Origin of the sequence: Modestobacter marinus (assembly GCF_019799945.1) — a bacterium.
GTDB classification, from domain to species: Bacteria; Actinomycetota; Actinomycetes; order Mycobacteriales; family Geodermatophilaceae; genus Modestobacter; species Modestobacter marinus_B.
On record NZ_JABGCH010000028.1, the window covers coordinates 1 to 55,972 of the forward strand.

Consider the following 55,972-nt stretch of genomic DNA (forward strand, 5'->3'; position numbering starts at 1 on the left):
CTGCCCTCCTCGGCGAGGGCGTCGAGGTTGGGCGTGGCCGCCCGGCCCAGGAAGTCGGGGTCGAAGCCGTCCCAGTCGATGAGCACCAGGTGTCCGGAAGCCCGGTCGGCATCGTCAGGTGGGGCGGCGGCGGCCGGAGACGGGGCCGCCGCGACGGCGACACCGGCGGCCACCGCCGCGGCGAGGCACACGGCGGCAGGCCTGACGGGAGCCGCGGCCGGTTGCCGTGAGGACAGTGCCGGAATGGCCACGGTCGTTCTCTCCAGGAGCGTGGAAGGCGCGGAGCCCCAGCATGGACGTCGACGACCGGGTCAGCGCCAGCCAAGTCGGGCGGGTCGATGCCGAGCTGGTCCCAGGACGACTCCCGACCACGCCGGCGGCGAGATCCTCGCGAGCCCACCGCGGCGAGCGCGGGGAGACGCGGTGATGCGCACGCGTGAGGACCGTCCTCGGTCGAGGACGCCCCGAGGGGTGACAGCACGGCGGCGCGCGACGAAGCCGAGGACGTGGGCGCTGGAGCGGTCCAGCCAGGGCACGTCATCGACGACGAGCAGGAGCGGCCCCGTCGCCGTGTCGTCTGCCGCACGAGTTCCAGGACGGCGGCCGACACCGGGAGCAGCGGAGGCGGCGGGCCCGCGCCCAGACCGAGGGCGACGAGAAGCCCTTCCTGGTGGGCTCGTGGAAGTGCGATGAGGTCCCTGGTCCTGCCCTCGGCCGCCGGCGTCGCGATCCGCACGTCCTGGTCAGTCACCGGGCCGTCCGAGGACGCCGGCCGATCGATGCGGTCACGCCCGCCGCACGGAGCACTCACTCCGCCCCGCTCCCGCCACGGCCGGCGCCGCTTCACGTCGACGTGCTCCTCGGCCGCGTCAGGTGACCGGTGGCGGGACCCCGTCGAGGGTCGCGGCCAGGACCGGGTCCCAGTCACAGGCCGCGCAGGCCGAACGGACGGCTGATCGGGCGAACGTCACCGCCGTCCGGTGGGGATCCTCGGTCCGGCGCACGTCGTCCCAGTCCAGGAGGAACTCGCCGAGGCTCGGCTCCCAGCGGGCCGCCGGCGGCTCCAGGAGGGCATCCGAGTAGCCGGAAGGCGCCGGGTGCGCGTAGGAGTAGAAGGCCGCGCGGGGGTGGCGCTCGTCCCCGGGCCACCACCCGATCGCGACCTCCTGGGCGTCCATCGAGTTCCGCATGATGAACGCCTGGGACGGCGGCTCGGCCGTCCGACCCGAGAAGAGGCTCACCGCCAGGTCGAACGACCCCCACCAGGCGTTGAGGGGTGTCGAGCGACCCCGGTAGGGAGCGCGTACCTCGGCCAGGACCAGGGCCGCCTGGGTCGCCGCGGTGAAGTAGGTCTGCACCTGATCCGGCTCGTACGTGGCGTGCTCGTCGTCCTCGTCCAGCGGTGTGGACCAGGAGGTCTCCTGCGGACGCGGGTCGAACGTCAGTGGTCCGACCATCGTGCGGAGGGTGCCGAGGAGCTCGCGGGTCACCTCTCCCACGGACCGGTGAGGGGTGAGGGGGATCACCCGCCGCCGTCCGTCGCTGTGCTCGACGACCGCGTCGTGCTCGTGGAGGTCCAGGGCGACGACCAGGACTCCCGATCCGTCAGGGGCCGGAAGAGGCTGGGTTTCCCAGCCGCGCGCGGTCAGGCGCAGGGCGGCGTGCTGCAGCTGTGGCTCCGGGGGAGCGAGACGAGCCGACAGCTTGCCCAGGACCTGGGTGTGGCCATGGACGGTGTCGCAGGTCGCCTGCCACTGCTCGAGGGGGAGGGCGGGCCATTCCCGTGCGAGAGGCACGAGCCAAGGTAACGCCGATCGGGCCGGCTCGCGCCTTGCATCAGCACGGCCGGGTGACGCCAGGCGGCGAACCGCACCACCGCGCTGATCGGGAGCCGACTTCGTGCTCCTCCACGAGGCCGGGGACGCCGGCGCCGGCAGTGCTCCGACAGCAGGTCTGGCCCCTCGCCGCTGGACGGGTTGCCCTCCCGCCCTGGACCGTCACATGACCGACGCGGCGCGCGGCTGCACCGGGTCAGTCTGGGTCCCCGGAGCCGGGCCTCCGCCCCGGCGCGTGCCGGCAGACAGGACGCACCATGACCGACGAGCTGATCGTCTCGGAGAGCGCCCAGGGCGTCGCCTCGACCGTCGAGCGGTTGGCCGCGGCCCTGCGGACTCGGGGGGTGACGCTGTTCGCAACGATCGACCACGCCGCGGGTGCTCGCGCAGCCGGGCTGCAGCTGGACGACGAGGTGCTCCTGGTCTTCGGTGATCCAGCAGTCGGCACGGCGTTGATGGTCGCCGACCCGCGGGCCGGGATGGACCTGCCGCTACGGATGCTCTTCTGGAGCAGGGACGGCGTGACCCGGGTCGGGTACCCGGACCCCCACACGCTCGCCGACCGCTATCGCCTCGGAGGCGAGCTCGCCACGCTGGAGAAGCTCCGCGGGTTGCTCGAGCAGCTGACCACGGAAGTCGGTGCGCGGCCTCGATGAGGTTGCCGGACGCGCAGACAGGCCGTGGAGACGACTGGAGAACCGGTCCGGCGGCCACGATCCGCGGCTCCAGCAGGTCGCCCGCTCCCGCACCTCGTCGCGTACTTCCTCGGTGCCGCCATGACTCTCGTCCTCCCGGCTGAGAGCCGCCATCGGGCCCGGCGCCGGACAGCCGGGCCCCGCCCCTCGACCTCGATCGCCGTGATGACCAGCCGGGCTTGACATGGTCGGGCCTCGGCTGGTCATCCGGCATGACGCGGGACATCAGTCCGGTATGTCCTGAGCCAGAGCAACGTCAGCTCGGCAGTGTGCCCGAGGGGCCGTTCCGGGGATCCGGAACGGCCCCTTCTCGCCTCGGAGCCGAACGCCGTCGGCCGCGGATCTGTGAGGCGGCTGGCTTGCGTCGGTCGAGCCGGGTGGCGGCGCGGATGTCGGCTCGGCGAGCGCGACGGCCCAGTGCCTGAGACGGGCGCCACACCCCCTTGCGCGTAGTACCCCCGGGGGGTACACATAGCCATGCATACCACAGGGGGGTATCCAGCATGAAGAGGAGGACGCCGATGAGCGCCAGCCACTACCGGGTGACCGGGATGACGTGCGGTCACTGCGCCAGCGCGGTGACCGAGGAGGTCGTGAAGATCCCGGGCGTCACCGGTGTGCAGGTCGACGTGGCCGCCGGCCGCGTGACCGTCGAGTCCGAGCAGCCGCTGGCCACCAACGCGGTCGCCGCGGCGGTCGACGAGGCCGGCTACGAGGTCGTGCCTGGCTGATCGGAAGCCGGGTGGAGCGCCGGATCCGGCGAGGAGCCGGCGCTCCACCCACCCGGCGCCTAGAGCACCGCAATCCCCACCCCAGCTGAGGTCCGAGGAGGACGACATGGCCGGCTACACCCACGCGAAGGACGAGCACCTCAAGCGGCTGCGCCGCATCGAGGGGCAGATCCGCGGACTGCAGCGGATGGTCGAAGGCGACCAGTACTGCATCGACATCCTCACCCAGGTGTCCGCGGCGACCCGCGCGCTGCAGTCGTTCTCCCTCGGGCTGCTCGACGAGCACCTGGCCGGCTGCGTGGTCGACGCCGCCCAGAAGGGCGGCCCCGAGGCCGACGAGAAGGTCCGCGAGGCCTCCGAGGCGATCGCCCGCCTCGTCCGCTCCTGACGGAGGACGACCTGCGATGAACACCCCCACCAAGCTCGGCGTCTACGCCCTCGGGCTGATCGCCGTCTTCGGCGCGGCCGCCGGCATCGGTTCGGCGGTCGGCCCCCTCGGCGGGTCCACCCAGGACAGTTCCACCCACGGCACCGCCAGCCACGACACTGCTGCCCCCACCCAGTCGCACCCGGAGTTCCCGATGGACACCAGCGCACAGCACGCCTCCGCCGCCCACCTGCCCGCCGGCCTGCAGATCTCCCAGGACGGCTACACCCTCGACGTCCCCGACTCCCTCCCTGCGGGGGCGGCCACCCCCGTGTCGTTCCGGATCCTGGGCCCCGGGGGGCGGCCGGTGACCGCCTACGACACCGCCCACGACGAGGATCTGCACCTGATCGCGGTGCGCCGGGACCTCACCGGCTACCAGCACGTCCACCCGCAGTTGGCCGCCGACGGCACCTGGTCGATCCCACTGGACCTGACCGCCGGCACCTGGCGGCTGTTCGCCGACTTCGACCCTGCGGGCGAGGACGCCGCGCTCGTCCTGGGCGCCGATGTCGCCGTGGCCGGCGACTACGCGCCGCAGCCGCTGCCCGAGCCCTCGACCACGGCCGTCGTCGACGGGTACACCGTCACCCTCGACGGCCGGTTGGCCCCGGGGCAGGAGTCCGAGCTGATCCTGTCGGTCGCCCGGGACGGTGCGCCGGTCACCGACCTGCAGCCCTACATGGCCGCCTACGGACACCTGGTCGCCCTGCGCGACGGTGACCTGGCCTACCTGCACGTCCACCCGGCCGGTGCCCCCGGCGACGGCACCACCGCCCCAGGCCCGGACATCACCTTCTACGCCACCGCACCCTCGGCCGGGAACTACCGGCTGTTCCTGGACTTCCGGCACGGCGACGTGGTCCACACCGCCGAGTTCACCGTCCGCGCCGGCGACACCGCCGCCGCTGCGACCGGCACCCAGGTGCCCACCACCGAGGGTGCCGACGGACACGGCGACGCCGACCACGCCCACGGCTGACGACCGGTCCTGACCACCGCGCGCACGTCTGGAGGACGACGATGAGCTCCGCGACACAAGACACGACCTCCCCGGCCCCGGCTGGCGACAACCACGTCGAGCTGGCGATCGGCGGCATGACCTGCGCCTCGTGCGCGGCGCGCATCGAGAAGAAGCTCAACCGGCTCGAGGGCGTCACCGCCACGGTCAACTACGCCACCGAGAAGGCGAAGGTCACCTTCACCGGCGACGTCACGCCCGCCGACCTGATCGCGACGGTGGAGAAGACCGGCTACACCGCCCACCTGCCCGAACCGCCGCGGCCCCGTCCCGAGGCTCACCGCGAGCTGGCGAGGGGTGAGGAGGACGGGGTCCTTCCACTGCGGCAGCGGCTGCTGGTCTCCGCCGCGCTGAGCGTGCCGGTGGTCGCGATGGCGATGGTCCCGGCGCTGCAGTTCACCTCCTGGCAGTGGCTGTCGCTCACCCTCGCCGCCCCCGTCGTCGTCTGGGGTGCCTGGCCGTTCCACAAGGCGGCCTGGACCAACCTGCGCCACGGGGTCTCGACGATGGACACGCTCATCTCGATGGGCACCCTCGCCGCGTTGGCCTGGTCGGTGTACGCGCTGTTCCTGGGCACCGCCGGCGAGCCGGGCATGACCCACCCCTTCGAGCTGACCATCGCCCGCACCGACGGCTCGGGGAACATCTACCTCGAGGCCGCCGCCGGGGTGACCACGTTCATCCTCGCCGGCCGGTACTTCGAGGCCCGTTCCAAGCGCCGCGCCGGCGCCGCGCTGCGCGCCCTGCTCGAGCTCGGCGCGAAGGAGGTCTCGGTCCTGCGCGGCGGGCGCGAGCAGCGCATCGGCGTCGACCAGCTGACGGTCGGTGACCTGTTCGTCGTCCGCCCCGGCGAGAAGATCGCCACCGACGGTGTGGTCACCGAGGGCGCCTCGGCGGTGGACGCCTCGATGCTCACCGGCGAGTCCGTGCCGGTCGAGGTCGGCCCCGGCGACACCGTCACCGGCGCCACCGTCAACGCCGGCGGCAGGCTGGTCGTCCGCGCCACCCGCATCGGCGCCGACACGCAGCTGGCGCAGATGGCCCGGCTGGTCGAGGACGCGCAGAACGGCAAGGCCGCCGTCCAGCGGCTGGCCGACCGCCTCTCCGGCGTCTTCGTGCCGATCGTCATCGCCCTCGCGGTCGGCACGCTGGGCTTCTGGCTCGGCGCCGGCGCCGGCGCCGGTGCGGCGTTCACCGCCGCGGTCGCCGTGCTGATCATCGCCTGCCCGTGCGCGCTCGGGCTGGCCACCCCGACCGCCCTGATGGTCGGCACCGGACGCGGCGCCCAGCTGGGGATCCTGATCAAGGGCCCCGAGGTGCTGGAGAACACCCGCCGGGTGACCCACGTCCTGCTCGACAAGACCGGCACCGTCACCACCGGCCGGATGACCCTGCTCGACGTCATCCCGGCGGCCGGTGAGGACCGGCGGCAGGTGCTGCGGCTGGCCGGCGCGCTGGAGAACGCCTCCGAGCACCCCATCGCCGCCGCGATCGCGACCGGCGCCGCGGAGGCCGTCGGCGACCTGCCGCCCGCGGAGGAGTTCACCAACGTCGAGGGGCTCGGCGTGCAGGGCATCGTCGCCGGGCACGCGGTCACCGTCGGCCGCACCCGGCTACTGCAGGAGTGGGCCGTGCATCTGGGCCCCGAGCTCGAGGCGGCGAAGGCCGCCGCCGAAGCCGAAGGGAAGACCGCCGTCGCCGTCGCCTGGGACGGCACCGCCCGAGGCGTCCTCGTGGTTGCCGATGCGATCAAGGACACCTCGGCCGAGGCCATCGCCCAGCTGCGCGACCTGGGCCTCACCCCGATCCTGCTGACCGGCGACAACGAGACCGTCGCACGGTCGGTCGCCACGGCCGTCGGCATCGACGAGGTCATCGCGGAGGTCCTGCCCGCCGACAAGGTCGCCGTCGTCCGCCGGCTGCAGGGCGAGGGCAAGGTCGTGGCGATGGTCGGCGACGGCGTCAACGACGCTGCCGCGCTCGCCCAGGCCGACCTGGGCCTGGCGATGGGCACCGGCACCGACGTCGCCATCGAGGCGTCGGACCTGACGCTGGTGCGCGGGGACCTGCGGGCGGCCGCCGACGCCATCCGGCTGTCCCGCACGACGCTGGGCACGATCCGCACGAATCTGTTCGCCGCGTTCGTCTACAACGTCGCCGCGCTGCCGCTGGCCGCCGCCGGCCTGCTCAACCCGATGATCGCCGGCGCAGCGATGGCGCTGTCGTCGGTGTCGGTGGTGGCCAACAGCCTGCGGCTGCGCCGCTTCGCCCAGCTGGCCTCCGCCAACGCCGATGGCGGCGCCACCCGCACGCCGTCCCGCGGCACCCTCACCGGCGCCACGTCCTGACCCCGCAGCCCGTCCCGTCCACGCCGGCGGAACGGTCACGGCCACCGACACCGGTCAGACATCCACCTGTCCGTACCACCCGTCTCGAGGAGCAGTGATGGACCACTCGATGCACACCCAGCGCCCCACCGGCGCCGCCCTGACCCGGCTCGCTGTCAGCGCCACGCTGCACTGCCTCACCGGCTGTGCCATCGGCGAGGTCCTCGGCATGGTCATCGGCACCGCGCTGGGCTGGTCGGACCTGCAGACGATCGTGCTCGCGATCGCCCTGGCGTTCGTCTTCGGCTACTCCTTCACCATCGGCCCGGTCATGCGCTCGGGCCTGTCGCTGCGCGCGGCGATCCCGGTGGCGCTGGCCGCCGACACCATCTCCATCACCGTCATGGAGATCGTCGACAACGCCGTCCTGCTGGCCGTGCCCGGCGCGATGGACGCTCATCTGGACAGCTGGCTGTTCTGGGGCGCGCTGGCCTTCGCCCTCGCGGTCGCGTTCGTCGTCACCCTGCCGATCAACCGCTGGCTGATCAGCCGCGGCAAGGGCCACGCCGTGGTGCACGCCTACCACGGCAGCGGGCACGGAGAGGGGCACGGGAACGGGCACGCGGCCGATGAGCACCAGGCGAGCGGCGCACGCGGCCAGGGGCAGGAGGGACGCGCCCACCACTGAGGTCGGCGCCGGCACCTGCCCGTGCTCACGGCAGGTGCACCTAGGCGGCCTTCTCGGCGTCGCCGGTGACCGCCCTTCCGGCCTGGTCACGACCGGAAACCCGGCGGTTGCACCGGTGCCGCCCCCCAGCGGCGAAGCATCAGTGCCAGCCCGACCAGCCCGCCCACCAGGAGACCCTGATGACGACCACGATTCCGGCCATCCCCGCCGCCACGACCGACGGCCGTGGGGGCGGCCCCATCCGCCGGATCATCGCCGGTGCGCTGATCACCGGCGCCGCGAGTGCTGCGCTGCTCACCCTGGTGGTCTTCGCCGGAGCACGCGAGCACGTCATCACCGGGTCGGCGCTGCTGGGGTTCGCGGTCGGCTGGGTGGTCCTCGCGGTGCTGTCGGCCCGGATGACCGACCAGCCGCAGCGCTGGGCATGGGTACCGGCTGCCGGACTGGCCGCCGCCGGGCTGGGGCTGCTGGTCCTCGCGCCGGGCGACCGGGCGCTGACCGCCGCCGGATGGGTGTGGCCGCCGGTCCTGCTCGCGCTCGCCGTCTGGATGGGCTCCCGAGTGCGCCGCCGCCTGGCCGCCGGCCGGGGCCGCTGGCTGCTCTACCCAGTCGTGGCCCTCACCGCCCTGGCAGCCCTCGGCGGCGCGGTCGAGACCGTCGGGCTCGCCGCCGATCAGCGCAGCCACGCCATGCCCGGGGAGACCTACGACGTCGGCGGCTACCGGCTGCACCTGACCTGCACCGGCTCCGGCAGCCCCACCGTCGTGCTACAGAGCGGGCTCGGCGCGACGTCGGCCAGCTGGGCCCAGATCGTGCCGGCCGTGGCCGGCACCACCCGGGTGTGCGCCTACGACCGCGCCGGGCAGGGCTGGAGCGAGGACGGACCCCACGAGCAGGACGGGATCGCCGCCGCCACCGACCTGCACACCCTGCTGGACCGCGCGGGGGAGAACGGCCCCTACGTGCTCGTCGGGCACTCCATCGGCGGGGACCACGCGATACCCTACGCCGCCCGCTACCCCGAGCAGGTCGCCGGCATGGTGCTGCTCGACGCCACCGACCCCTACCGCGCCACCGGCGCCGATGCGGCCTCCGCCGAGGCGCCCAGCGCGGTCGCCCTGCTGCCCAGCGTCGCGCGTCTGGGCATCGGGCGGCTGCTGCCGACCTCGTTCTGGTCGACCCTGCCCGAGCCGGCCGCCGCGCAGGTGAAGGCGTTCTCCTCCAGTCCCCGTGGCCAGCGCAACACCCGTGACGAGTACGCCACCATTCCCGCGCTGCTGTTCCAGGCGCAGACGCTGACCACCCTGGGCAGCACGCCCCTGGTGGTGCTCACCGCCGCCGGACACGAGTCGGACGCGGTCTGGAACGCCGGCCAGGAGCAGATGGCGGCGCTGTCGACGAACAGCAGCCATCGTTCCGCGGACGCCCCCCACGCCGGCCTGCTCGACGAGGAACGCGGCGCCGCCGCCTCCGTGCAGGCCATCGACGACGTCGTCCGTGCCGTGCGCACCGGCCAGGGTGCTGACGATGCACGCGCTCCGCGCTAGATGTACCCAGCCATCAGGTTGGTGACAGGCGGCTGATGGAGGGCAGGCCGACGACGGGCTCCCGCAACTGGGCGTTCCAAGCAGGCACTGGTCGACTCAGGTGGCCTGTTGCTCGCCTGCGTCCGGGTCGCGGCGAACCCGGCGCCGGGGGAGCCCACCGATCGGCTGTCGCCGCGGTGCCGAGGTGCTCGGCTACGAGGGGGTGGTCGCGCTCGAGGCCCGGCGGGTGACCCGGCGGATGCCCCGACCGCTCTTCGGCCAGTTCATGCCGGCCGGCCGGTGGGACCGGGCTCGACCACCTGACGTGTGGCTGCGCTGGTGCGTGCTGCATCGAGCACCTCGAGGGCGGCGACTGCGTCCCAGGGGTCGACCGGGGGCGGTCCTTCCCCACGGACGGCGCGTGCGAAGCCGGTGTAGAACGCGCTCCAGTCGCCTTGCTGCGAGGGCACGGGGACGGCGACGCCGCCGCGGTGGACGCTGCCCCACCGGCTCTCGGGGACGGTGCCCCACGCGGCTCCCTCCGACTCGGGCGTCCGGCCGGTCGTCAGCCGCGCGGTCTGACCGTCGTCATCGGGGACGACCAGGGTGGCAGCAGCGCCGTCGACCCGGAAGCGCGGGCCGACGTCACCCTGCCGCGCCCAGTTGCCCGTCACGTGCGAGATCGTCCCGCCGTCGTGCCGGAGAGCCACGAAGAAGCCCTCGTCGAACCCGTCTTTCTCCGGTGTCAGGTGCAGCTCGGCGTAGACCGACCGGACCGGGCCGAAGAGGTGCAGCGCCTGGTCCACTGCGTGGCTGCCCAGGTCCAGCAGCGCCCCACCGCCGGTGACCGGGAGGCCCTCCGGTTGCGGCGGCTGCTCCATCCGCGACTCGAACAGTCGCACCTCGCCCAGCGCACCGGCGGTGACGACCTGCTGGACAGTCCGGAAGTCCGCGTCCCACCGACGGTTCTGGTACACGGTCAGCAGGACGCCGGCGCGCTCGGCGGCGAGCGCGGTCTCCCTCGCCGTCGCTGCGTCGCGGGCGAACGGCTTGTCGCACACGACTGGGAGCCCGAGCCCCACCGCCTCGCGCACGAGCTGGGTGTGGGAGTCGAGGGGTGTGGTCACCACGACCGCGTCCACGCCGACGTCGGCCAGCTCGGTGAGGCTGCCTGCGATCGGGACTCCGCGGAGATCTGCGGCGAGAGCGGCGCGCCGTTCCGGCGACCGGACCACGACGCCGCCCAGAACGCAGCCCTCGGCCCGCCCGATCAACGGTGCGTGGAAGAGACGGCCACCCTTGCCATAGCCGACCAAGCCAATCCGCACTGGCGGCACGCTCATGTGACCTCCTCCGACGTGCTCACGCCGTTGCGACCCGTCGCCACCACCGCAAGGGATGTTCTTCACCGCGCACTGTGCTCCTGGGCGTCGTCCCGCCGGGCGCCTCCGACTCCGCGCCGCACGATAGCAAAGGTGAGTACTTTGTCAGTACAAACAGCGCTCAGCTTCGCGCTGCGATCCCTGGTGGCTGCGGACTGCTTCAACATCTGCCCGCGCCGCGGTGGGAGGCCCTGCTCGCCTCGACCGAGCGCAGCGGGAATCGCCGCAGACGCTGCGCGCGGACTCCCGGTGGGTCGGGACACATGACGTCGCCCCCTCACTGGCGATGTGCTGGCGGTTGCTGGCGGCGACCAGATGCGCCGCGGTGAGGCACTCGCCCCGCGCTGGCGCGACGTCGACCTGGACGCCGCGCGGCTTGCTGAGCGCCGCAGCGTCGGCGTGGTGAACCGGGCGCCGGCGAGCAGCTCATCGAGGGTCCCACCAAGACCGGTGAGAGCCGAGTGTCGACCTCGACGCGGGCACCGTGGCCTCGCTCCGCGCCCATCGGGCCGGCGGCCACGGCCCCATCGGCATCCGGAGCGGTTCTCCCGGCGCTTCGCCCAGGTGACCCAGGCGTGCAGGGCGGTGGGGGAGAGCAGCTGCCGGTGGTCCGGCTCTCGGCGTCCCTAGGCTCCCTGCCGGTCCCTTCTGTCAACGGCGGGCGAAGTCCGACCCCCTGGCGGCAGGTGAAAGTTGACCCCCTCGGTGGGTCATGCGTCTTCGGTGGCGGCCGCCTTGGGGCGGCCGAGGTCGCGGTCCTTGAGCCGGTAGCTGTCGCCCTTGAGCGCGATCACTTCGGCGTGGTGGACGAGGCGGTCGATCATGGCGGCGGCGACGATGTCATCGCCGGAGACCTCGCCCCAGCGGCCGAAGGGCTTGTTGCTGGTGACGATCAGCGAGGCCCGTTCGTAGCGGCTGCTGACCAACTGGAAGAACAGGTTGGCGGCCTCGGACTCGAAGGGCACGTAGCCGACCTCGTCGACCACCAGCAGCGGATAGCGGCCCAGCCGGCGTAGCTCGTCCTGGAGCCGGCCGGCGTGGTGGGCCTCGGCCAGCCGGGTGACCCACTCGGTCGCCGTGGCGAACAGCACCCGGTGCCCGGCCTGGCAGGCGCGGATCGCCAGGCCGGTGGCCAGGTGCGTCTTGCCGGTGCCCGGCGGGCCCAGGAGCAGCACGTTCTCCTTGGCGGTGACGAAGTCCAGGGTGCCCAGGTGGGCGATCAGCTCGCGCTTGAGGCCGCGGGCGTGGTCGAAGTCGAACTCCTCCAGGCTCTTGCGGGCCGGGAAGCGAGCGGCCCGGATGCGCCCCTCTCCGCCGTGGGACTCCCGGGCGGCGACCTCGCGCTGCAGGCAGGCGATGAGGAACTCCTCGTGGGTCCAGGACTGCTCCCGCGCCCGTTCGGCCAGCCGAGGCACCGCCTCCCGCAACGTGGGCGCCTTCAGCGCACGGGTCAGGAACGCGACCTCCGCGCTCAGGTCCCGGCCGGTCATGCCACGCCCCCGTCGGTGAGGCCGAGGGCGATGTCGTAGTCACTCAGCGGCCGGATCTGCACGTCCTCGGCCGCCGGGGCGGGGCGCAGCAGCCCGACTCGTTGGGCGCGCAGCGCCCGGGCGGCGGTGATGTGCTCCTTGGCCGCGATCGTCTGATGCCGGGCCCAGGCCCGTTCGTGGTCGGCCACGGTGCGGCCCTCGCAGAGCACCCGGACCCGGGTCAGGTCGGCCACGACCTCGACCCGGCGGCCGATCACGCCGGGATGCACCGAGTAGTCGTTGCCATCCAGGCGCACGTAGTGATCGCGGGCCAGCCGGGTGCTCGTGCGCCAGCCGGTGGCCGGCGCGACCGGCGGCAGGGCGAGCATCGCGGCCAGGTCCGCGGCGATCCGGTCGGTCGGCGCGCAGCCCAACGCCCGCCGGGTGCGGGTGTTTCCCCGGCCCAGCCACTGGGTGATCTGGGCGTTGAAGTCCGCCGGGCCGGTGAAGTCCCGGCCGGGCAGGAACGACCGCTCCAGGTAATCGTGCAGCCGCTCGACCAGGCCCTTGGCCTCCGGATCGGCCGGGCGGCAGATCAGCACCCTCGTCGCCAGGGTGCCCCGGAAGCCCTGGCAGGCCTCGGTGAGCTCGCTGCGCCCGCCCCCAGCGGCCGACCGCGCCCTCGCCGTCCCAGACCAAGGCCCGCGGCACCGCCCCGAGCGAGGCGATCAGCTGCCACCAGCCGGCCAGCAGGTCCTCCGCGGCCCGGGAGGGGATCAGCACCGCGGCCGCCCAGCGGGAGTAGCCGCAGACCATCGTCAGCACCGGCAACTGCGCCGGCGGTCGGGTCTGCCCGCAACCGACTGGCAGCGTGATGGGCGGGAACCACAGGTCGAACTGCGCGATCTCGCCGGCCACATAGGCCGTTCGCGACGCCGGATCCGGCGGCAGGTAGACCGGCCGCAGCTCGGCCACCCGGTCCCGCAGCACCCGGATCGACCGGTCCCAGCCGATCCGCTCGGCGATCACCGTTGCCGGCATCGTCGGCCACGCCTGCAGCAGTTCCCGGATCCGCGGCTCCGCCTCATCGACAACCGACCCGCGCAGCGGCCGGTCGTACTTCGGTGGGCCATCGGCGCGCAACGCCGCCCGCACCGTGTTCTTCGAGATCCCCATGACCCGCGCGATCACCTTGATCGGCATCTGCTCCGACCGATGCAACCGACGGATCTCCGCCCAGTCCTCCACTGCCAGCACCCGCTCGCTCCCCGGCTCGGCTCGAGCCAGGGTCTCGGGAGGGGGTCAACTTTGCGCTGCCGCCAGGGGGTCAGTTTTCAGGCGCCGTCGACACCTTCGTCGTCACCGATCGACGAGTCCCAGGTGTCGGGCCGACGCGAGTTGTGGTGAATCCAGATCAGCACGCATCGAGCTTCCTGTGGACCAGGGCGTAGGGACCACCCTCCTCTCTGCTCGTCGGTCGGCCGGTGGCTGTTCTCGGTGCTGCGGAGGCGACCGGCTCGGTGGAAGGAGAAGCGCGGCGCGTCCCCGCTGAACTCACTCACGAGCCGGGGCAGTCGTCGTGATGGAGCGACTGGGACCGACAGCCAGCGAGGTGGTCGACGAACAGCGACGGGTGGCAGGCGTGCCGCTACCGTTCTGACAGCTCGATCGGGAACGGCAGGGAGGCGCTGACCCGCTCGCCGAGGCCTAGAGTTCGGACCGGCCTTCCTCTGCGGGGGTCATCCGCCAGGTGAATGCTCCATTTGCAGAACACGTTGAGCTGCTGGCTCCCGCGGGTCCCGACGGCCCCCGGCGGCCTGGCACGAGGGGATGGCGTCATGGGTGCGAACGTGGCCGGGAGGCACCAGGTCGTCGTAGTGGGGGGAGGGTTCGCCGGACTCAACGTCACCCGCGCCCTCGACGGTGCCGATGTCGACGTGACGCTGGTGGATCGTGCCAATCACCATCTCTTCCAGCCGCTGCTGTACCAGGTGGCGACGGGCATCCTGCCTCCCGGACTCATCGCTCCGGCGCTACGCGGTGTGGTGAAGCGGGAGAGAAACGCCCGGGTGCTCCTCGCGGACGTGCAGGACCTCGACCTGGACCGGCGGACGGTCGGTGCCCGGGCCCCGGACGGGCGACTGCTCGAGCTTCCCTACGACACGCTCGTCGTCGCTGCCGGGGCGACGCACTCCTACTTCGGCAAGGACCAGTTCGCCGAGTACGCCCCGGGCATGAAGACGATCGAGGACGCCCGGTACCTGCGCGACGCAATCCTGGCCAAGTTCGAGATGGCCGAGATCGCCACCGACCCCGTCGAGCGGGCGGAGTGGTTGACGTTCGTGGTGGTCGGGGCCGGACCGACGGGCGTCGAGCTCGCCGGGCAGATCGCGGAACTGGCACACACGGTCCTGCCCCGCGTCTACCGCTCCGCGGACACGCGTCAGGCGCGGATCATCCTGCTGGAGGGCGCGTCGGCCGTCCTGCCCCCGTTCGCGCCCAAGCTGCAGGCGTACACCAAGAAGCGCCTGGAGGAGATGGGGATCGAGGTACGACTGAACACCCTGGCCGTCGACATGGACCACCAGTCCATCACGGTCAAGGGACCGGACGGGCTGGAGACGATCCGGACGGGCAGCCGCATCTGGGCTGCCGGCGTCCAGGCCTCCCCGCTGGCCCGGATGCTGGCTGCGAAGGCCGGCGTCGAGACCGACCGCGCGGGTCGGATCCCGGTCGGTCCCGACTGCACGGTGCCCGGCCACCCGGAGGTCTTCGCCATCGGCGACATGGTGTCGCTGGGCAAACTGCCGGGGGTGGCCCAGCCGGCCATCCAAGAAGGCAAGTACGTCGGTCGGGTCATCAGAGACCGTCTCGCCGGCCGGCAGACGCCGCCCTTCAAGTACTTCGACAAGGGCACCATGGCCACGATCGGGTACCGCTCCGCCGTCGCCGACGCCTTCGGGGTGAAGGTGACCGGCTTTCCGGCCTACGTCATGTGGATCTTCATCCACGTGCTGTACCTGGTGGGCTGGGGCAACCGGTTCGGCACCCTCTACACCTGGGCCCGGGCGCTGTGGCTCACCCACAACCGGGGGAACCTGCTCATCTCGTTCCAGACGGCGCAGCGTGAGCTGGCCGAGGGCCACACCCCGGTGCGCCCGCCGACCATCCTGCCTCGGAGCACGCGTCCTCCCACCCCGGATGCGGAGGAGGCCATCCCCGGAGCACCGCGGGAGGTCGGCGGCACCGCCTGACGCTGGGCGGTCAGCCGGCGCTCGTCGGGTTCGGTGAAGGCCCGGTCGTCCCGCGCACCACGAGCTCTGCGGCCACCACGACCTCCCGGTGCTCGGTGCGGCCGCCGTCGAGCCGCTCCACGAGTGCGGCCACGGCGTGACCGGTCAGCTCCCGGGGGTTATGGCTGACCGTGGTGAGGTCGATGTGTGCCAGCCGGGACAGCGGACTGTCGTCGTAGCCGACGACCGACACGTCGGCCGGGACGTCGACGCCGGCTCGCACCAGAGCGTCCAGGAGCCCCCCGGCCGAGCGGTCGTCGAAGGCGAGCACGGCGGTCGGCGGTGGGTCGGCGCCCAGGATGGTCCGTGCGGCCCGCACCCCGACTCCTCCGTGAAGTCGCCGGAGACCACCTGGAGGCACCCACCGAGCCGGTGCCGGTGCATCGCCCGCTGGGAGCCGCGGCGTCGGCCGGTGGCGACCGCACCGCGACCGCCGTCGACGTAGGCGATCCGACGGTGGCCCAGGCCCACCAGGTGGTCGACAGCCTCCTCCACCCCCGCGTCGTCGGCCGCCCGCGCGACGTCGACCCCGTCGGACGGCAGGGGCCGGCCGACGAGCACCACGGGGAGCTGCCGGTCGAGGGCGGCCAGACGCGCGCCGGGGGCCTCGGGGCCCAGCAGATCCAGGGCCCCGCAGCGGGAGTCGAGCAGGGTCTCCACGGCCCGGCCCTCGTCCCGAGTGCGGGTGATCGCGCCCAGGACGAGGTCGTAGCCTTGCCGACGGGGATCCCGAGCTGTTCGGCGCCCCAGAGACTCTTGATCTGCCCCGCCGCCCAGGGCGGCGATGGTGAGGACCTTGGGCCGCCCAACCGGGCGATGCGCAGGTTTCGCACACAGGAGGCCAGGGCTGGGCGGCCGACGACCGGACTCCTGGCGACCGTGCTCAGACCTCGACCGCGGTGCCGCAGATCCCACAGAGCTCGAGCCGCCGGCGTCCCCACCGGGCGATCGGCACGAAGAACGCCGTGAACTGCTTGACCTGCCGCACCTGCGCCCACTGCGTGGTGTTGCCGCAGCGCGGACAGGTGCGGACCGCGCCGGGGCCCAGGTCCTGCTGCTTGGTGCCGAAGCCGAAGAGGAAGAACACGCCGCCACCCTAGGCAGCGGACCGAACCGGCTGTCCGGCGCGATTGCACCTGGCCCCGCCGCGTTTCGTCGCCTGCCCGCGGCTGCTCTCTCGTGCACGCCACCGGGCCGTCGTCGTGGCGGGTCGGCGAGGTGGCGCCTCGGTCAAGCGGCATCCTGGTGGTGCCGCGACGGTGGCCGGAGTGGTCGTCGCCGAGGGGTTCCTGGACGAGCACCCAACGCCTGGACCTGGGCATGAGTCGCGACGGTCCCAGGCACACCCCTCGCAGCCACCCTGGAAGTTCGGAGGGCAGGGTTCGAACCCTCAGTCCGGCCGCTGTGAGCGAGCGGGATCCGTGGTGTCGGCCATGTTGCCGTCCGTTGACGCTGGGACGCTGTGCATCGACAGGCGCGGTCGTGGGATCCACGATGCGTGTGGGTGTGTGGCGACCGGGGGAGGGCGCATGGCGGACGTCGAGCCTGTGAAGCCCGGTGCACTCGTGCGGCGGGATGCAACCAGCGTTGTCCCATCGCCGCGATGGGCGGTCAGGCTGGCGAGTCGGCGCACGGCAGTCGTTGCCGGCGTGCGCGCGCTGACCGCCAAGCCGCTCCTGCCGGCCTCGGCGCTCGCCGTCGCAGCATGGGCCGCGGCGAAGGTCGCTGCGGGGGCCGCCGGCAGAGGTCGAGCAACCCGGGGGCCCGTCGGGGCCGAAAGGGTCGGCCGAGTCCTCGGCCCCCGGGCTCCTGGTGCGACGCTCGAGGTGTCGTGGACCCGCGTGGAGATGCGATGGCGGGGATGAGCCTCGGCACTGGAGGCGGGGTGCCGTAGGGGAGGCGTCTCGGAGCCGCTCCTGGCGAGAGCGAGCAGTGGTCTCCGACGCCACCTGGCGAGCTTCCAGCTACGCGATCACTCCTGACATCCACAGCCACGTCGGTCCCGCTCAGCAGTGCGAGCCGCGGACCGGCTCGACAAGGCGCTGCGGTGGTGACCGTTGCTGTACTCACGCGCGCCGAGTGCCGCGGCCCGTGGAGGTGAACGCCGGCGAGACCGGCGCGCTGGGCGAGCTGCTCGCAGCGCCGCAGCACGTTGCGCGGCTCACCGGCGTATCGATCTCCGTGGTGAACACCAGGCCGCTGTCCCGCCAGCCGCGTGCGGCCGAGCGGGGTTCGTCGTCCTGCCGCACTCGGTGCGCCCGGAGCGTGTCGACGGCCGAGCGGGGGAGGGACACGGTCCTGCGGGACTTGTCGGCCTTGAGCTCGTCGAGCTGCAGTCCCTCCGCGAGCATCACCCGGAACACGTCGTGCCCGGTGGTCATGTGGTGCCGGAACCTCTCACGTGTGCACCTGTGACGGCCCGTGGAATCGGCCGGGAGATGGCTACGTCGCATTCCGGCAGCGTCGCCGTGGTGCGCTGGGCCGGGTCAATGCAGGCAAGAGGGTTCCGAGTACCGGTTCCCACTCGGACGTCGTGGCATGAGCCACGATCCCGCGGACGCTGAACGGATCGTCGGCGACCCACCGGTCGACGTCGCCGCGGGCAGCGGCTCGGAACAGCAGGAGTGCACCGGCGGGCTCGTCCGGTCCGAACGGTCCAGAGACCAGCAACGCGCCCTGATCCGCGAGGCTGCGCAGGTAGTCCCGATGCTCGGCGCGCAAGGCGTCCCGGCCGGCGACGTCATCGGTGTACCGGTAGGTGACTGCGTAGATCAACTGGTCTCCTCGGGATGAAGGTCGGTCACTGACGTCAGGAACAGGGCGCGAGGTGAGCGTCGATGACGGCAGCCTTCACGAGACCCTCAGGTCGGCTGGCGGACCGTGTCACGGCGGACACTGGTCGGTCGTCCGCCGACGAGTCCACGAGAGGGCCCACCGGTCAGGGTGGACCCTCTCGTGATCGTGTGGAGGTCGTCGGGGGCAGTCCGAGGCTTCCGGGAACCGGCCAGCTGGATCAGAAGGTGGTGACCACCAGCTGGTAGCAGGTGGCGAGGATGGCCACGAACCCGACACCCGCGACGGCGTTCTGCCACCAGCGGTTGCGCAGGTCGCCCATGAGCCTGCGGTTGTTGGCGAGGATGACCAGCAGCACTCCGAGCATCGGGGCGACGATCACGGTGAGTGCCTGCGCGATGATGATCAGCTGGACCGGCGACGTGCCCTGGGCCAGGACGGTGACCGTGGCGCCGAAGGCGAGCACGCCGAGGACGCCCAGTTTCACCGAGCGAGAGGAGAGCCGGTTGCCCCAGCCCAGGCCGTCGGAGAGCAGCGTCCCGCCGGCGGTGGCGTTGGCGATCATGGCGGAGAGCGCGGCGCCGGTGAAACCGAGGGCGAAGATGACTCGTCCGACCTCACCGGCGAGCGGCTCCAGGACGCCGGAGAACTGGGCGATGGTCGCGCCTTCTTCGCCGCCGGTGCCCCCGAGCACGGCCGCAGCGGCAGCGATGACCAGGGCGGTCATGATGCCGGGGGCCACGATGCCGGGGATGGTGTCGGCGATGGTCGTCTCGCGGTACTGCTCGCGACGCAGGCCGCGTTCCCGGGAGGCGTAGCCGGCGTAGAAGGCGGCGTTGAGGGAGAAGTTGGTGCCCACCAGGGCCACGAGCAGCAGGCCGACCCCGGACGGGACGGTGGGCAGCAGCCCGGCCGCGGCGTCGCCCCAGTCGGGTCGGGTGATGATCGCGGTGGCGATGAAGGAGACGGCCATGGTCGCGACGATGGCCAGCACGATCTTCTCGATGACCTTGTAGGCCTGGCGGGCGAACACGATCACCGCCACCAGGGCGCTGCAGCCCAGCGTCCACCACACCGGGGAGCCGCCGAGCACGAGGGAGAGGCCTAGGCCGGAGCCGACGGCATTGCCCACGGAGAACATCAGGGTGATGGTGAAGACGCCGAGCCCGGCGACCACGCCGGTGACCCGGCCGAGGGTCTCCTTGATGGTCTCCACGACCGAGCCGCGGGACATGACGCCGACGCGGATGCTCATGTCGGCGAACATCAGCATCAGCACGGTCGACAGGGCGATGACCCAGATCAGGGAGTAGTAGAAGCGGCTGCCGGCCTGCACGGCCGAGACCAGGTTGCCGGGCCCGAACTGCCAGGCGCCGACGATGAACGCCGGTCCCATGAGACCGACCATGCGCAGGAACTTGTTGCGGCGGGGCCCGGTCGCGGTGGAGGTCTCCTCCGCCTGGGGTGCTGGTGATCGCCGGGTGGAGCGTGGGTTGGGGGAGTGTGAGACGGCGGACGACTCGGACATGTCGATTATCACGTTCCTCGCCCTCCGCGGCGTAGCCGCGGAGTTCATCGGGAGCTGCGAAGTCACCGAGTCGTGGCGCCGGCGGGCAGCGCACCTCGGTGTGCGGGGAGGGCCGGGACGGCGGGTGTCGCCGCCCCGGCCGGCTCTGATCGCCGTAGCGGCGGTCAGAGCCCGTCGTGCCGGAGGTGTCGAGCGGCTCAGACCAGTTCGGCGTGCTTGAGCGCCAAGGTGATCTCGTCGGCCGCCGAGGGCGCCAGCGGCAGCAGCGGCGGCCGGACCGTGGCGTGGTCCAGGACCCCGCGGGCGACCAGCGCGTGCTTGAGCGCCACGGTGCCCTCCATGTGCGAGCCACGGTGGTAGACCGCCTTGGTGAGCGGGAGCAGCTTGTCGTGGAGCTCGTGGGCCCGGTTGTAGTCCCGGGCCTGGCCGGCGGCGATCAGCTCGACCAGGAGCTCCGGGGCCATGTTGCCGTAGCCCACCAGCAGGCCGTCGACGTCGAACATCGTGGGCAGCAGGTACTCGTCGTGGCAGGAGAGGATCTGCAGGTCCGGGTGGGCCTCCCGCAGAGCCGGGATCTCGGTGTACCAGCGGCGCATGTTCCGCACACCGTTCTTGGTGGCCACCACGCCGGGCTGGCCGGCGATCTCCAGCTGGGTCTCCAGGTCGTAGCTGGCCTTGGTCACGTCGGGGTACTGGAAGAGGATGGTCTGCAGGCCCGAGGCCTCGTGCACGGCCTTGTACCGGCCCTGCGGGGCGCCGGGCTGGAAGCCGAACCGCAGCCAGCCGTGCGAGGGGTAGACCAGGGCGCCGGTGGCTCCGGCGTCGGCGGCCCGCTTGGCCTCCTCGGCGGCGGTCTTGTCGCCCTCGGTGGTGATGCCGGCGATGACCGGCACCTTGCCGTCGACGGCCTCGACCACGGTGCGGATCAGGGCGACCTGCTCGTCCTGGGTCAGGTAGGTGCCCTCGCCGGCGTGGCCGAGGAGGACGAGTCCCTTGACACCCTCGAAGGAGATCAACCACTGGGCGAGCTTGGCGTTGGCGGGGTGGTCGACGTCGCCGTCGCGGGTGAAGGCGGTGACGGGGGCGGGAGTGAGGCCGCGAAGGTCCATGGCGGACATGGGGTACTCCTTGACTGGGTGTGTGGAACGTTTCGGGAACGTTCTCGGGAACGTTCCCAGTACAGCAGGGCATGTGATCCGGGTCAACCCCTTGGAGTCAGATGCATCACAAGACGCGGGCCTCGGTCACCCTTCGTCACCGACGATGAAGGGTCCTGCTGGCGTCACCTCGCGCCCGGGCCGAGGTCCTGCCAGGTGCCCGCGTCCCACCATCGCCGACCAGTGATCGGTGATGCCGTCGTTCGCGTCCGCATACGCTGAGGTGACAGGAGGACTCGTGACTCAGGATCAACAGACCCGTCTCCGTGCCACGCCGGTGACGCTGCTCGACGTGGCCGCCGCCGCCGGCGTGTCGAAGTCCACGGTCTCCCGCGTCCTCGACGAACGGCTGCCGCGCTCGGAGAACGCCACCGCCCGGCGAGTGCGGCAGGTGGCCGCCGAACTCGGATACGTCCGGGATCCCTCCGCGTCCAACCTGCGGCGAGGCAAGACGATGACGATCGGGGTGGTGGTGCCCCGGTTGACCGACACCGCGATGGCGATGCTCTACGAGGCGCTGGCGCACGCCGGCAGGCGGTCCGGCCACTTCACCATCGTGGCGACCACCGATGACGAGCCGGACGCCGACCGGACCGCAGCGGAGGCACTCCTGCAGCGCCGGGTCGACGGGCTGATCCTCTCCACAGCCCGTCTCGGCGACGACTTCCCCAGTGAGCTCGCCGCCAGTGGGGTGCCCTACGTGCTCGCTCTGCGCTCCGACGGTCACAGCCTTGCTTCGGTCGGGGACGATGAGCTCGGCGGCTATCTGGCGACCCGGCACCTGCTCGACCTCGGGCACCGGCGCATCGGCCTGATCGCCGGCCCGGAGTACGCCTCGAGCGCCCGCGGCCGGGGTGAGGGCTATCGGCGGGCCATGGCCGAAGCAGGGGTGGACCTCAACCCGGCATGGGTGGCCGCGTCCACCTTCGGGATCGACGCCGGCGCCCAGGCTGCACGCGAGCTCATGAGCCTGGACCCTCGGCCCACCGCCGTCTTCGCCGTCAACGACAACACCGCGGTCGGCGCGTTCTCAGCGTTCGAGAGCCTCGGCCTGTCCGTGCCCGAGGACGTGTCGCTGGTCGGCTACAACGACATCCCGATCGTCAGCCACCTCCCCACCCCACTGACCTCCGTGCGGGTGCCGTTCGACCAGATCGCCAGCGCAGCCCTCGAGCTCCTCATCTCCGGCCCGCAGGGAGAGAGCGGCCGCGTCAGAGTGGCGCCGCCGACGCTCATTCCGCGCCGGTCGACGGCCTCCGCGCCGGCGAACTGAGGCACGGCCGTCGTGACGAGCGGTTGCTGGGCTTCTCGAGTCACCGCCACGTGGCCGGACGCGAACACGCCCGCGGGCGTCGGCTCGCAGGAGCGGCCGGATGCCCGGGCCCGTCCGGCCGGTCGCGGCGGCGACTGGCGGACTGCGTCGTCCTGCGCGAGATCTCTTCCGGTGCGGTGCGCGGCTGTTGGCGGCCTACGGTTCGGCGGTGAGTTCCTCGCTGACTGTTCGCCCGGCTGCGGTCGAGGACGTCGCGCAGATGGCGCGCGTGAACGTGCGGTGCTGGCAGGAGACGTATCGGGGACTCGTGCCGGACGCGGTGCTCGATGACCCAGGCTTCCTGGCTGCCCGGGAGCGGTTCTGGTCTGCCGCGTTGACCGACGAGCGCTATCGCGTGAACCGCGTGGCTGTCGCCGAGCGGGACGGCGAGCTGGTCGGGATCGCCATGTCAGGCCCGCCCCTGGACGCCAGAGCGGCGTGGGGGAGGCAGCTGTACGTGCTCTACGTGCACGCGGCCGACCACGGCTCGGGTGCTGGACCTGCGCTGCTGGAGGCGATCGTCGATCCGGAGGAGTCGGTGGCGCTCTGGGTGGCCGACCCGAACCCTCGTGCACAGGCGTTCTATCGCAGGCACGGCTTCGTTGCCGACGGGACCGCCCAGGTCGAGGGCGGGGTGCGGGAGATCCGCATGGTCCGCGTGCAGCACGGTCGGTGATCCCGCTGCGCGGATCCGCATCCGCTCGGCTCGCTTCGAGCCACCGCTCAGGAGACGCCGGGCACCCGCTGACGAGGGATGGGCTCGGCCGCCGCTCAGCGCTGCGACGGGCCGACCCGGGGCATGGCGGACCGACCCGCGGTGGGCTCGGCGGCAGCCGCCAGGAGGGGCAGTGTGCGCCGGGGGACGATCTCGGACAGGGCGATCACGCTGGTGGAGCGGGCGACGGCCGCTGACCGGTTGAGGTCGACCAGCGTCTGCTGCAGGGCCTCGTGCGAGGCGGCGGCGACCCGGCAGAGCACGTCCCCGCTGCCGGTCGTGGCGTGCGCCTCGATGACGCCGGGGATGGCCTCCAGGTCGCGGCTGACCGCCTCGATCGCCCCCTGGACGATCTCCAGGGTGACGAACGCCTGGACGCCGAAACCCGCCGCTGCCACGTCGACGTCCGGGCCGTACCCCGTGATCACCCCGGCCGCCGTCAGCCGCTCCAGCCGCGCCGTCACCGTCGCCCGGGCGACACCCGTGATCCGCGACAGCTCCAGATCCCCGGCCCGGGGGTGGTCGCGGAGCGCGGCCACCAGGGCGACGTCCAAGGCGTCCAGTGCTCGTCTGCCGGTCACTCGCAGCTCCTATCCCACTCGGTCTGCCCTGCGCTGAACTATCCACTTTGCCGAGCCAGCGCGGCGAGTTGCTGTTCTGGTTGGCCATCATGACGAGCATCGCCCGCACTCCTTGCGCAGCAAGACGTCCCAGTGTCCAGTAGTGGCAGGACCGCCCGGCCGGACCTGTGGTGGAGGGAGACGGACATGAGCCTCGAGCAGACCCTGAACGACGAGGAGCGCCTGGCCGAACTGGACGCCGACCAGCTCAGGCAGCTGGTGGGGCTGGTCGAGTACGACGCCTCCAGTGATCCCTTCCCGGTGTCCGGGTGGGACTCCCTGGTGTGGATCGCGGGGAACGCGGTGCAGACCGCGCACTTCTTCCAGTCCGCCTTCGGCATGGAGCTGGTCGCCTACTCCGGGCCGGAGACCGGCAACCGCGACCACCACGCATTCGTGCTGAGGTCCGGTGCCGCCCGGTTCGTGATCACCGGCGCCTACGACCCGGCCAGTCCGCTGGCCGACCACCACCGGGCGCACGGCGACGGCATCTCCGACATCGCGCTGAGCGTGCCCGACGTGGACCGCTGCATCGCGCACGCCGCCGCCTCGGGGGCGACCGTGCTGGAGCAGCCGCACGACCTCACCGACGAGCACGGCACGGTCCGGGTCGCGGCGATCGCCGCCTACGGGGACACCCGGCACACGCTGGTCGACCGGTCGAAGTACTCCGGGCCGTACCTCCCCGGCTACGTCGCCCGGACGTCGTCCTACGTCAAGCGGGACGGCGCCCCGAAGCGCCTGTTCCAGGCGATCGACCACGTCGTCGGGAACGTCGAGCTGGGCGCCATGGACCGCTGGGTGGACTTCTACCACCGGGTCATGGGCTTCACGAACATGGCCGAGTTCGTCGGTGCGGACATCGCCACCGACTACTCGGCGCTGATGAGCAAGGTGGTCGCCAACGGCAACCACCGGGTGAAGTTCCCGCTCAACGAGCCGGCCGTGGGCAAGAAGAAGTCCCAGATCGACGAGTACCTGGAGTTCTACGGCGGGCCGGGCGCGCAGCACGTCGCGCTGGCCACCAACGACGTCCTCGGCACCGTGGACGCGCTGCGCGCCGAGGGCATCGAGTTCCTCACCACCCCGAACTCCTACTACCAGGACCCGGAGCTGCGCGCGCGCATCGGCGAGGTGCGTGCGCCGATCGAGGAGCTGCAGAAGCGGGGCATCCTGGTCGACCGGGACGAGGACGGCTACCTCATGCAGATCTTCACCAAGCCGATCGGCGACCGGCCCACGGTGTTCTTCGAGCTCATCGAGCGGCACGGATCGCTCGGGTTCGGCATCGGCAACTTCAAGGCACTGTTCGAGGCGATCGAGCGCGAGCAGGAGAAGCGCGGCAACTTCTGAGTGGCGCGGCGCGCCGCCCGGGTCCCGGGGGCTGTACCCCCGACCCGGGCGGCGAGCGGCGCAGTCGGCCGCAGCCTCGGCCTCGTCCTGCGGGATCGTCCCCCGCTCAGGGAGCCGGGCTCGGTGTCTCGTCCCCGAGGACGGCCTCGCGCGTCCGCGACTCCTCGGCGCCGTCCTCGGTCGCCTTGGCCTGCTGCCGCCACTGGGTCAGGGCCCGCTCGGTGTAGCCGTTCGGCTCCCGCCGTCCGGAGAAGACGAGGTCCAACGCGGCCTGGAAGGACGGGCTGTTCTCCAGGTCGGCGCACATCGGCTCGTAGCCCGGCTCGCCGGCGTTCTGCTCGTCGACGACCGCGGCCATCCGGGCGAACGTCTCGCGCACCTGGGGCTCGTCGACGAGGCCGTGGTGCAGCCAGTTCGCGATCTGCTGGCTGGAGATCCGCAGCGTCGCGCGGTCCTCCATCAGGCCCACGCCCTCCAGGTTGGGCACGGTCGAGCAGCCGATGCCCAGCCCGACCCAGCGCACGACGTATCCCAGGATCGACTGGGCGTTCGTCTCCAGCTCGTGCCGCTTGTCCTCGTCGGACAGCCCGGCGCCCCCGTCGGGGAGGATGGGAGGCACGAGCAGGCCGCGCCGGTCGGCCAGCGGACGCTTCTTCAGCTCGTCCTGGACCGCCAGCACGTCCGTCTCGAGGTAGTGCAGCGCGTGCAGCGTGGCCGCGGTCGGCGAGGGCACCCATGCGGTGTTCGCCCCGGCCTTCGGGTGGCCGCCCTTGGTGTCGAGCATCTCGCGCATCGCCGAGGGCTTGGCCCACATGCCCTTGCCGATCTGTGCCTGCCCGACGAACCCCGCGCGCAGGGCCACGTCGACGTTGCGGTCCTCGTAGGTCTTCAGCCAGGTCTGCGACCGCTGGTCGTCCTTGCGGACCACCGGACCGGCCTCGAAGTCGGTGTGGATCTCGTCGCCGGTGCGGTCGAGGAAGCCGGTGTTGACGAAGACGACCCGGTCGGCCGCCCGGGCGATGCAGGTCTCGAGGTTGGTCGAGGTCCGCTTCTCCTCGTCCATGATCCCGATCTTGAGGGTGGCCGGCTCGAGGCCGAGCGCCTCCTCCACCGCCGCGAGGAGGTCCACCGACGCGGACACCTCGTCCGGGCCGTGCATCTTGGGCTTGACGATGTAGACGCTGCCGGTCCGGGTGTTCGAGTGCCGGCCCCGGCCGCGCAGCTCGTGCAGCGCGGCCGTCGCGGAGACGACGGCGTCGAGGACCTCCTCGAGGATCGGCTCGCCGGCGGCGGTCCGGACGGCGTCCAGGCGCATGTGGTGCCCCACGTTGCGGACGAGCAGCAGGGAGCGTCCGGGCAGGGTGAGCTCCCCACCGTCGGCGCCGACGTAGGTGCGGTCGGCGTTCACCGAGCGCGTCACGGTGCGCCCACCCTTGCTGAACGAAGCGGTGAGCTCCCCGGTCCGCAGCCCCAGCCAGGTCCGGTAGGCCCCCACCTTGTCGGGACCGTCCACCGTGGCGACCGAGTCCTCCAGGTCCACGATGGTGGTCACCGCGGACTCCAGCACCGCGTCGGACACCCCTGCGTGGTGCTGGCCGCCCACCTGGGTCGACGGGTCGATCGTCAGCTCCAGGTGCAGGCCGTTCCGGCGCAGCAGCACCGCGCCGGGCTGGTCGCTGCTCGCCCTGTCCCCCGGGCGGTGACCGGCGAACTGCGCCGGGTCGGCGAGGCCTGTCGTCGTCCCCGACGCCGTCTCGACGGCCAGTTCGCCGGGCGCAGGCACCCGGTACGCGACCACGTCGGCATGGCTGCCGTCCGCCAGCGGGAAGAAGCGGTCGAGCAGGCGGTCGGCCTCGGCGATGACCTGCGCGCCGCGGCGTTCGTCGTAGCCGCGCTCGAGCTCGTGGTCCTGGGGCAGCGCGTCGGTGCCGTAGAGCGCGTCGAAGAGCGAGCCCCAGCGGGCGTTGGCCGCGTTCAGCGCGTACCGGGGCACGGTCGCGGGCACGACCAGCTGCGGGCCGGGCACCTCGGCGATCTCCCGGTCCACGCGGTCCACCCGGACGCTCGGCTCCTCGACGGGCACCAGGTAGCCGATCTCGGTGAGGAACGCCTCCAGCTCCTCGACGTCGCCGGCTCCGTGCTCGCGGTGCCACTCGTCGATGCGCTCCTGCAGCTCGTCGCGGCGGCGCAGGAGTTGCTCGACCCGCCCGCCGAACCTTTCCTGCAGATCGGCGACGATCGCCCAGAACCGCGCCGGTGCCAGATCGAGACCGGCGACCAGCTCGTCGGCCACGAAGTCGCGCAGTACGGGGTCGACCTGGAGTCCACCGGTCGAGGTCTTGTCGCTCACAGTCTCCACGCTCGTCTCTCTCCTCCGCTTCGGGACACCGTCCCGTTCCTGACCCCCTGAACACTGCACTGCCTGACCTGCGGCCGCAGGACCGGGTCATGCCTTCGCGTGCCTCCGCATGAGCTCCACGTAGGACCGCTCGTCGGCGCGGACGTGCGCGAGCTCGTCGTCGGTCAGCTCGCGGCGCACCGTGCCCGGTACGCCGGCGACGAGGCAGGACACCTAGCCCGTTGTGACGGTGCTGCCCGCGCTGTCCACAGGAAACCCGGTGCGCAGCGCCTTCGGGATCGTCGCCTCGACCTCGATGTCGTCGATCAGGCGCTCTACCGCGCTGCGGTCGTTCGCCGAGCGGATCTCGATCGCGTAGTGCACGCCGCGAGAACCGTCCTGGTCGAAGTCCCCATGAGCTGACACGGCGAGGTGATCGATGGTGATGCCTCGATTCGGGGCTTCGCGCAGCAGGTCGTTGAACAAGCAGCCGGCGACCGCCAGGTGCAGGAGGTGGCCGCCGGACAGGAACTCGACGTCGATGACCGCTCGCTCCGTCAGGTGGTGGTCCACCACCCATGCTCCTGTCGCCTCGGTGTCCGCGGCGTTCTCGAGGGTGCGGATCGTCGCCCGGAACTCGCCCATGCTCAGCTCCTCCTCCGTGGCCACGGCTCTCCAGGCCGCCCACGGTCGCGTCGATCAGTTGCCGGGACCGACGCGGATCGCCCGTGCCGTGCGCTCGCTCCTACTGTCCCCGGCACGGGGATCCTGGCGCATGTCATGCCCTCTGCACGAGGCGGTGCAGCGGCACCCTGTCCTGGCCGTACACCCGCGACTCGGGCACCGTGACGGAGGGCAGCACCTCCCGCAGGCACCCAGGGGGTGGAGCCGGTCTGCGGCGCCGGACACGCCGCATCAGGGATGCCCCTGGAAGGGGGCGACCCGGCCCGTGTTCAGCGGGTCGGTCCATGGTCGGACAGGTGCGCCTCCGCCTCCGGCTCGGCCGATTCGGGACGTCGCACCGTGTAGGAGAGCTGTTCGAGCAGCGCGGCGGCGGCCTCCGGGTTGTCCCGCACGGCCCGGCGCAACTCCGGCGTCCCGGGCGCGGCCCTCTTCAGCCGGTGCCGGCGATCGCGCAGCGGTGCGGGCCACAGCACCTGGATGCCCGCGTTCAGGTGCGCCCCCAGGATGATCGCGAAGGCGATGAAGAAGGTGGCCAGCAGGAACGCGATGGGCGCGGCCAGGGCGCCGTAGCTGAAGCCGGTCGCGGTCAACCAGCCGAGATAGAGCCGCAGTCCGGAAGCGCCGGCGAGGAACACCAGCGCGGCGAGGAGCGCCCCAGGCAGTCCGCGGTACCACGGCGGCTTCAGCGGCAGGGCCACCTTGTACAGCGTCGTGAGCGCCACCAGCAGGACGAGACCCACGACCAGGTGGTACAGCGCATCCCAGGCCGTGCCCACTGCGCGTGCCGAGGAGTCGGGCAGGAGGGCGAGGATCCGCTCCGGTCCGAGCGCGACGAGCGGGAGGGCGATGATCCCCGTGATCAGGCCGACGAGATACGTGAGCATCGCGAGCACGCGCTGCCAGAGGAGGTTGCGCAGTTCGTACTGATCGTGCGCGCGCGTGATGGCGTCGATGAACGCGGACACCGCCGACGAGCCGGACCAGAACGAGAGGAGGAACCCGATCGAGACGACCTCTCCACGGGCCGTGCTCAGGATGTCCGCGACGGTGGGGGAGATGATCTCGTCCAGGGCGTTCTGGCTGAAGACCCCGCCGGTGAGCTCGATGATCCACTGCTGCACCGCCGCGACGGTGTCTGGTCCGAACACCCCGCCCACGTAGCCGAGGATCCCGAAGAGCCCCAGCAGCAACGGTGGCAGGGACAGCGTCTGCCAGAACGCCGCTGCCGCCGACTCGCTGAAGATGTCGCCGTTCCAGGCACGGCCCATCGTGCGCCTCAGCAGCCGGCGTGCCGCGTCACCTCGCACCCGGGCGCGATCCGGCGAGGCAGCCGCCTGGACCGCGGTCGCCGGCTCGGTACCCGTTCGCTGGTTCCGCGCCTCCGCCATCGTCCCAGGATGCGCCCCGCCCGACGGCTCCGTCCCCGTTCGGACCGCGCGCCTCGCCGGGACGACCAGCGCGGATCTCGTCGACGGGCAGGATCTGCAGGACCCCGGCTCCGGGCCTGGGTGTCGCGGAACTGCAGGAGGCACCGACCTCTGTCCCGCGGTCGGGTGGCCCCGCCCCGCAGGTGACGGTCCGGGCGGCCCGTCTCCGGTTCCGGTTCCGGTTCCGCCGTGCAGGACAGTCGCGCTCCGCGGGACAACTCGGTGCAGCCGTGGACCGAGCGACATCCATCCTGCAGGTGCTCGCGCGCCAGGGCGCCACCGGCGTCACGGAGATCGCCGGAGGACTGGGCAGCAGTTCGGGCTCGTCCGGGAGCGGGCCACGCCTCCACCAGCGAGGAGCACGAACTGGGTCTGGCGGCCAGAGTCAACGAGGACACGATCCCGCCCTGGTTGCACACGTCCGCGCGGCGGCTGACGCGATCTCGCAGCGCAACGGACATCCCAAGCGCGGCTGACGCGGCGGCCCGGAGTCCGTCAGGAGTCGATCCGGAGGTCGCTGAGCGGCTTCGAGCAACAGATGAGGAGCTTGCTCTGCGCGATCTCGCGCGGCCGGATCCCACCCTGGTGCTGCATGTCCACGGCGCCCGAGAGGATCGTCGTCTTGCACGTGCCGCACATGCCCTGGCCGCAGGACGACGGCGGGGTCAGCCCGGCCGCGAAGGCCGCGTCCAGGACGTTCTCGTCGGCGCCGCAGCGGAACGTGCGACCGCTGCGGACGAACTCGACGGAGAAGGCGGCGGTCGGCGCTCCAGCGCCCGGCGGCGGGGGCTCGTGCACGCCGTCGCCGTCCACGCGCACGGGAGGCACCTCGACGGTGAGGTCCTCGAAGGAGAAGGACTCCTCGTGGTAGCGCCCCATGTCGAAGCCCGCCGCGACGAGCGCCCGGCGGACCGCGGCCATGTACGCGGTGGGCCCGCAGCAGAACACGTCGCGCTCGTGGAGGTCGGGCGCGAGCACCCGCAGCATCTCGCCGCTCAGGAAGCCCCGCAGCCCGACCCACGGTTCTCGGGGGGAGTCCCGTTCGCAGACGTGGGCGACGCGGATGGTCGGCGCCGTGCTCGCCATCGCGTCGAGCTCGCGCCGGAAGATGATGTCGGACGGCGTCCGCGCGCTGTGCACGAACAGCACGTCGGTGTCCGAGCCGAGGTCGTACAGCGTGCGGGTCATGGACATGATCGGGGTGATGCCGCTGCCTGCCGACAGGAACAGGTACTTGCCCGCGGGGTGGTGGGCGGCCGAGAAGAGCCCGAACGGTCCGTCGGCCGAGACGCGCTGCCCGGCCCCCATGGTGTCGTGCAGCCAGTTGGAGACGAGTCCGCCGGGCTGTCGTTTGACCGTGATCCCGATCAGATGGGGCCGCGTCGGGGGTGTGGAGATCGTGTAGCAGCGGTCGACCGCGCGGCCGCCGATCTGCAGTCGCAGGGTGATGAACTGGCCCGGGTCGTAGTGGAACAGCGCCGGGGCCGCGGGCTCGAAGAGGAACGTCTTGACGTCGTGGGTGATGTCGAGGACCCGCCGGCACACCAGCGTGGAGTCGGCCGTCTCCCCCCAGACCGGGAGCACGGAGGGGTGGGCGGTCAGACCGACGTGCCCACCGGTGGGGAAGGGCGCCGGTGCGACCGCGTCCAGTACCGCCACCGGGCCGGTGGGCGCGGTCATCGGTGCGCCTCTCGTCGTACCGGCTCCCGCCCCCGGAGGAGCGCTGACTCGATGCGGCCGGCCGCGCGCGCCAGGTGCTCGGCCGCGTGTCGCACCCGGTGCCCGTCGAGTCGCTGCGTGGGGCCGCTGAGGGTGAGCACTCCGACGAGCTCGTCCGCCTGTCCGAAGATGCCCGTCGCGACACCCGACAGGCCCTCCTCCGCCTCGTCGATGCAGAGCGCATGCCCCTGCTCGCGGAGCCGGCCGAGGTCCGCGCGCAGCTCGCCGGCCGTCGTGATCGTCGAGGGGGTGAAACGCACGAGGGGCTCGCGGAGGAAGCGCTCGAGCTGCTCGTCGTCCCAGGTGGCGAGCAGCACCTTCCCGCTCGCGCTGGCGTGCAGCGGGAAGCGCTGCCCGACCCAGGACTGCGGTCGGAGGTGGTGCGGCGCATCGACCTGGTGCACCAGGTCCAGGCCCCCGTCGGGGGCCACCACGCTCAGCGTCCCGGTCTCCCTGACCGCGGCCACCAGTTCACCGAGAACCGGGCGAGCTGCTTCCAGGAGGAGGAGCCCCTCGTCGGTGTTCCGGGCGAGGCGCAGCAGTTCCGGCCCGAGGAGCACCCGGTCGTCACCGGCGACCCGGAGGAGGAAGCCCTCCTGTTCCAGCGTCTGGATCATCCGGAGCGCCGTGGCCCGCGGGAGCCCGGCAGCCCGGGCCAGTGACGAGACGTTCGCCCGGTCGTCGTCTGCGGTCGCGCGGAGGAGGGTGATCGCCTTCCTGACCGACTGGTTCAGCTTGGCTCCCTGGTCCCCGGTCGTCGTTCGGCCACGAGCTCCCGGCCCCAGGAGGGCCGCGGGCCTCGTTCGGACTTCCGCTGCCTCGTCCATGTCCTGCCTCTGTTCTTCTGCGGCCTCGACCGTCGATGGGTCCCTAGCGGGACAGGTGAGCGGCCAGCCGCGAGACGTACCAGGTGACGAAGGCCTCGACGTCCCCTTCGACCGTCGAGTACGGACCCGGCTGGTAGCCGGGGTCCTCGACGCCCTTCTGGGTGCGAGCCACCAGGGTTCCGTCCTGCTGGTTCGTCGCCTGCCAGACCGCGGTCAGGGTGGCCAGGTCGTAGTCCACGCCCTCCATGGCGTCCGGGTGGACCAGCCACGTCGTCCGCAGGAGGGTCCGGTCCGGCGCGAGCGGCAGCACGGAGAACAGCACCGCGTGGTCGGCCAGCATGTGGAACCACGAGTTCGGCTGCATGTGCAGGGACAGGTCACCGAACCGGTCCGTGGTCAAGGACCCCATGAGCCTGCTGCACACGGACTCGCCGTTGGTGTTGAACGACTTCCCGGCACCGTCGAGCGGGGCGTGGGAGAGCTGGAACCCCGTGGCGCGGGTGTCGAGCTCCCGAGCTCCCTCGATGGGGAAGCCCTGCCGGACGCACGCCGACTGGAGCGCTGCGGCGGCCGTGCCGTAACGCTGGTAGACCGGCTTCAACCGCGGCGGGACGTCCTCGGCCGAGTAGCCGAAGAGGGGGAAGTAGGCGCTCAACAGCTCGGGGTGCCCGTCGCAGTGGTAGCACTCGCGGTTGTTCTCCATGACGAGCTTCCAGTTGCCGGTCTCGACGATGTCGACCTGATGGGCGACTTTCGCCTGGCGCAGCCCGTACGGGGCCAGGAACGGCTCGATGCGCGCGGCGACCTCGTCGAAGTCGGCCGGTGGCTTGTCGGCGAGGCACAGGAACACCAGGCCGCCGACGCTGCGCACGTGGACCGGCTTCAGGCTGAAGCAGCTGCGGTCGAACGTGGCCGGCTGGTTGTCGGCGTGCATCAGCCGGCCGTCGACGCCGTAGGTCCAGTGGTGGTAGGGGCAGACGAGGTTGCCGACGCTGCCGCGGGGCTCGTCGAGGAGCCGGGAGCCCCGGTGCCGGCACACGTTGTGGAAGGCGCGCACCTCCTCGTCGTCGTCCCGGACGACGACGACCGAGTACCTGCCGACCCCGACGGTGACGAAGTCGCCCGGTTCGGGCAGCTCGGCCTCGGCAGCGGCGAAGATCCAGTGCTCGGCGAAGATTCCGCGCACGTCCAGGTCGAAGACCTCCTGGCTCGTGTAGAAGGGCGCCGCCAGGCTGTAGCCGGGCACCCGACCGTTCACCAGGCCGACCAGGTCGTCCCGGCCGGCCGGACGCTCGAGCTGCATGGTCATCAGGCGTCTCCCGGGTGGACGGCGGAAAGCGGACTCGTGCTCGGGCGCCGGCAGCCGAGGGGGCCCAGCGGAGCTGGGGTGCCCGTCCAGTGGATGCGGGTGCCCATCTGGTGATGTGGTACCACGCTGCAGAGGCGGGGTCAACAGATCGGAGGGGCTGCGCTGTCAGGCGCTGGACAGGTGCTCGTCGTGGGGCGCACGACCGAGCACCTCCACGCCCTCCGTCGTCACGAGGACCTGCTCCTCGAGCTTGAGGCCCTCGTCCTCCCCGTCGACCCCCACGTAGGCCTCGACGCTGAACACCATCCCGGGCTCGATCTCGCCGGCGTGGTGGTGCTCGAAGAGGATCACCGGGTACTCGTCGCTGAGACCGCTGCCATGGGCGACGAACGGATAGCGCTGCGCGTGGTGGGCGGAGGGGAGGCGACGGCTGAGTCGTTCCCCCACCTCGTCGACGGCGGCCCCCGGCCTCAGCTCGTCGATGACCTCCCCGAGGAAGGCCTCGGCATCGGCGTACAGCCTCCGTTGCCGCTCGGTGGGCTTCGTGCCGCCGACCAGGTACGTGCGGGACAGGTCGGCGAGGTATCCCGCGGGACCGATGAGGTCGGTGTCGAACGCGACGAGGTCACCACGTTCGATGCGGCGGTCGCCGGCCTCGGAGAACCAGGGATTGGTGCGCGGTCCGGAGGACAGCAGGCGCGCCTCGACGTACTCGCCACCCAGGGCGAACGCGTGCCCGGTGAGCTGGGCCCATGCCTCGTTCTCGGTCATGCCGGGCCGCAGGCCGGAGTACAGGTGGGTGATCGCGGCGTCGCAGACGAGGACCGAGCGGCGGATGAGCTCGATCTCCGCCGCACCCTTCACGGCACGCGCGTGTTCCATCGCCAGCTGGGCCGGTTCCAGGCGGATGCCCGCCCTCTGGAGGGCCAGGAACCCGTAGGTGTCGAGTCTGTCCACCCCGATCCGGGCGTCCCGGATCCCTCGTTCCTGCAGGACGCCGGCCACCTCCTCGGCGAACTGCGCGGCGCGGGCGGGTGCCTGCTCCGCGCACCCGAACACCGACCAGCTCGTCGCCACCCGGGTCTCGAGATCGGGACAGGGCGACACGAGCTCGGCCGGCGCCGAGGCGTACTCCCACAGGACCGGCTGCCCCTCGGCCGGCACCAGCATGTAGCGGTCGATCACGTGCAGGGTCCAGACCGGCATGGTCGACGTCCCGGAGACGTACCGGATGTTGACGGGGTCCACCAGCAGTGCCGCCGCCAGGTCATGCCGGCGCAACGCGTCGCGGGTCCGGACGATCGCGTGCTCGACGGCCCCCCGGACGAGCGTGCGGTCGACCTCGGGCTGCCCTTCCCTCGTCCGGGCCGACGCGACCGACCGAGGGGTGTCGTACCTGGGTCTGCCCGACGTGCGCGACGCCGTGCCCGTCGCCCCGGTCATCGGGTGCCGGTCCATGGCACCAGGGAGGCGGCCTCGGATCAGCTGGACTGCTGGGGCTGGCTCGGCTCGCGGGTGTGAGCGGGCACGCCGTTCCCGGGGCCGGTCAGGGTCGGTTGCTGGGCCGCGTCCGGTTGCTGCACCGTGTTCGGTTGGTGGACCGTGTTCGGCGCCTGGGCCGAGCCCGGTCGCATCTCCGCGACCACCGTGCGGACACCCGGCGGGACCGTGCTGACCACGGGCTCCTCGCGCAGTTGCTTCACCAGGCTGTAGCAGACACCGAGCATGACGACCAGGAACGGGACGCCGAGGACGATCACCGTGGTCTGGATCGCGTCCAGCCCTCCGGCGAGCAGCAGCGCGATCGCCACCGCGCCGATCATCGATCCCCACGTCACCACCAGCCAGGTCCGGGGGTGCAGCGAGCCGCCCTGGGAGAGCATCCCGAGCACCAGGGACGCCGCGTCGGCTCCGGCGACGTAGAACAGCATGATCAGTACGACGACGAGCACCGCGGTGAGGGTCGAGAACGGCAACGCGTCGAGCAACGTGAACAGGGTGTTCTCGACGCCCGTGGCCAGCGAGCCGGCCATGTCGGTGACCCCGCCCAGCTGGAACCGGATGGCGGTGCCACCCATCACGACGAACCACACCGTGCTGACCAGCGTCGGGACGATCAACACGCAGATGACGAACTCGCGGATGGTGCGCCCCCGCGAGATCCGGGCCATGAAGGTGCCCACGAACGGCGCCCAGGACATCCACCACGCCCAGTAGAAGATCGTCCAGCCGGCGAGCCACTCGCGGCCACCGGAGGCGCCGGTGCGGAACGACATGGGCACGAAGTGGGCCAGGTAGCCGCCGAAGGACTCGACGAACGTGTTCATCAGGAAGATCGTGGGCCCGAAGGCGAACACGAAGACCAGCACCCCGACGGCCAAGCCGGCGTTGATGTTCGCCATCCACTTGACACCCCGCTCGGTCCCGCTGACCGCGGACACCACGAACAGCGCGGTCAGCACGACGATCACCACGATCGAGACGGCGTTGCTCTTGGGGGCGTCGAAGACCCGCGTCAGCCCGCTGTTGATCTGGAGGGCGCCCAACCCCAGGGACGTCGCTGCACCGAAGGTGGTGATGAACAGACCGAAGATGTCGACGGCCCGGCGGGCAGGGTGCGCGGGGTCCTTCCGGGGGAACACGATCGAGCTGAGCAGGTTGGGCAGCCCCTTGCGGAACGTCGCGTAGGCCAGAGCGAGCCCGACGACGCCGTACAGCGCCCACGGGTGGAGTCCCCAGTGGAAGATCGTGTACTCCATGCCGAGCTGGCCCGACTCCGGCGTCGCGGCCTCGGCGAGTCCCAGCGGCGGCGTGAGCAGGTGCGACAGCGGCTCGGCGACGCCCCAGAAGATCAGTCCGATGCCCATCCCGGTGGCGAACATCATCGAGATCCAGGAGACGGTGCTGAACTCCGGCCGCTCGTCGTCGCGACCCAGTCGGATCCGCCCGTAGCGCGAGATCGCGAGCAGCAGCATGAGCGCGACGAAGCCGACCGTCACGAGGACGTACACCCAGCCGGTGGCGTCGATCATCTTCGCCAGGACCGTCGAGGCGGCGGTGGCCAGCGAGGTCGGCGAGAGCACCCCCCACAGCACGAACGCCAGGGTCAGGGCGAGGCCGGCGACGAAGACCGTCCTGTCGACCGGCTGGTCCACGTCGGCGGCTCGCGGGTGCATCCGGTCGTCATCGGGCGAGGCGTGGACGAAGTGCTCGGTGACGACGACCGTCTCGACCGTTCCGTCTCCGTCGGCGGCCTGCGCACGCGTCCGGTGGTCACGGGCAGGTGGAGGGGTGACGTGCTCGGGGTCGTCGGGGCTCATGGCACACCTTCCGTCTCGCAGAGCGCGCGTCGGTATCGCCATACGAAACAGCGTGACCTGAACCACTGTCAACGCTCAGCCGGTGGAACCCTTTGGTGACCTTGGCGCGGATCTGGTGGCAGAGAGCTGCTTGAGCATGTAGGTCGCGGCGTCGTCCATCTTGACCCGCCACCGCTCCACCGCGACCTCGCCGTCTCCGGAGTCGATGGCCTCGAAGATGGCGCGATCGTCCCGCAGGATCGCATCGATCGGGTACGCGTAGTCCAACCCCATAACGGCGATGAACATCCGCAGGTGGTCGGCCAGGACCTCCACCATGGGCGCGATGCGGACCAGGCCCGAGGCCTCGGCGAGGGCGTTCTGGAAGGCGATGTCCGCCTCGCCGGTCCGGTGGACGTCGCCGGACGCGGCGCACCGTTCCAGCGCGTCCAGCGCCTCCGCGACCGACTGCCGCTCCTGCGGGGACCACCGGACGGCGCCCCGGATCACCAGGGCTCCGAGCGCACGCCGCGCGGCGTACGTCTCGACGACGTCGTTCGTCGTCAGGACGGGGACCACCGCCGCATGGCCCGTCGTGATGGTGAGCAGGCCGTCCCTCTCCAGCAGTCGCACCGCCGTCCGGACCTGGGCTCGCGTCGTCCGCAACCGACCCGCCAGGGACCGTTCGGTGACCCGGTCACCGCCGGCGATCCGGCCTTCCGCGATGCCCTGCCGGATCGTCGCGACGATCTCGTCGGCGAGCGCTCGTTCCGGTCCCAGGTGGCGCACCGCCGTCCGGGTCGCGGGCCCGCGGTTCCGGTCCGCCCGGGTCGTCGGACGCACCCAGGTGAACGCGCGGCGAGGCGTTCGCGCCCACGCGCGCAGGTCGCTCTCCAGCTGCAGCGCCGAGGCGGGGGAGAGGAGCGGCCCCCAGTCCAGGAGGAGCGGGAAGAGGGACAGCCACTCGCCGACGTCCCGGCACACCTCTCGGACCGAGACCTCGGCCGGCAGGGGAGCCTCGTCGGACGCGAGGGCCATCAGGGTGGCGTCCGGGTCGGCGGCGTTCAGCACCTCGTCCCAGAACGGCCGCGGGTCGGCAGCGGCAGTGGCCGGGAGCTCGGGGCGGACCAGGTCGGCCACCAGGACCGTGCGCAGTGACCGGTGCACCACCGGGTCGGCGCGTGCCGGTGGAGCCGGGTCCTCCCGCCGGGAGACGGGCGTGAGCTGACAGGCCAGGACGGCGTACTGCCGCGTCACCAGGACGCCGAGGACCGCCGGCCGGCGCCCGGTCGTCGCGGCGGTCAGCTCGTCGCCGAACGTGGTGCCGGACCGCATGGCCTCCCACGCGCGCGCCACGAAGGACTGACTCACCCCCAGGGCGTCAGCGATCGAGCGGGTCGACCACTTGGTGGTGGGCATCCACAGCGGCGCGGTGAGGGCGGCGTGCCGCAACTGCTCCGTCGTCCGGCGTTGCCGGGCGGGCCGGCTCAGTGCTGCCGTCCCGCCGGTGCGGTACTGCTGTGCCCACTTCGCGGCGGTCTGCCGGGTGACGCCGTGCTCCCGGGCGGCGTGCGCCGGCCCCAGCGACAGCACGTCCTGCACCAGTCGTGCGCGCCGTCGTACCGCCTCGTCGACGTCCCGCGACAGGTCATCGAGCTGCGGATCGCTCACCTGGCTCCTCGACCGTAGGTGCGCAGGATAACTCGCTGACTCAGGCCCGGTACGAGTCCGGACGCCGCACTACCGGACCGACGGCCCGCCGCTGCACGCTTCCTCCCGACGCGGGGGAGGCCCCCTCTGCCCCACGGCTCGCTGTGCTCGCCACGGGACCCTGCAGAGGGGCCGTTCCAGCACGAGTGGAGGCACCCATGCAATCCGTAGACCCGTTGCTGAGCCCCTTCACCCTCAAGAACGTCAGGTTGCGCAACCGGATCGTCAGCACGTCCCACGAACCCGCGTACAGCGAGGACGGGCTGCCGGGGGACCGTTACCGGGCTTACCACGTCGAGAAGGCGCGGGGTGGGGTCGGGCTCACGATGATCGGTGGCAGCGCCATCGTCAGCCCGGAGAGCGCACCGGCGTTCGGCAACCTGCAGTTGTTCAAGGACGAGGCGGTCCCGCTGCTGCGCCGCCTCGCGGACGAGGTCCACGAGCACGGCACCGCGGTCATGACCCAGCTGACCCACCTCGGCCACCGGACCAGCAACTACACCCACGACTGGCTGCCGGCGCTGTCGGTCAGCGCCCTCCGTGAGTCCTCGCACCGGGCGTTCACCCGGCCGGCGGACAGGTGGGACCTCGAGCGCATCGTTCGCGACTTCGCCGACGCGGCCGTGCGGTGCAAGGACGGGGGACTGGACGGCGTCGAGCTCATGGCGTACGGGCACCTGCTGGACGCGTTCTGGACCCCGGCCCGGAACCGCCGCGTGGACGAGTACGGCGGGTCGTTCGAGAACCGCATGCGCTTCCCGCTCCAGGTCGTCCGGGCCATCCGCGCCGCCGTCGGAGAGGAGTTCGTCGTCGGCGTGCGCATGACCTTCGACGAGGGCCGCAGCAACGGTCTCCAGACCGACGAGGCGCTTCGGATCGCGCACGCACTGACCGGCGCGGGCATCGACTTCTTCAGCGTGATCAAGGGGTTCATCGACACCGACGCGGAGCTGGCGCAGATGATCCCGCCGATGGGCACGCCGGCGGCGCCGCACCTGGCGTTCACGGGCTGGGTGAAGGAGAACGTCGACGTCCCGGTCATGCACGCCGCCAAGATCGGGGACGTGGCGACGGCGCGGTACGCCGTCGCCGAGGGCCTGGTGGACCTGGTGGGGATGACCCGGGCGCTGATCGCGGACCCTCATCTCCCGAACAAGGTCGCCGCCCGGCAGACCGACCGGATCCGCCCCTGTGTCGGCGCCAACATGTGCATCGACGGCATCTACAGCTCCGGGTCGGCCATGTGCGCCCACAACCCGTCCACCGGCCGGGAACTCCACCTCCCGCACACGGTCCGCAGGGCCGCCGAGCAGAAGAGGGTGGCCGTCGCCGGCGGTGGACCTGCGGGGCTGGAAGCCGCTCGAACCCTCGCCGAACGAGGACACGCGGTGGTCCTCTTCGAGGCGAACCCGAGCCTGGGGGGCCAGATCGCCCTGGCCGCGAAGTCCCCGCGGCGCCGTGACCTGATCGGGATCGTCGACTGGCGGATCGCGGAGTGCAAGCGGCTCGGTGTCCACCTCGAGCTCAACCACTTCGTGGAACCGGACGAGCTCGCCGACGGCGACTTCGACGTTCTCGTGGTCGCGACCGGTGGCCTGCCCGACGTCGAGGTCGCCGAGGGCAGCTCCCTCGCGATCGACACGTGGGACGTCATGTCGGGAGCGGTCCGGCCCACCGGCGACGTGCTCGTCTACGACGACCACGGAGGGCACCAGGCGCTCGACGCCATCGAGGTCGTCGCGCCGGCCGCGGCCTCGGTCGAGCTGGTCACGCCGGAGCGGACCATCTCGCCCGACGTCGGCTCGCTGACGATGGCCGGCTACCTGCAGATGCTCGCGGAGCACGACGTGACGATGACGCCCGCTCATCGCCTGGTCCGGGTCGAACGGTCCGACGGACGGCTCAAGGCGACGTTCACCGTGGACGGTGCCCGGCGGTCGATCGAGCGGTACGCCGACACGATCGTGATCGAGCACGGCACGACGCCCGTGACCGACCTCTACGACGCACTCGTGGACGCGTCGATCAACGGCGGCGAGATCGACACCCAGGAGCTGCTGGCGCTGTCGCCCCAGTCGCCGACCCATCACGAGGACGGCCGGTTCCGCCTCTACCGCGTGGGCGACGCGGTGAGCAGTCGCAACATCCACGCGGCCGTGCTCGACTCCTTCCGCCTGTGCAGCGCGATCTGACCCCTCCCCGTCACCCCACCCGGGGCCGCAGGGAGGGCGGACGACGGCGGAGCCGCAGCGCCTTGCCTGGTGACCGCTGGGATGGTCGGCCGTCGCCGCGGTGCCCGACTCGGCCTGGGCGGTCGCGGGCTGTCTGTGCGGTTCGCTCAGTAGGCGGACCAGCCGCCGTCGACGACGAGGGTCTGGCCGGTCAGGTACGTCGAGGCCGCGGTCGTGAGGAACAGCAGCGCCCCGTCGAGCTCGTTGATCTCGGCTGGGCGGCCGAGGGCGGTGTGGTCGCGGATCCACGCCACCTGGTCCTGGTCCGCCAGCAGTCCGGTCATCTCGGTCGGGAAGTAACCGGGGGCGAGCGCGTTCACCCGGATCCCGCGTCGGCCCCACTGGGCCGCCAGCTCACGCGTCAGCCCGACGATCCCGGCCTTGCTCGCCACGTAGCCCGCCAGGGGATAGCGGTCCTCGCTGCGGAAGGCGTTGATCGAGGCGATGTTGACGATGCTGCCGCCCGCTGGGTCTGTCATGTGCCGGACCGCCAACTGGCTCAGTCGGTAGGCGGCGAGGAGGTTGGTCTCCAGCAGTCGCCGAACCCCGTCCAGCGGCTCGACCAGCCCGTCCCCCTCCTCGACGGTTCCGGCGTTGTTCACCAGCACGTCGATCGTCCCGGTGAGGGACGCGGCCAGCTCGACCAGCCGGATGCGCGTGCCGTCGTCGGTCAGGTCGCCGACCAGCCATCGCACGTCGCCCTTGCCGGGTCGGCTCACCACGACGTGCTCGGCGATGGCCTCCAGCCGCTGCTCGCGCCGGGCCGCGAGGACCACGTGTGCGCCGGCCGCGTGCAGGACCGCGGCGAACCGGGCGCCCAGGCCGGAACTCGCACCGGTGACCACCGCGACCCGTCCGTCGAGGCGGAAGTCCGGGAACGGCAGCGCACGAACGCCGGCCGGGCCGGTTCGGGGCTCGCTGGACACGGCCGAAGCGTGCACCGTCCGACCTCCGGTCGCCAGCAGGACGGGCGTCTCGGACCACTCGGACACCCGATCACCCGGGGCCGTGGATTGAAGTCGCCCGGGGGCCACCGTCCTGCCGTCCCCGGCGGTTGCCGGCTCCCGGCAACGCCGGGGTGCCGCACCTCGCCGGTGACGCCCCTCGTGCAGCGGTCCGGTCCCCGGCAGGCTGGGCTCTGTAGGAGGTGGACCATGCTCAGCCACGACGAACAGCGGGCCTGGGACGAGATCCGGTGTCACTTCGCGGAGGACGCCGAGGAGCCCGCTCCTCCGGTCCTCGACCGGACGGTCCGGCCGCCACGCGACTCCAGGCCGGTGGGCCTCTCCGCTGCGGTCGTCGCCGGCGGCTGCCTCGCCGCTCTCCTGATAATCCTCGGCGCCCCGGTCGTCGGCTTGGCCATCGCCGTCGCCGTCCTCCCGCGGTGGCTGCTGTGGCGCTACTGGTCCTCGCTGGAGGGTGTCGTCGGGCCGTCCGCGCCGACGGCGATCCGGGACGTCCCGCTCGACGGTGAAGGGCACTCGTCGCCGGGGGAGCACCGCCGGGACACCCCGCGGACGGCGTGACGTCCGGGCCAGGTGGCCACCGCACCTCCTGCGCGCAGACTGCGCCCAGAACCGTTGGACGTCGTCCCGGATCCGCGCAGGCGGCCTGGTGAGGCATGCTGTCGTTGCCCATCGTCGGCAACGACGGGAGGGGACATGACCCGCAGGACCGACGGCGAGCCCACCGGCCGGTCGGCGGCATCGGCCTCCGACGACTGGCTGGCCCCGGTCGGCGTCTCGGCGGCAGCCGCCGTGAAGGCGCCCGCGGAACTGCTCGGCGAGTACCTGCCGCTGCTGGCCGACGCCGCGATCAACGGGCGCCGTCCCGACTCGTTCGAGCTGGACGCCGTCCGCGAACTCGGGCGTCGCGCCGCAGCGCAGGGCGTCGGGGCGCGCCGCGCCGTCGACCTCTACCTGTCCGCGGCGTGGCGGCTGTGGCGGCAGCTGCCCGTCGTCGTGCGCTCCTCCGATCCGGAGAAGGTGCGCCGGTCCGCGGAGGCGGTGCTGCGGGTGCTGGACGACGCCATCGGCGTGCTGGTCGACGGCCACCAGTCCGAGCGGCGGGAGATGATCCGCCGGGAGGAGTCCCTGCGGGCGGAGTTCGTCGACGACCTGCTGCGCGGGGACGCCGACGTCTCCCGGCTGGTGGAGCGCGCCGAGCCGTTCGGCATCGACCTGGGCAAGCCCCACCACGTCGCCCTGGTCGCACCGCGCGACGCGGACGGCGCGGTCGACCGCGCGGCCATCGCGCTGGAGCGTGCGGTGGTCGACAGGTTCGGCGACCGCGAGGTGCTGGTGGCCACCAAGGACGGTCGCGTGGTCGTCGTCGTCCCGGGCGGCGGCGCCCCGGCGTTCACCCTGCTGAGTGGCGGCGACGTGGGGGCGGCGCTGCAGCAGGAACTGCACCGGCGGGAGATCGCCGGCCGCTGGCGCGTGGCGGCCGGGCGTGCCTTCCCCGGCGCCTACGGGGTCGCCCGCTCCTACGAGGAGGCTCTCGAGGCCCTGACCTTCGCCGACCGGCTCGGCTTCGACACCGACGTCGTCCATGCCCGGGACCTGCTCGTCTACCGGGTGCTGGGCCGCGATCAAACGGCCATCGTCGACCTGGTGCGCGACGTGCTCACGCCGCTGGAGCAGGTGCGCGGCGGCGCGGAGGTGCTGCTGGAGACCCTGCGCGAGTACTTCGACGCCGGCGAGGTCGCGACCGAGGCCGCCCGCCGGCTGCACGTCTCGGTCCGCACGGTCACCTATCGCCTGGCCCGGGTCGCCCAGCTCACCGGGTACAGCGTCGCCCAGCCCGACCAGCGGTTCGCGCTGCAGACGGCTGTGCTCGGCGCGCGGCTGCTGGAGTGGCCCGCGACGCCGCTGCCTGCGGAACCGTGACCTGCCCGGGCGCCCCCCAGACCGGCTGACGGGACCGGGTGCGCTCCACGGGCTGGTCAGCCGGGGGGGCCAGGCCGGCCACCCGGGAGTCGCGGCTGCCGCCGATGCGGTCGGCGCTCGCAGCGCTCCGGCAGAGCTGCGCGCGCACCCGGGCCTCGGTGGTGCTGGCCAGTCCGCGCCGCACCCCGGCGCGCAGCAGTTCGGCGCGGCAGCGGGTCACGGCGCGGATGACGGCTCCGGCCGACAGGACCGGATGGAACTCCCGCACGAGGGAGTCGGTGCGGGCGAGGAGCGCCTTGCGCTCCGCGACGACGATCGCGGCGTGGCCCATGGCGGTCATCCCCGGCCCATCGGGCGGGTCGTGGGCCGCGGTCGGCGGTCGTCCCGCTCGCCGTCCGCGGCCAGGCCGGCGAGGTGCCGCCGGTGCTCAGGCTCATCCGCGGGTATCAGCGTGCCGCGGACCGCCTCCCGTTCCCTGGGCGCTGCCAGCTGTGCTCGGGAGATCGCAGCTCGGCCGAGGTGGACCAACGAGCTCATGTGCGCTTCCCTCTCCGCCGGCGTCCGACCGCATTCCTGTTCGGAGTGTCGCGCGGAGGCGGACGCCGGCTCAACGCCGTCCACCGGACGAGTCGCCCGACGGCGACCTGCCGGACGCCGGCAACCTGCAGCAGGCCAGCGGTCAGACGCTGCTCTTACCGAGAAGACCTCCAGCAACCGGGTGAGGCCAGCATCTTGCCGGACGCAGGAAGCCAGGGTGCGGCTGAGTCGACCGGACAGCGCCATTGGCCGAATGGCCCGCCGGGAGCACCCTCGAGGTGTACACAAACGAATGGAGAAATCGGCATGCACCCATCCGGCGCTCTTGGGTTAGAGTTCTCCCCGGTCGCGGTCGTGGAACTCCCGATCGCCCTGGGCGACGTCCGCTCACCCCGGTCGACCACCCGCGCCGGGCAGGGGCGTCGGCTGATCGACATCGTCGAGGAGTGGGGCCTGCAGTCCTTCCCCGCCAGCGATCCGCCGGCGAACTGGTGAACCACGTCCGGACGACGATCGGGGCGACGGGCGGGAGGCGACGTGACCTATCGCTGAGCTCGGGCGGTGCGGTGTTCGTCGTCCCGGCCGGCCAGCTGCCCGGGTCGGCTCCCGCGGTGGCCATCGCGAGGCCCTGACCCCGCCGCGCCGCGCCGAGACAACGCCCCGGCCATCGCCCGCCACCTGTTCGAGGAGGGACCCACCATGCCTGCCCCAGCGTCAACCGCCCCCCGTACCGGCCAGCACGACCGGCGGCCCGAGGCCACCCCCGAGTCCGGGACCGCCCCGGGGTGCGACGTGTGCCCGCACCGGGTCGCCGACCACGACGCGATCTCGCTGCGGTTCTGCCGAGCCACCCGGGACTCGGTCACCGCTCAGGGCTGCGTCTGCCAGCCCGCATGAGAACCCGAGGGGGAGCGGTCAGCCGCGATCGACTGGCCCGCCGACCACGACGGCGCGTCAGAGGCCGGTGACGTCGGCTCCGCCCGAGCCGCTCTCGTCCTCGGGCCGCGCTCCCTTGCCCGGCTGGTCCGTGCGCTCGAGGCGCTGGCGGATCGCCGCGACGTTGAGCGCGAGGTCCTCGAGCGCCTCGACGGCGCGCGTCGCGAGCGCGAACGTGAGGTTCTCGCGCTGCTGCTGGGGGGTGGGCTCGCGGGTGCCCTGCGTGATCCCGGCGCGCTCGCGGGAGGGACGGGTCGCCGCCGCCCACGGTTCGTCGTCGTCGTCCCGTGACTCGCCGAACAGCTCACGCAGCATCCGCTGCGCGAACTCGAGGAACTCGCCCGGGTCGGGCCGGTTGGTCGCCATCGCTCCGCCTCAGCTCGTGTCGGCAGGTCGTGCGGACCGGATGGGGCCGTCCGCGACGCCCGCGACCAACGTACGACCGACCAGCCGTCCTCAGCAGCCGGGAACGCGCGCGGCGGAGATGATCGCGTCGGCGCTGCGGTGGGCGTCGGCCGCGGTGGTCTGCCACCCGACGACCGAGATCCGCATGACCCGGCGTCCGCGGAAGGTGCTGCCGGCCAGCCAGCAGGTCCCGTCGCGCTGGACCTGCTCGATCACCGTGTCGGTGCAGCCGTCGTCGTCGCCGAAGCGGACGAGGACCTGGTTCAGCACGACGTCGTTGACAATCTCGATGCCGGGCTCCGCGGCCAGGCGCCCGGCGATCAGCCGGGCGTGGTCGCAGCACCGGTCGACGAGGTCGGCCAGGCCGCGGCGGCCCAGCTGACGCAGCGCCGCGTACACCGGCACGCCCCGGGCCCGCCGGGAGAACTCCGGCGTCCAGTCGAGGCCGTACGGCACGTCGTCGGCGTGGGCGGGGACGTAGGCGCTGGTCGAGGTCATGGCCGCGCGGTGGGCCTGCGGGTCGGTGACGACGGCGATCCCGCAGTCGTAGGGGACGTTGAGCCACTTGTGACCATCGGTCGCCCACGAGTCCGCCTGCTCGGCGCCGGCCAGGAGCGTGCGCCGCCGCGGGCTGGCGGCGACCCACAGACCGAACGCGCCGTCGACGTGCAGCCACGCCGCGTGCTCGCGACACACACGGGCGATGTCGACGAACGGGTCGAACGCCCCGGTGTGGATCTCCCCGGCCTGCGCGCAGACGATCGTCGGGCCGCCGGCGCCGCCGGTGAGGGCCTCTTCCAGGGCGTCGGCGCGCATCCGGCCCTGGTCGTCGGCCGGCACCACGTCGACGAGTCCACCCAGCCCGAGCAGCCGGCACGCGACCCCGATCGTGACGTGTGCGTACTCACCGGCCAGGACGCGGATCCGGGGCGCGCCGTGCAGCCCGCGCGTCTCGACGTGCCAGCCGGCGTCGCGCAGGACCGCATGCCGCGCGGCGGCCAGGCAGGTGACGTTCGCCATCTGGCAACCGGTGACGAACCCGACCCCACTGGACGCCGGCACACCGAGGAGCTCGCGCACCCAGCCGGCGGCGACCTCCTCGACCACCGACAGGGACGGTGCTGCGGGGAAGCCCCCGCCGTTCTGGTCCCACGCCGACACCAGCCAGTCGGCCGCCACCGCGACCGGCAGCGCGCCGCCGATGACGAACCCGAAGTACCGCGGTCCACCCGACGCGACGAGCCCGGGACCGACGTCACGCGCCAGGCTCTCGATGATCACCGAAGGGTCCTCCCCCTCGTCGGTGAGTGGGCGTGCCAGCACGGCACGCATCTCACCGAGTCCCGCCTCGGCGCCCACCGGTCGTACCCCCAGCCCGTCGAGATACCGGCGGGCCAGTCGGGCGGCGTCGTCGAGACAGTCGTAGCGCCGATCCGACGCCCGGACGTCCTCCGTCTCGAGCGACCGGTCAGCGCTCGTGGACGTCTCGTCGCTCTCCATGAGGGTCCTCCTCGCTCCGGACAGCCGGCCGCCGGCCGTCGGCCAAGGATGGCCCGGCATCGGCCGCCCGGCGCCCGCCGGCCGCCCGGGAGATCGCGCGGCCCGAGTCGATCGCCGTCCACCCCGTCGTCGCCGTCGGGCAGGTGCATGCCGGTTCGTCGTACGTCGAGGAGCGACACCGGTCCGCGCTCGGAGTCGGCAGACCCGGGAGGTCGGCCGACCTAGCGTCCTCGGGCGACGGTGCCCGTCCGGGCGTCGAGTGCCGAGCAGCTGGAGGAACCTGTGCGATGTCGCGCACGGCTCTGACCACGGTCGTGCTCGTCGTCCTCGTGTGGACGGCGATGCTGTCCTTCGGCGGCGTGGCGGCGGAGACCGTGATGCTCTACCCGAACATCTTCGGCGACCCACCGGCGTCCCTGGACCGGGCCCGTGAGTTCCTCGTCGCGGGTGGTCCCAGCGACTACTTCCCCCCGTTGGGCGCCACGGTCGTGCTCACCAGCCTGGTCGCGACGGTGCTGACGTGGCGGGAGCCGCGGCTGCGGTGGTGGCTCGCCGCCGCGGCGACGGTCTTCACCGCCTGCGAGTTCCTGTTCTCGGTGGTGTTCTTCTGGCCGCGCAACGAGATCATGTTCGTCGACCCGGTCGGCACCCACGCGCCGGAGTACCTGCGGCAGGTGGCCGAGGAGTTCGTCGCCGGGCACCGGGTGCGTCTCGTCGGCGGCGCGGTGACCTCCGCGCTGGCGTTCACGGCGCTGCTGCGCTGGGTCCGCGCCACCGCCGCGGTCGCGGCCGAGCGGGTGCGGGTCGGCCGCGGAGCGCGCCCGTCCCCGGACGGCGGGGAGCGATGACCAGTGAGGGGACGGCGGACGACGACGTGCCGCGCACCCGCGCCGCGTGTGCCCTCGCCGCCCACGCTCCCGGCTGCTCCGGCGCCGACCTGCGGGAGCTCGGCGGCGGGCTGGACCACAGCGCGTTCCTGGCGGGGGACCTGGTCCTGCGGGTCGCCGGCCCGGGAGCCCGCGCCGAGGTCACCCGCGAGGCCGAGCTGCTGCGGCTGGTCGCCGCGCACGTGTCCGTCCCGGTGCCCGTGCCCCGCTTCGCCGACCCGGTTCTCGGCGTGCTCGGCTACCCCCTGGTCTCGGGGCGGCCGCTGCTCGGACGGGCGGCACCCGAGGGGGCCGCTGCCCGGCTGGGGCGGGTCCTGCGCGAGTTGCACGGCGTCCCCCGGGCGGAGATCGGTGACCGGGCCCCGGTCGATCCCGCCGAGCCCGACGCCTGGCTCGCCGACCTCCCCGGCCCCGCGCCGCTGCTGCGGACCCTGCGCGCCACCCGACCCCGCCCGGCCCGGCAGCTGGTGCTGGCGCACACCGACCTGGGTGCCGAACACCTCCTCGAGTCGGACGGCGAGCTGACCGGGATCATCGACTGGGCCGACGCGGCCGTCACCGACCCCGCGCTGGACCTCGCCCGGCCGTACCGGGACTTCGGCCCCGCCTTCCTCGACGACGTGCTGCTCGCCTACGGCTCCGACACCCCGGAGTTCCGGCAGCGCATCACGTTCTTCGCGCGGTGCGCCGCGCTGGAGGACCTGGCCTACGGACGGGAGAGCGGCCGGGAGGCGTACCGCCGGGCCGCCGAACGCAGCGTCGCGTGGCTGTTCCCCGGCGCGGCGGAGCCGACGGCATGACCACGACGCCCGGGCACCACCCGCGGACCTTGCACCTGCCGACCGGCGAGACCGTCACGATCCTCGCCTCGGGCCGCGACACCGGCGGTGAGCCCACCGATCTCCGCTCGGCGATCCGGGTGGTCGCCGCCGGGGAGTCGCTGCTGTCCCCGGCGGTCACCGGGACGGTGCTGCGGTCGCTGGCCGACCGGCTGCGGGCCACGGTGGACGACGCGCCGCTGCAGGGCCTGACCGAGCGGGAGCGGGAGGTGCTGGCCCTGGTGGGGCGGGGCCGGTCCAACGAGGAGATCGCCCGGGAGCTGTTCCTCTCACCGGCGACGGCGCGCACCTACGTCTCGCGGCTGCTCGCCAAGCTCGGTGCCCGTGACCGCGCCCGCCTGGTGGTGCTCGCCTACGAGACGGGTCTCGTCGTCCCGGGGACGTGACGACAGCGCGGCCCGTCGCGGTCAGGACGGCGCGGTGGCCGGCGCCGTCGGGGTGCCCGGGCGGAGCCCGGCGGCGATCTCCTCGGCCCAGCCGCGGAGGGCCTCCCAGTCCCGGAAGTCGCCGAGCGGTGCGCGCATGGCGGTGACCATCGCCCGTTCCCCGACGGTCAGCAGGCGCTTGTCCAGGCGTCCCGGGAACACCCGCCGTCCCTGAGCGCCGACCATGGCGGCGATCGGACCGGCGTCGTGCGGCTCGTCCGGCGGGAACGGCGGCTCACCGATCGGCCCGCTGCTGAGCAGCCAGACCGGCCGGACGCGCAGCGCCGTCACCTGGTCGGCCGCGTAGTGCCGGGCCGGCTCCAGCCAGCGGCCCACGTACACCGCGCTGGCCAGCACGACGGCGTCGTAGCGCGCGGCGTCGGGTCGTCGCTCGATGGGCAGGGCCTCGGCGGTCAGCCCGCACCGCTGTCCGGCCGCCGATTCCTGCAGGGTTCGGGCGAGGAAGGTGGCCATCTCCATCGTGGCGCCGTGCTTGCTCGCGGCTGCCACGAGGACGCGGGGCTGGGTGGCGCTCATCTGCCGTACTCCGATCGGTCGGTGGGGGAGAGGTCGCTCCGCTCGGGGCGCCGGTCCGGGTCTCCGGCCCGTCCCGGTGCCAGCGAGAGCGCGAGGACGGGAGCCCGGGCCAGGGGAGCGGCCGCGGGCGGGACGAGCAGCACCGGAACGCCGGCCTGGCTCAGCACCGCCCGGAGGACCGGCGGCAGGGCGCCGGCCGGGTCCCCGCGGCCCACGACGAGCAACTGCGCGCCGCGCTCGGCCGGTCCCAGGTGCCGACCCGAGGGGTCGTCCGGCCGACGGCAGCGGATCCGTACGCCGGGCGCCGCCCGGCCCATCCGCTCCACGGCGGCGGCCAGACCGGTCCCGGCCGGTCCGACCGGCCCACCGGTCCGCGAGAGGTCCACGACCTCCAGGTCGCTGCCGCGGGTCGTCGCCTCCAGCAGAGCGGTCGAGAGCAGACGGGAGGACGTCGCGGCATCGCGCGGGTCGACGAGTGCCACGACGGGGCCGTCGACGACGCGGCCCGACGGGACGGCGGCGCAGAGCACGGGACACGGCGCCCGGCGGACCACCTCCACCCTGACGCGGCCGAGCACGCCGGACGACGGCGCCGCCCCGTGGGGGCCGAGGACGAGCAGCTCGGCGGAGGCGGTCTCCTCGAGGAGGACCTCCGCCGCGGTCCCCTCGACCAGGGCAGTGGTGATCTGGCCCCCCGGGTACTGGCGGAGCAGGGTCTCCCGCAGGTCGCCGAGCGCCGCGAGTGCCGCCCGGCGGGCGGCCTCCCGGCCGGGGGGTACGGGTCCCGCGCCGGGGGAGGGCACGGGCCGGTCGAACGCGCGCACCAGACGGACGGGCAGGAGCCGGCGACGCGCCACGGCGGTCGCGGCTGCTGCCGCCGCCGCGGCGAGATCGTAACCGTCGACGCCGGCGACGACCGCCGGGAACCTGCTGCTCACACCCATGTGGTGCCTCCCCGCCCGTCGGGCACCGGCCGCGGGACGCGGTCCCGGACGGCGTCGTCCCGGCGTCGCCGGGGGGCCTCCTCTGCAGGCGCGGCGAAACCGATTCGGAGCAGCATCTGCGGGTGCTGCTCCCCGGTGATCCCGGCGCGCAGCTGGTCGCGGGTCCGGGAGACCTCGAGGGCCTGGGTCATCGGGCCGGCCGCCCAGCCCAGCCGGGTGAGCTGCAGCAGGAGCCGTTGCAGCGCCTCCCCGGCGCGGAGCCAGGCAGGCGGGTCGTCCGCCCGGGTCGCCAGCAGCACGAACGACCGGTCTGCTCCGGACTCGCTGTCCGCCCTCGCCCGCTCCGGTGGGAAGGGGTCCTCGGGAGCGGACGGGCCGCCGGCCGGTGCGGGCTGTGTCCGCCATCGGCGGAGGTCCGCGCGGCAGGCCGGATCGCCGCTCTGCGCCATGTCGGCCTCCCGGCTGAGCTGCACGACCAGGCGGCGGTGCTCCGGAGTGAGCACCGGCACGAGCGTGGCGCCCTCCGCGGCGGCCGCCGCGGCGAGGTGGTCCAGCAGCTCATCAGGCACCTCCTCGGCCAGGAAGCCGCGCCGGTTCGACCGCCGCTGGTGGACGACGGACGCCAGCTGGGCGATCCCCGGCTCGGGAGCTCCGTGGACGGGGCGCACGACCGCCGCCAGGTCGGGGCGGGCACTGTCCGGGAAGCGGTCCACCGCCACCGCCCAGCCGCCCGCAGCCAGCGACACCCGCACGTTGAACAGGGCCGCCCCCAGGCTCTCCACGAGCTCCCGGCCCGCCGGGTCCAGGGCGGCCAGCCGGCGCGACGGATCGGCGAGCAGCTCCAGCCGGTCGCGGTGCAGCACGATCGTCCAGGGCCGGCTGTCGTGCACCGACGGGGCGGCCCGCGCCGCGTCGGCGGCGGCCTCCAGCGCCCGCATCCGCTCGTCGAGGGACGGGTCGGGCGCCTCACCCGTGGGCGAGCCGCCCGTCGTCGGCGTCGTCATCGTCGGACTCCCTCCCGGTGGTCCCTCGACGATCGCACCGGAAGGACGGCGGCGCCCGGGTCGCGAGTCACTTCCGCCGGGGACCAAGGACCCCCGCGCTGCGCCGCGTCAGGACCGCGACCGTGGAGCCGACAGACCCGCTGCGCACCGGGGAGCCCGCCATGGGCACGCCCGGAACCGGTCGCCCCGATCCGACCCGGCTCGGACCGTTCCGGACGGCGCGCTCCGGCGCCCGGGTCCGGGCAGCGGTCGCCGAGACAGGCGTGCGCGGGCGCACACGGGTCCAGGTGCTCACCGGGCCGGTGGCGGAGGTGCTCACCGCCCTCTCCGAGCCGGCCGACGTGCTGGTGCCCGGCCGGGACCACGGGGAGGCGGGTCGGGCGGGCTGACGCTCGTCGCCGGGCCGGGCGACGGCGACCCGGTCAACTGGGCGGCCACGTCGTCCGCCCACCGGTCGATCGCGGCCCAGTCGCGCTGGTCACCCGGCCGCCCCCCGACCCCACGCCAGAAGGCGCGGCCCGCCCGGTTCATCCCCTCGGTGACCACCACCCCGGCGAAGAGCCGGTGGTCGCGCCGGACGAGGCCCGCCGGGAAGCCCTGCTCGATCCGTCGGACCTCCTGCCTGCCCAGCCACCGCCGGAAGGCACCGGTCGGCGCCAGGCCACCCACGCTGAACGCTCAGCAGGGACGGGCCGGCACCGAGGCGGCTCGCTGGAGGAACCCGACGGCGGCGGGCAGCCACGCCATGCCGTGCACCGCGCTGCCGACGACCCAGGCCCCGTGGTCGTCCGGGTCCAGGTCGGCCGACAGGGGTGCGCAGGTCACGGCCACACCGCCGGCGCGCAGGCGGGCGGCGATCCGGTCGGCGACGCCCCGGGTGGAGCCGGCCGCGGACGCGTGGCCGACCAGCGCCGTCCGGTCCGGCCGCGGCACCATCTCAGCCTGCCGTCCTCGAGGTGATCGGGACCACGGCGAGCGGGCAGGGAGCCCGGTGCAGCACGCCGTGGGTGGTGGACCCGAGCGTGGCCAGCCGGTTGCGCCGGCGGTGCCCGATGACCAGGAGCTCCGCGGTCAGCGCGGCAGCGACCAGGGCCCGGGCGGTCCTGTCGCGGACCACCACCTCGCGCACGGGCACGGCCGGGACCTCGTCCCGCCATCCGGCCATCGCCTCCGCCAGCACGCGTTCCTCGTCCGCGCGGACGCTGCTCCAGTCGATCAGGACGCTGAGCGACTGGTAGGGCGTCTCCAGGACGACGTCCTGCCAGGCGTGCACGGCGATCAGGTCGGTGCCGCGGGCCGCGGCCTCCTCGAAGGCGAAGGCGAGGACCTCGTCGTCACCGGGCCGACCCTCGACGCCCACGACGACGGACCGTCGCTGGCTGACCGCGGCGGAGACGTCGTCGGGGAGGACGAGGACGGGGCAGTCGGCCGTGGGGACGACGGCGCCGGCGGTGGACCCCGTGAGCAGCCCGGCACCCCACCGACGCCGCGGCTGCCGAGGACGACGAGCTGGGCGCGCGCAGACGCCTCCCGCAGCACGTCCGCGGGCGCACCCTCGACCACCGACCAGCTCACCGGGCCCTCGCCGACCGCGTCCGTCACCTCGGCGGCGACGGACCGGAGCACCTCGGAGACGCGCTGGTTGACGGCGGAGAAGAGCCCGGGCTCCGGTGCCACGGTCACCGTGCCGAAGAAGGCCCTGGGCAGCGCCGAGACGAGCTCGAGGGGCGCGGAGCGGCGCCGGGCTTCCGCCGCGGCGAGGTGCGCGGCCGCACGCGCGTTCTCCGATCCGTCGACTCCCACGACGACAGGTCGACCGGGGTCGGGCACGGTCATGGCTGTCTCCTCCTCGCTCAGCGGGTGTGCGCAGGGGGTTCACCGCGGGTGTCGACTGCCGTGGCCGGGTCCTCGGCCGGGTCCAGACCCTCGATCCGGACGTCGATCACCCCGGGAACGGTCCGGGCCAAGCTCGTGACGGCCCGCTGGAGGGTGCCCGGGTCCGCGGTGGCGTCGCTGTCCAGCGGACCCCGGCCGACCCGGCGCACGGTCGCCACCCCGTCGGACACGGCGACCGACCAGCCGTCCGGGTCCTGGGTGTACGCCTCGACCAGCCGCAGCAGGTCCCACCGGATGTCGTCATCGGAATGGACCAGGGTCCGCAGCAGGTCCCGGCGGCTGACGATGCCGGCCAGCCGGTAGCCGTCCACGACAGGGACGCTGCGCAGGCGGGCGTCGACGAACAGCCGCGCGACGTCGGCGACGTCGGCGGCACGGTCCGCACCGGGGAGGTCATCACCCCGCGCACCAGCAGCGCCGGAGGCGTCCGCGCCCCGGACTCGCGGATCAGGGGCAGCCGGGGGTCCTGCGGCAGGCGGTCGCGCAGCACGTCCGCCTCGGTGACGATGCCGATCACGACGCCGTGGTCGTCCACCACGGGCAGTGCCGCGAACCCGCGGTCGGCCATGACCGCGGCGGCGTCCTTGGCCGGCGTGTCCGGGCCCACGGTGACCACGTCACCGGTCATGACGTCCCTGATCTGCACGGCTTCCCCCTCGTCCTCGGCGGCGAGGACGAGCTAGGGCGACGGCACCGGCCGGTACAGGGACGTGCGGAGGCTGCGAGCAGGGACCGAGGTCCCTCCCCGCTCCGGCCCCCGACGGTCATCGTGGTCACGGGCGCCCGGCATCGGGTCCGGGTCAGCGATCGAGGAGCCGACATGACCGCAGCCGCGGGAGTCGCCGCCGACACGAGCGTGGCCGAGGCCGGGCGGCGTCCACCCCGGGTGGTCGTGGGGGTCGACGGTTCACCGGGCTCGCGGGACGCGCTGGTGTACGCGTTCACCGCTGCGGCCCGACTGGGCGCGGAGCTGGAGGTCGTGTCGACCTTCTCCCTCCAGCTCGTCTGGATCGGCGGGTACCCACTGTCGATGCCGGCCGTGGCGACGATCCGCGCGGAGACCGAGTCGCGGCTGGGGGAGCTCGTGCTCGAGGTGCGCGCCGACAGCGCCGTCACCGCCGTGCCTGGCACCGCCGACGTGCGGACGGTGCTGGTGGTCTCGGTGGGGGCGGCAGCCCAGCGTCTCGTGCACGCCTCCGCGGACGCCGACCTGCTCGTGGTGGGCAGCCGCGGGCGGGGTGCGGTCCGCAGTGCGCTGCTGGGCTCCGTGGGCCTGCACTGCGTGACCCACGCGCCGTGTCCGGTGGTGGTGGTCCACCCGGCCCCGACCGGACGACCGGGCAGGGTGCTGGTCGGGGTGGACGGGTCCGAGGGGTCACGTGCCGCACTGGCCGCCGCGGTCCGGGAGGCCGCGTGGCGAGGTGCCGAGGTCGACGTCGTCACCAGCTCCGGGACGACCGACCACTGGGCCGACGTGTCGGCGGGGAGCATCTCGTCGGTGGAGGTGCGGCTGGACCTGAAGCGCGGCGCCGAGGCCATGGTCGAGGACGTGCTCGCCGAGCACCGGGCCCGCTCCGACGGTGCGGCGCCCCGGGTCCGGGTGGTGGTCGCGGAGGGTCCCGCCGCGGACGTGCTGGTGCGCTGGTCCTCCGACGCCGAGCTGCTGGTCGTGGGCAGTCGCGGGCACGGTGGGTTCCGCGGGCTCCTGCTGGGCTCGGTGGCGCTGGCCTGCGCGATGCGCGGCTCGGGTCCGGTGATGGTCGTGCATCCCGCGGTGGAGCCAGGCCGGCGTCCCGGCGGTGGGGCAGGGCACCGCTGATCCCTCGCGAAGGCGGCGGAGGGGTCGGGACCTTGGTCACTGGGAGTCAGACACCCCGCGCCGTACGTTGTCCTCATGACGGAAGGCACTGACGTCCAGAGCGCTGACGACGGCGTCGTCCGGATCGCGCAGATCTCCGGCGGCGTCCTGGTCGGGCACGACGGGTCGGAGGGTGCCGAGGAGGCGCTCCAGTGGGCGGCCGCGCTGGCCGCGCGGGCCGGTTGGCCGCTGCACGTGCTGCGCGCCTGGCGGATGACCACCGCGCCCCAGCCGGCCAGCTGGGAGTTCGGGTACGTGCCGCCGCTGCCGGACTACGAGAAGGCGGTCCGCGAGGAGCTGGAGGCCCGCGTGGCCGCCGCCCACCTGGACCCCACGCTGTCGGTCACCTGCCACGTCACGCAGGGCTCCCCGGCGCGGGGGCTGATCGAGTCCGCCGTCGGCGCCGACCTGCTCGTGGTCGGCGCCCGCGGACTGGGCGGGTTCGCCGGCCTCGTGCTGGGCTCGGTGAGCGACCAGTGCGTGCGGCACGCCCCGTGCCCGGTCACCGTGGTGCGGTCCAGGGACTGAGCGCCGGTGACCCGGCGCAGGCGATCCTCGACACGGTCGGCGCGAACCCGGCGAACCTCATCGTCGTCGGCAACCGTGGACTCGGCGCGCAGGAGGAGCAGCTGCTGGGGCCGGTCCCCGGTGACGTCGTGAAGAACGCCGTCTGCGACGTCCTGGTCGTGCACCAGCCGGCCGAGGCCTCCGCCGACGGCACCGACCGGGTCGCCGCAGCCGACCCCGCAGGCCGGCCGCCCACCGGCTGACCGGCGGGGGAGCAGCCGGCCCGGGGGGGGGGGGGGGGGGGGGGGGCCCCCCCGGGTTCCCGGTGCCGGCAGGGGGGCGCGGGCCGGGGGCGCGGCCCCCCCGCCGGGGGGGGCGGGGGGGGACCGGCGA

General features: G+C 73.0%; 54 protein-coding genes and 4 pseudogenes. 23 read left to right on the plus strand and 35 right to left on the minus strand.

The window, feature by feature from the left end:
- Both HK417_RS19345 and HK417_RS19350 read right to left on the minus strand, forming a co-directional pair.
- Positions 1–191: hypothetical protein (locus HK417_RS19345; RefSeq protein WP_222269717.1), on the minus strand; the 191-nt coding region annotated here is incomplete at its 3' end.
- A 678-nt stretch (positions 192–869) separates the two neighbouring features.
- Positions 870–1,796, minus strand: coding sequence for a DUF5996 family protein (locus tag HK417_RS19350; RefSeq protein ID WP_222269719.1), 927 nt, complete (start codon positions 1,794–1,796; stop codon positions 870–872).
- A 296-nt stretch (positions 1,797–2,092) separates the two neighbouring features.
- Between HK417_RS19350 and HK417_RS19355 the strand changes: the two genes are divergently transcribed.
- The 7 genes from HK417_RS19355 to HK417_RS19385 all read left to right on the plus strand — a co-directional run bounded on the left by HK417_RS19355 (position 2,093) and on the right by HK417_RS19385 (position 9,271).
- Complete coding sequence (locus tag HK417_RS19355) at positions 2,093–2,491, plus strand: DUF302 domain-containing protein (RefSeq protein WP_222269721.1); 399 nt, start codon at positions 2,093–2,095, stop codon at positions 2,489–2,491.
- Positions 2,492–3,051: 560 nt separating this feature from the next.
- Entirely contained in the window at positions 3,052–3,261 is a 210-nt protein-coding gene (locus HK417_RS19360; protein ID WP_222269723.1) for a heavy-metal-associated domain-containing protein, read from the plus strand.
- 106 nt (positions 3,262–3,367) lie between these two features.
- A complete protein-coding gene (locus HK417_RS19365) occupies positions 3,368–3,649 on the plus strand; it encodes a metal-sensitive transcriptional regulator (RefSeq protein WP_222269725.1) in 282 nt (93 codons plus the stop codon).
- A 16-nt stretch (positions 3,650–3,665) separates the two neighbouring features.
- A complete protein-coding gene (locus HK417_RS19370) occupies positions 3,666–4,670 on the plus strand; it encodes a hypothetical protein (protein WP_222269727.1) in 1,005 nt (334 codons plus the stop codon).
- A gap of 41 nt (positions 4,671–4,711) precedes the next feature.
- Positions 4,712–7,057, plus strand: a complete 2,346-nt coding sequence (locus HK417_RS19375) for a heavy metal translocating P-type ATPase (RefSeq protein ID WP_222269729.1) — start codon at positions 4,712–4,714, stop codon at positions 7,055–7,057.
- A gap of 97 nt (positions 7,058–7,154) precedes the next feature.
- Positions 7,155–7,724, plus strand: coding sequence for a DUF4396 domain-containing protein (locus HK417_RS19380; RefSeq protein ID WP_261327340.1), 570 nt, complete (start codon positions 7,155–7,157; stop codon positions 7,722–7,724).
- Between the two features lie 179 nt (positions 7,725–7,903).
- Entirely contained in the window at positions 7,904–9,271 is a 1,368-nt protein-coding gene (locus HK417_RS19385; protein WP_222269731.1) for an alpha/beta fold hydrolase, read from the plus strand.
- A gap of 263 nt (positions 9,272–9,534) precedes the next feature.
- Here the strand turns inward: HK417_RS19385 and HK417_RS19390 are convergent, their stop codons facing one another.
- The 3 genes and pseudogenes from HK417_RS19390 to istA form a co-directional block, all read right to left on the minus strand.
- On the minus strand, positions 9,535–10,593 hold the full coding sequence (locus HK417_RS19390; RefSeq protein ID WP_261327341.1) for a Gfo/Idh/MocA family protein: 1,059 nt from the start codon (positions 10,591–10,593) through the stop codon (positions 9,535–9,537).
- A 749-nt stretch (positions 10,594–11,342) separates the two neighbouring features.
- Positions 11,343–12,122 (minus strand): IS21-like element helper ATPase IstB, encoded by a 780-nt coding sequence (gene istB / locus HK417_RS19395; RefSeq protein WP_222269733.1) that lies wholly within the window; start codon positions 12,120–12,122, stop codon positions 11,343–11,345.
- Positions 12,119–13,358 (minus strand): annotated as a pseudogene (istA, locus tag HK417_RS19400) (IS21 family transposase). Before istA ends, istB begins: the two are co-directional and overlap by 4 nt.
- A 581-nt stretch (positions 13,359–13,939) precedes the next feature.
- Here istA and HK417_RS19405 point away from each other — a divergent pair.
- Positions 13,940–15,355 carry an NAD(P)/FAD-dependent oxidoreductase gene (locus tag HK417_RS19405; RefSeq protein WP_222269735.1) on the plus strand — a complete coding sequence of 472 codons (1,416 nt, stop codon included), beginning with the start codon at positions 13,940–13,942 and terminating at the stop codon, positions 15,353–15,355.
- A gap of 10 nt (positions 15,356–15,365) precedes the next feature.
- On the opposite strand, the gene HK417_RS26595 is transcribed toward HK417_RS19405, so the two are convergent.
- From HK417_RS26595 to HK417_RS19435, 7 genes and pseudogenes are all read right to left on the minus strand, one after another.
- Complete coding sequence (locus HK417_RS26595) at positions 15,366–15,713, minus strand: substrate-binding domain-containing protein (RefSeq protein WP_222269737.1); 348 nt, start codon at positions 15,711–15,713, stop codon at positions 15,366–15,368.
- Between the two features lie 113 nt (positions 15,714–15,826).
- A pseudogene (locus HK417_RS27005) lies at positions 15,827–16,309 on the minus strand (LacI family transcriptional regulator); the annotation flags it as partial.
- The gene (locus HK417_RS19415; RefSeq protein ID WP_222269739.1) at positions 16,278–16,481 is read right to left on the minus strand and encodes a zinc-ribbon domain-containing protein; all 204 of its coding nucleotides are present in this window, start codon (positions 16,479–16,481) and stop codon (positions 16,278–16,280) included. The gene HK417_RS19415 and the pseudogene HK417_RS27005, both read right to left, overlap by 32 nt.
- Positions 16,482–17,460: 979 nt before the next feature.
- Positions 17,461–17,775: a hypothetical protein gene (locus tag HK417_RS19420; RefSeq protein WP_222269741.1), complete on the minus strand. Its 315-nt coding sequence runs from the start codon at positions 17,773–17,775 to the stop codon at positions 17,461–17,463.
- A gap of 61 nt (positions 17,776–17,836) precedes the next feature.
- Entirely contained in the window at positions 17,837–18,169 is a 333-nt protein-coding gene (locus HK417_RS27010) for a YciI family protein (protein WP_222269743.1), read from the minus strand.
- A 238-nt stretch (positions 18,170–18,407) separates the two neighbouring features.
- Entirely contained in the window at positions 18,408–19,715 is a 1,308-nt protein-coding gene (locus HK417_RS19430; protein ID WP_222269745.1) for an Nramp family divalent metal transporter, read from the minus strand.
- A 197-nt stretch (positions 19,716–19,912) separates the two neighbouring features.
- Positions 19,913–20,833: a dihydrodipicolinate synthase family protein gene (locus HK417_RS19435; RefSeq protein WP_222269747.1), complete on the minus strand. Its 921-nt coding sequence runs from the start codon at positions 20,831–20,833 to the stop codon at positions 19,913–19,915.
- Positions 20,834–21,110: 277 nt separating this feature from the next.
- Between HK417_RS19435 and HK417_RS19440 the strand changes: the two genes are divergently transcribed.
- On the plus strand, positions 21,111–22,145 hold the full coding sequence (locus tag HK417_RS19440) for a LacI family DNA-binding transcriptional regulator (protein WP_222269749.1): 1,035 nt from the start codon (positions 21,111–21,113) through the stop codon (positions 22,143–22,145).
- A gap of 208 nt (positions 22,146–22,353) precedes the next feature.
- Entirely contained in the window at positions 22,354–22,860 is a 507-nt protein-coding gene (locus HK417_RS19445; RefSeq protein ID WP_308123712.1) for a GNAT family N-acetyltransferase, read from the plus strand.
- Between the two features lie 95 nt (positions 22,861–22,955).
- On the opposite strand, the gene HK417_RS19450 is transcribed toward HK417_RS19445, so the two are convergent.
- The gene (locus HK417_RS19450) at positions 22,956–23,480 is read right to left on the minus strand and encodes an Lrp/AsnC family transcriptional regulator (protein WP_222269753.1); all 525 of its coding nucleotides are present in this window, start codon (positions 23,478–23,480) and stop codon (positions 22,956–22,958) included.
- A gap of 186 nt (positions 23,481–23,666) precedes the next feature.
- On the opposite strand from HK417_RS19450, the gene hppD reads away from it, so the two are divergent.
- The gene (gene hppD, locus HK417_RS19455; RefSeq protein WP_222269772.1) at positions 23,667–24,872 is read left to right on the plus strand and encodes a 4-hydroxyphenylpyruvate dioxygenase; all 1,206 of its coding nucleotides are present in this window, start codon (positions 23,667–23,669) and stop codon (positions 24,870–24,872) included.
- A gap of 106 nt (positions 24,873–24,978) precedes the next feature.
- On the opposite strand, the gene HK417_RS19460 is transcribed toward hppD, so the two are convergent.
- From HK417_RS19460 to HK417_RS19500, 10 genes are all read right to left on the minus strand, one after another.
- Entirely contained in the window at positions 24,979–27,231 is a 2,253-nt protein-coding gene (locus tag HK417_RS19460; RefSeq protein WP_222269781.1) for a malate synthase G, read from the minus strand.
- A gap of 87 nt (positions 27,232–27,318) precedes the next feature.
- Positions 27,319–27,444 (minus strand): hypothetical protein, encoded by a 126-nt coding sequence (locus tag HK417_RS25740; RefSeq protein WP_261327345.1) that lies wholly within the window; start codon positions 27,442–27,444, stop codon positions 27,319–27,321.
- The gene (locus tag HK417_RS19465) at positions 27,445–27,855 is read right to left on the minus strand and encodes an OsmC family protein (protein WP_222269783.1); all 411 of its coding nucleotides are present in this window, start codon (positions 27,853–27,855) and stop codon (positions 27,445–27,447) included.
- Positions 27,856–28,163: 308 nt separating this feature from the next.
- Positions 28,164–29,282, minus strand: a complete 1,119-nt coding sequence (locus HK417_RS19470; protein ID WP_222269785.1) for a YihY/virulence factor BrkB family protein — start codon at positions 29,280–29,282, stop codon at positions 28,164–28,166.
- A gap of 534 nt (positions 29,283–29,816) precedes the next feature.
- On the minus strand, positions 29,817–31,001 hold the full coding sequence (locus HK417_RS19475) for a hybrid-cluster NAD(P)-dependent oxidoreductase (protein WP_222269787.1): 1,185 nt from the start codon (positions 30,999–31,001) through the stop codon (positions 29,817–29,819).
- Positions 30,998–31,867: an IclR family transcriptional regulator gene (locus HK417_RS19480; RefSeq protein ID WP_222269796.1), complete on the minus strand. Its 870-nt coding sequence runs from the start codon at positions 31,865–31,867 to the stop codon at positions 30,998–31,000. Before HK417_RS19480 ends, HK417_RS19475 begins: the two co-directional genes overlap by 4 nt.
- Before the next feature lie 43 nt (positions 31,868–31,910).
- A complete protein-coding gene (locus HK417_RS19485) occupies positions 31,911–33,176 on the minus strand; it encodes an aromatic ring-hydroxylating oxygenase subunit alpha (protein ID WP_222269798.1) in 1,266 nt (421 codons plus the stop codon).
- Positions 33,177–33,341: 165 nt separating this feature from the next.
- Positions 33,342–34,634 (minus strand): M24 family metallopeptidase, encoded by a 1,293-nt coding sequence (locus HK417_RS19490; RefSeq protein ID WP_222269800.1) that lies wholly within the window; start codon positions 34,632–34,634, stop codon positions 33,342–33,344.
- Positions 34,635–34,657: 23 nt separating this feature from the next.
- Entirely contained in the window at positions 34,658–36,496 is a 1,839-nt protein-coding gene (locus HK417_RS19495; protein ID WP_222269802.1) for a BCCT family transporter, read from the minus strand.
- A gap of 75 nt (positions 36,497–36,571) precedes the next feature.
- On the minus strand, positions 36,572–38,146 hold the full coding sequence (locus HK417_RS19500; protein ID WP_222269804.1) for an FCD domain-containing protein: 1,575 nt from the start codon (positions 38,144–38,146) through the stop codon (positions 36,572–36,574).
- A 197-nt stretch (positions 38,147–38,343) separates the two neighbouring features.
- Between HK417_RS19500 and HK417_RS19505 the strand changes: the two genes are divergently transcribed.
- Positions 38,344–40,377, plus strand: a complete 2,034-nt coding sequence (locus tag HK417_RS19505; protein WP_222269806.1) for an NADH:flavin oxidoreductase — start codon at positions 38,344–38,346, stop codon at positions 40,375–40,377.
- A 146-nt stretch (positions 40,378–40,523) separates the two neighbouring features.
- On the opposite strand, the gene HK417_RS19510 is transcribed toward HK417_RS19505, so the two are convergent.
- Positions 40,524–41,342, minus strand: coding sequence for an SDR family NAD(P)-dependent oxidoreductase (locus tag HK417_RS19510; RefSeq protein ID WP_222269807.1), 819 nt, complete (start codon positions 41,340–41,342; stop codon positions 40,524–40,526).
- 228 nt (positions 41,343–41,570) lie between these two features.
- Here HK417_RS19510 and HK417_RS19515 point away from each other — a divergent pair, with 228 nt between their 5' ends.
- Both HK417_RS19515 and HK417_RS19520 read left to right on the plus strand, forming a co-directional pair.
- Positions 41,571–41,942, plus strand: coding sequence for a DUF3040 domain-containing protein (locus HK417_RS19515; protein WP_222269810.1), 372 nt, complete (start codon positions 41,571–41,573; stop codon positions 41,940–41,942).
- Positions 41,943–42,077: 135 nt separating this feature from the next.
- Positions 42,078–43,304 carry a PucR family transcriptional regulator gene (locus HK417_RS19520; protein ID WP_222269813.1) on the plus strand — a complete coding sequence of 409 codons (1,227 nt, stop codon included), beginning with the start codon at positions 42,078–42,080 and terminating at the stop codon, positions 43,302–43,304.
- A gap of 336 nt (positions 43,305–43,640) precedes the next feature.
- Here the strand turns inward: HK417_RS19520 and HK417_RS19525 are convergent, their stop codons facing one another.
- Entirely contained in the window at positions 43,641–43,841 is a 201-nt protein-coding gene (locus HK417_RS19525; RefSeq protein ID WP_222269815.1) for a hypothetical protein, read from the minus strand.
- Between the two features lie 354 nt (positions 43,842–44,195).
- Between HK417_RS19525 and HK417_RS19530 the strand changes: the two genes are divergently transcribed.
- Positions 44,196–44,336: a hypothetical protein gene (locus HK417_RS19530; protein WP_222269817.1), complete on the plus strand. Its 141-nt coding sequence runs from the start codon at positions 44,196–44,198 to the stop codon at positions 44,334–44,336.
- A gap of 204 nt (positions 44,337–44,540) precedes the next feature.
- Positions 44,541–44,738 (plus strand): RGCVC family protein, encoded by a 198-nt coding sequence (locus HK417_RS19535; RefSeq protein ID WP_222269820.1) that lies wholly within the window; start codon positions 44,541–44,543, stop codon positions 44,736–44,738.
- Between the two features lie 57 nt (positions 44,739–44,795).
- Here the strand turns inward: HK417_RS19535 and HK417_RS19540 are convergent, their stop codons facing one another.
- Complete coding sequence (locus HK417_RS19540; protein ID WP_222269822.1) at positions 44,796–45,143, minus strand: hypothetical protein; 348 nt, start codon at positions 45,141–45,143, stop codon at positions 44,796–44,798.
- 90 nt (positions 45,144–45,233) lie between these two features.
- Positions 45,234–46,682, minus strand: a complete 1,449-nt coding sequence (locus tag HK417_RS19545; RefSeq protein ID WP_222269824.1) for a pyridoxal phosphate-dependent decarboxylase family protein — start codon at positions 46,680–46,682, stop codon at positions 45,234–45,236.
- Positions 46,683–46,969: 287 nt separating this feature from the next.
- Between HK417_RS19545 and HK417_RS19550 the strand changes: the two genes are divergently transcribed.
- Genes HK417_RS19550 through HK417_RS19560 form a run of 3 tightly spaced genes read left to right on the plus strand, consistent with a single transcriptional unit; the run spans position 46,970 to position 48,794 of the window.
- Positions 46,970–47,530 carry a DUF1772 domain-containing protein gene (locus tag HK417_RS19550; protein WP_222269835.1) on the plus strand — a complete coding sequence of 187 codons (561 nt, stop codon included), beginning with the start codon at positions 46,970–46,972 and terminating at the stop codon, positions 47,528–47,530.
- Positions 47,527–48,369, plus strand: coding sequence for a phosphotransferase (locus HK417_RS19555; protein ID WP_222269837.1), 843 nt, complete (start codon positions 47,527–47,529; stop codon positions 48,367–48,369). Before HK417_RS19550 ends, HK417_RS19555 begins: the two co-directional genes overlap by 4 nt.
- A complete protein-coding gene (locus HK417_RS19560) occupies positions 48,366–48,794 on the plus strand; it encodes a helix-turn-helix transcriptional regulator (RefSeq protein ID WP_222269839.1) in 429 nt (142 codons plus the stop codon). Before HK417_RS19555 ends, HK417_RS19560 begins: the two co-directional genes overlap by 4 nt.
- Before the next feature lie 21 nt (positions 48,795–48,815).
- Here the strand turns inward: HK417_RS19560 and HK417_RS19565 are convergent, their stop codons facing one another.
- From HK417_RS19565 to HK417_RS19575, 3 genes are read right to left on the minus strand one after another with little or no spacing between them, the layout of a single operon-like run.
- Positions 48,816–49,370 (minus strand): flavodoxin domain-containing protein, encoded by a 555-nt coding sequence (locus HK417_RS19565; protein ID WP_222269841.1) that lies wholly within the window; start codon positions 49,368–49,370, stop codon positions 48,816–48,818.
- Positions 49,367–50,308 (minus strand): universal stress protein, encoded by a 942-nt coding sequence (locus HK417_RS19570; RefSeq protein ID WP_222269843.1) that lies wholly within the window; start codon positions 50,306–50,308, stop codon positions 49,367–49,369. Before HK417_RS19570 ends, HK417_RS19565 begins: the two co-directional genes overlap by 4 nt.
- Positions 50,305–51,318, minus strand: a complete 1,014-nt coding sequence (locus HK417_RS19575; RefSeq protein WP_222269846.1) for an Acg family FMN-binding oxidoreductase — start codon at positions 51,316–51,318, stop codon at positions 50,305–50,307. The genes HK417_RS19570 and HK417_RS19575 overlap by 4 nt, the downstream gene beginning before the upstream one ends.
- A gap of 122 nt (positions 51,319–51,440) precedes the next feature.
- On the opposite strand from HK417_RS19575, the gene HK417_RS19580 reads away from it, so the two are divergent.
- Positions 51,441–51,707 carry a hypothetical protein gene (locus tag HK417_RS19580; RefSeq protein WP_222269848.1) on the plus strand — a complete coding sequence of 89 codons (267 nt, stop codon included), beginning with the start codon at positions 51,441–51,443 and terminating at the stop codon, positions 51,705–51,707.
- Positions 51,708–51,996: 289 nt separating this feature from the next.
- Here HK417_RS19580 and HK417_RS19585 read toward each other — a convergent pair whose 3' ends face one another.
- The 5 genes and pseudogenes from HK417_RS19585 to HK417_RS27015 form a co-directional block, all read right to left on the minus strand.
- Complete coding sequence (locus HK417_RS19585) at positions 51,997–52,254, minus strand: flavodoxin domain-containing protein (protein ID WP_222269850.1); 258 nt, start codon at positions 52,252–52,254, stop codon at positions 51,997–51,999.
- A 1-nt stretch (position 52,255) separates the two neighbouring features.
- Entirely contained in the window at positions 52,256–52,678 is a 423-nt protein-coding gene (locus HK417_RS19590) for a universal stress protein (protein ID WP_222269852.1), read from the minus strand.
- On the minus strand, positions 52,597–53,154 hold the full coding sequence (locus tag HK417_RS26600) for a universal stress protein (RefSeq protein WP_222269862.1): 558 nt from the start codon (positions 53,152–53,154) through the stop codon (positions 52,597–52,599). The genes HK417_RS19590 and HK417_RS26600 overlap by 82 nt, the downstream gene beginning before the upstream one ends.
- A 17-nt stretch (positions 53,155–53,171) precedes the next feature.
- Positions 53,172–53,579, minus strand: a pseudogene (locus HK417_RS25750) (CBS domain-containing protein); the annotation flags it as partial.
- A gap of 128 nt (positions 53,580–53,707) precedes the next feature.
- Positions 53,708–53,842: pseudogene (locus HK417_RS27015) on the minus strand (CBS domain-containing protein); the annotation flags it as partial.
- 192 nt (positions 53,843–54,034) lie between these two features.
- On the opposite strand from HK417_RS27015, the gene HK417_RS19605 reads away from it, so the two are divergent.
- The 3 genes from HK417_RS19605 to HK417_RS19615 all read left to right on the plus strand — a co-directional run bounded on the left by HK417_RS19605 (position 54,035) and on the right by HK417_RS19615 (position 55,842).
- Positions 54,035–55,033 (plus strand): universal stress protein, encoded by a 999-nt coding sequence (locus HK417_RS19605; RefSeq protein ID WP_222269882.1) that lies wholly within the window; start codon positions 54,035–54,037, stop codon positions 55,031–55,033.
- A gap of 75 nt (positions 55,034–55,108) precedes the next feature.
- Positions 55,109–55,600 carry a universal stress protein gene (locus tag HK417_RS19610; RefSeq protein WP_222269884.1) on the plus strand — a complete coding sequence of 164 codons (492 nt, stop codon included), beginning with the start codon at positions 55,109–55,111 and terminating at the stop codon, positions 55,598–55,600.
- Positions 55,567–55,842: a universal stress protein gene (locus tag HK417_RS19615; protein ID WP_222269886.1), complete on the plus strand. Its 276-nt coding sequence runs from the start codon at positions 55,567–55,569 to the stop codon at positions 55,840–55,842. Before HK417_RS19610 ends, HK417_RS19615 begins: the two co-directional genes overlap by 34 nt.
- Positions 55,843–55,972: the final 130 nt, after the last annotated feature.

What these genes read in the sequence shown, in the direction of transcription:
- HK417_RS19420 (WP_222269741.1), bottom strand. Translation starts at nt 17,775, where the DNA reads ATGACCACCGGGCACGACGTGTTCCGGGTGATGCTCGCGGAGGGACTG.
- HK417_RS19485 (WP_222269798.1), bottom strand. Translation starts at nt 33,176, where the DNA reads ATGACCATGCAGCTCGAGCGTCCGGCCGGCCGGGACGACCTGGTCGGC.
- HK417_RS19405 (WP_222269735.1), top strand. Translation starts at nt 13,940, where the DNA reads ATGGGTGCGAACGTGGCCGGGAGGCACCAGGTCGTCGTAGTGGGGGGA.
- HK417_RS19390 (WP_261327341.1), bottom strand. Translation starts at nt 10,593, where the DNA reads ATGAGCGTGCCGCCAGTGCGGATTGGCTTGGTCGGCTATGGCAAGGGT.
- HK417_RS19365 (WP_222269725.1), top strand. Translation starts at nt 3,368, where the DNA reads ATGGCCGGCTACACCCACGCGAAGGACGAGCACCTCAAGCGGCTGCGC.
- HK417_RS19380 (WP_261327340.1), top strand. Translation starts at nt 7,155, where the DNA reads ATGGACCACTCGATGCACACCCAGCGCCCCACCGGCGCCGCCCTGACC.
- HK417_RS26600 (WP_222269862.1), bottom strand. Translation starts at nt 53,154, where the DNA reads ATGACCGTGCCCGACCCCGGTCGACCTGTCGTCGTGGGAGTCGACGGA.
- HK417_RS19435 (WP_222269747.1), bottom strand. Translation starts at nt 20,833, where the DNA reads ATGTCCGCCATGGACCTTCGCGGCCTCACTCCCGCCCCCGTCACCGCC.
- HK417_RS19545 (WP_222269824.1), bottom strand. Translation starts at nt 46,682, where the DNA reads ATGGAGAGCGACGAGACGTCCACGAGCGCTGACCGGTCGCTCGAGACG.
- HK417_RS19565 (WP_222269841.1), bottom strand. Translation starts at nt 49,370, where the DNA reads ATGAGCGCCACCCAGCCCCGCGTCCTCGTGGCAGCCGCGAGCAAGCAC.
- HK417_RS19575 (WP_222269846.1), bottom strand. Translation starts at nt 51,318, where the DNA reads ATGACGACGCCGACGACGGGCGGCTCGCCCACGGGTGAGGCGCCCGAC.
- HK417_RS19540 (WP_222269822.1), bottom strand. Translation starts at nt 45,143, where the DNA reads ATGGCGACCAACCGGCCCGACCCGGGCGAGTTCCTCGAGTTCGCGCAG.
- HK417_RS19490 (WP_222269800.1), bottom strand. Translation starts at nt 34,634, where the DNA reads ATGGACCGGCACCCGATGACCGGGGCGACGGGCACGGCGTCGCGCACG.
- HK417_RS19470 (WP_222269785.1), bottom strand. Translation starts at nt 29,282, where the DNA reads ATGGCGGAGGCGCGGAACCAGCGAACGGGTACCGAGCCGGCGACCGCG.
- HK417_RS19475 (WP_222269787.1), bottom strand. Translation starts at nt 31,001, where the DNA reads ATGACCGCGCCCACCGGCCCGGTGGCGGTACTGGACGCGGTCGCACCG.
- HK417_RS19525 (WP_222269815.1), bottom strand. Translation starts at nt 43,841, where the DNA reads ATGAGCTCGTTGGTCCACCTCGGCCGAGCTGCGATCTCCCGAGCACAG.
- HK417_RS19465 (WP_222269783.1), bottom strand. Translation starts at nt 27,855, where the DNA reads ATGGGCGAGTTCCGGGCGACGATCCGCACCCTCGAGAACGCCGCGGAC.
- HK417_RS19605 (WP_222269882.1), top strand. Translation starts at nt 54,035, where the DNA reads ATGACCGCAGCCGCGGGAGTCGCCGCCGACACGAGCGTGGCCGAGGCC.
- istB (WP_222269733.1), bottom strand. Translation starts at nt 12,122, where the DNA reads ATGACCGGCCGGGACCTGAGCGCGGAGGTCGCGTTCCTGACCCGTGCG.
- HK417_RS19505 (WP_222269806.1), top strand. Translation starts at nt 38,344, where the DNA reads ATGCAATCCGTAGACCCGTTGCTGAGCCCCTTCACCCTCAAGAACGTC.
- HK417_RS19535 (WP_222269820.1), top strand. Translation starts at nt 44,541, where the DNA reads ATGCCTGCCCCAGCGTCAACCGCCCCCCGTACCGGCCAGCACGACCGG.
- HK417_RS19430 (WP_222269745.1), bottom strand. Translation starts at nt 19,715, where the DNA reads ATGTCCGAGTCGTCCGCCGTCTCACACTCCCCCAACCCACGCTCCACC.
- HK417_RS19480 (WP_222269796.1), bottom strand. Translation starts at nt 31,867, where the DNA reads ATGGACGAGGCAGCGGAAGTCCGAACGAGGCCCGCGGCCCTCCTGGGG.
- HK417_RS19355 (WP_222269721.1), top strand. Translation starts at nt 2,093, where the DNA reads ATGACCGACGAGCTGATCGTCTCGGAGAGCGCCCAGGGCGTCGCCTCG.
- HK417_RS19610 (WP_222269884.1), top strand. Translation starts at nt 55,109, where the DNA reads ATGACGGAAGGCACTGACGTCCAGAGCGCTGACGACGGCGTCGTCCGG.
- HK417_RS19520 (WP_222269813.1), top strand. Translation starts at nt 42,078, where the DNA reads ATGACCCGCAGGACCGACGGCGAGCCCACCGGCCGGTCGGCGGCATCG.
- HK417_RS19495 (WP_222269802.1), bottom strand. Translation starts at nt 36,496, where the DNA reads ATGAGCCCCGACGACCCCGAGCACGTCACCCCTCCACCTGCCCGTGAC.
- HK417_RS19375 (WP_222269729.1), top strand. Translation starts at nt 4,712, where the DNA reads ATGAGCTCCGCGACACAAGACACGACCTCCCCGGCCCCGGCTGGCGAC.
- HK417_RS19370 (WP_222269727.1), top strand. Translation starts at nt 3,666, where the DNA reads ATGAACACCCCCACCAAGCTCGGCGTCTACGCCCTCGGGCTGATCGCC.
- HK417_RS19585 (WP_222269850.1), bottom strand. Translation starts at nt 52,254, where the DNA reads ATGGTGCCGCGGCCGGACCGGACGGCGCTGGTCGGCCACGCGTCCGCG.
- HK417_RS19550 (WP_222269835.1), top strand. Translation starts at nt 46,970, where the DNA reads ATGTCGCGCACGGCTCTGACCACGGTCGTGCTCGTCGTCCTCGTGTGG.
- HK417_RS19360 (WP_222269723.1), top strand. Translation starts at nt 3,052, where the DNA reads ATGAGCGCCAGCCACTACCGGGTGACCGGGATGACGTGCGGTCACTGC.
- HK417_RS19515 (WP_222269810.1), top strand. Translation starts at nt 41,571, where the DNA reads ATGCTCAGCCACGACGAACAGCGGGCCTGGGACGAGATCCGGTGTCAC.
- HK417_RS19560 (WP_222269839.1), top strand. Translation starts at nt 48,366, where the DNA reads ATGACCACGACGCCCGGGCACCACCCGCGGACCTTGCACCTGCCGACC.
- hppD (WP_222269772.1), top strand. Translation starts at nt 23,667, where the DNA reads ATGAGCCTCGAGCAGACCCTGAACGACGAGGAGCGCCTGGCCGAACTG.
- HK417_RS19555 (WP_222269837.1), top strand. Translation starts at nt 47,527, where the DNA reads ATGACCAGTGAGGGGACGGCGGACGACGACGTGCCGCGCACCCGCGCC.
- HK417_RS19385 (WP_222269731.1), top strand. Translation starts at nt 7,904, where the DNA reads ATGACGACCACGATTCCGGCCATCCCCGCCGCCACGACCGACGGCCGT.